Annotated in this window: 53 protein-coding genes and 2 tRNA genes (2 of these 55 only partly in view); 32 read left to right on the forward strand and 23 right to left on the reverse strand. The window is 71.2% G+C overall.

The genetic code is table 11. From position 1 onward, the window contains the following. From AB0K14_RS11470 to AB0K14_RS11495, 6 genes are all read left to right on the forward strand, one after another. A protein-coding gene (locus AB0K14_RS11470) for a glycoside hydrolase family 13 protein (RefSeq protein ID WP_360452127.1) crosses the window boundary here: on the forward strand, positions 1 to 1,295 show its 3' portion. It extends 256 nt beyond the left edge of the window; the window shows 1,295 of its 1,551 coding nt (coding positions 257-1,551); its start codon lies beyond the left edge, outside the window; it ends in the stop codon at positions 1,293 to 1,295. Between the two features lie 11 nt (positions 1,296 to 1,306). After that, entirely contained in the window at positions 1,307 to 2,314 is a 1,008-nt protein-coding gene (locus AB0K14_RS11475) for a LacI family DNA-binding transcriptional regulator (RefSeq protein WP_360452129.1), read from the forward strand. A gap of 32 nt (positions 2,315 to 2,346) precedes the next feature. After that, on the forward strand, positions 2,347 to 3,246 hold the full coding sequence (locus tag AB0K14_RS11480; RefSeq protein ID WP_360452131.1) for a crosslink repair DNA glycosylase YcaQ family protein: 900 nt from the start codon (positions 2,347 to 2,349) through the stop codon (positions 3,244 to 3,246). A gap of 50 nt (positions 3,247 to 3,296) precedes the next feature. Further along, positions 3,297 to 3,728 (forward strand): thioesterase family protein, encoded by a 432-nt coding sequence (locus AB0K14_RS11485; RefSeq protein WP_360452133.1) that lies wholly within the window; start codon positions 3,297 to 3,299, stop codon positions 3,726 to 3,728. Further along, positions 3,721 to 4,347 carry a hypothetical protein gene (locus tag AB0K14_RS11490; RefSeq protein ID WP_360452135.1) on the forward strand — a complete coding sequence of 209 codons (627 nt, stop codon included), beginning with the start codon at positions 3,721 to 3,723 and terminating at the stop codon, positions 4,345 to 4,347. Before AB0K14_RS11485 ends, AB0K14_RS11490 begins: the two co-directional genes overlap by 8 nt. A gap of 81 nt (positions 4,348 to 4,428) precedes the next feature. Next, on the forward strand, positions 4,429 to 7,446 hold the full coding sequence (locus AB0K14_RS11495; protein ID WP_360452137.1) for a BTAD domain-containing putative transcriptional regulator: 3,018 nt from the start codon (positions 4,429 to 4,431) through the stop codon (positions 7,444 to 7,446). A 402-nt stretch (positions 7,447 to 7,848) separates the two neighbouring features. Here the strand turns inward: AB0K14_RS11495 and AB0K14_RS11500 are convergent, their stop codons facing one another. Continuing rightward, positions 7,849 to 9,444, reverse strand: a complete 1,596-nt coding sequence (locus tag AB0K14_RS11500; protein ID WP_360452139.1) for a glycoside hydrolase family 13 protein — start codon at positions 9,442 to 9,444, stop codon at positions 7,849 to 7,851. Positions 9,445 to 9,501: 57 nt separating this feature from the next. Further along, positions 9,502 to 9,888 carry a globin gene (locus AB0K14_RS11505; RefSeq protein ID WP_360452141.1) on the reverse strand — a complete coding sequence of 129 codons (387 nt, stop codon included), beginning with the start codon at positions 9,886 to 9,888 and terminating at the stop codon, positions 9,502 to 9,504. A 161-nt stretch (positions 9,889 to 10,049) separates the two neighbouring features. Between AB0K14_RS11505 and AB0K14_RS11510 the strand changes: the two genes are divergently transcribed. Beyond that, entirely contained in the window at positions 10,050 to 11,417 is a 1,368-nt protein-coding gene (locus AB0K14_RS11510; protein WP_360452143.1) for a hypothetical protein, read from the forward strand. Positions 11,418 to 11,463: 46 nt separating this feature from the next. Here AB0K14_RS11510 and AB0K14_RS11515 read toward each other — a convergent pair whose 3' ends face one another. Beyond that, complete coding sequence (locus tag AB0K14_RS11515) at positions 11,464 to 12,312, reverse strand: mechanosensitive ion channel family protein (protein ID WP_360465599.1); 849 nt, start codon at positions 12,310 to 12,312, stop codon at positions 11,464 to 11,466. Between the two features lie 55 nt (positions 12,313 to 12,367). Continuing rightward, a complete protein-coding gene (locus AB0K14_RS11520; protein WP_360465593.1) occupies positions 12,368 to 14,461 on the reverse strand; it encodes a prolyl oligopeptidase family serine peptidase in 2,094 nt (697 codons plus the stop codon). Between the two features lie 151 nt (positions 14,462 to 14,612). On the opposite strand from AB0K14_RS11520, the gene AB0K14_RS11525 reads away from it, so the two are divergent. Beyond that, positions 14,613 to 15,278, forward strand: coding sequence for an HNH endonuclease (locus AB0K14_RS11525; protein ID WP_360465590.1), 666 nt, complete (start codon positions 14,613 to 14,615; stop codon positions 15,276 to 15,278). A gap of 18 nt (positions 15,279 to 15,296) precedes the next feature. Here the strand turns inward: AB0K14_RS11525 and AB0K14_RS11530 are convergent, their stop codons facing one another. Continuing rightward, positions 15,297 to 15,602 (reverse strand): hypothetical protein, encoded by a 306-nt coding sequence (locus AB0K14_RS11530; RefSeq protein ID WP_360465587.1) that lies wholly within the window; start codon positions 15,600 to 15,602, stop codon positions 15,297 to 15,299. Between the two features lie 578 nt (positions 15,603 to 16,180). Between AB0K14_RS11530 and AB0K14_RS11535 the strand changes: the two genes are divergently transcribed. Both AB0K14_RS11535 and AB0K14_RS11540 read left to right on the forward strand, forming a co-directional pair. Then, positions 16,181 to 16,426 (forward strand): hypothetical protein, encoded by a 246-nt coding sequence (locus tag AB0K14_RS11535; RefSeq protein WP_360465585.1) that lies wholly within the window; start codon positions 16,181 to 16,183, stop codon positions 16,424 to 16,426. Continuing rightward, on the forward strand, positions 16,413 to 16,898 hold the full coding sequence (locus AB0K14_RS11540; RefSeq protein ID WP_360465583.1) for a DUF5130 family protein: 486 nt from the start codon (positions 16,413 to 16,415) through the stop codon (positions 16,896 to 16,898). Before AB0K14_RS11535 ends, AB0K14_RS11540 begins: the two co-directional genes overlap by 14 nt. A 53-nt stretch (positions 16,899 to 16,951) precedes the next feature. Here AB0K14_RS11540 and AB0K14_RS11545 read toward each other — a convergent pair whose 3' ends face one another. Continuing rightward, positions 16,952 to 17,116, reverse strand: coding sequence for a DUF397 domain-containing protein (locus AB0K14_RS11545; RefSeq protein WP_360465580.1), 165 nt, complete (start codon positions 17,114 to 17,116; stop codon positions 16,952 to 16,954). Next, positions 17,113 to 17,988, reverse strand: coding sequence for a helix-turn-helix transcriptional regulator (locus AB0K14_RS11550; RefSeq protein ID WP_364337911.1), 876 nt, complete (start codon positions 17,986 to 17,988; stop codon positions 17,113 to 17,115). The genes AB0K14_RS11545 and AB0K14_RS11550 overlap by 4 nt, the downstream gene beginning before the upstream one ends. 184 nt (positions 17,989 to 18,172) lie before the next feature. Here AB0K14_RS11550 and AB0K14_RS11555 point away from each other — a divergent pair, with 184 nt between their 5' ends. Then, the gene (locus AB0K14_RS11555; RefSeq protein WP_360465574.1) at positions 18,173 to 19,051 is read left to right on the forward strand and encodes a helix-turn-helix transcriptional regulator; all 879 of its coding nucleotides are present in this window, start codon (positions 18,173 to 18,175) and stop codon (positions 19,049 to 19,051) included. A 57-nt stretch (positions 19,052 to 19,108) separates the two neighbouring features. Here the strand turns inward: AB0K14_RS11555 and pepN are convergent, their stop codons facing one another. Further along, positions 19,109 to 21,670 (reverse strand): aminopeptidase N, encoded by a 2,562-nt coding sequence (gene pepN / locus AB0K14_RS11560; protein ID WP_360465571.1) that lies wholly within the window; start codon positions 21,668 to 21,670, stop codon positions 19,109 to 19,111. 219 nt (positions 21,671 to 21,889) lie between these two features. Between pepN and AB0K14_RS11565 the strand changes: the two genes are divergently transcribed. Both AB0K14_RS11565 and AB0K14_RS11570 read left to right on the forward strand, forming a co-directional pair. Continuing rightward, a complete protein-coding gene (locus tag AB0K14_RS11565) occupies positions 21,890 to 22,513 on the forward strand; it encodes a DsbA family protein (protein ID WP_360465568.1) in 624 nt (207 codons plus the stop codon). 36 nt (positions 22,514 to 22,549) lie between these two features. Next, positions 22,550 to 23,938, forward strand: a complete 1,389-nt coding sequence (locus AB0K14_RS11570; RefSeq protein ID WP_360465565.1) for an aldehyde dehydrogenase family protein — start codon at positions 22,550 to 22,552, stop codon at positions 23,936 to 23,938. On the opposite strand, the gene AB0K14_RS11575 is transcribed toward AB0K14_RS11570, so the two are convergent. Continuing rightward, on the reverse strand, positions 23,935 to 25,503 hold the full coding sequence (locus AB0K14_RS11575; RefSeq protein ID WP_360465562.1) for a hypothetical protein: 1,569 nt from the start codon (positions 25,501 to 25,503) through the stop codon (positions 23,935 to 23,937). The two genes, AB0K14_RS11570 and AB0K14_RS11575, sit on opposite strands and share 4 nt — an antisense overlap. Before the next feature lie 33 nt (positions 25,504 to 25,536). Further along, on the reverse strand, positions 25,537 to 26,253 hold the full coding sequence (locus AB0K14_RS11580) for a 2-phosphosulfolactate phosphatase (RefSeq protein WP_360465559.1): 717 nt from the start codon (positions 26,251 to 26,253) through the stop codon (positions 25,537 to 25,539). A gap of 27 nt (positions 26,254 to 26,280) precedes the next feature. Here AB0K14_RS11580 and AB0K14_RS11585 point away from each other — a divergent pair, with 27 nt between their 5' ends. Continuing rightward, positions 26,281 to 26,748, forward strand: coding sequence for a ribose-5-phosphate isomerase (locus AB0K14_RS11585; protein WP_360465556.1), 468 nt, complete (start codon positions 26,281 to 26,283; stop codon positions 26,746 to 26,748). Then, positions 26,748 to 27,551, forward strand: coding sequence for a zinc finger domain-containing protein (locus AB0K14_RS11590; RefSeq protein WP_360465553.1), 804 nt, complete (start codon positions 26,748 to 26,750; stop codon positions 27,549 to 27,551). The genes AB0K14_RS11585 and AB0K14_RS11590 overlap by 1 nt, the downstream gene beginning before the upstream one ends. A gap of 18 nt (positions 27,552 to 27,569) precedes the next feature. Here AB0K14_RS11590 and AB0K14_RS11595 read toward each other — a convergent pair whose 3' ends face one another. Continuing rightward, positions 27,570 to 28,241, reverse strand: coding sequence for a hypothetical protein (locus AB0K14_RS11595; RefSeq protein WP_360465550.1), 672 nt, complete (start codon positions 28,239 to 28,241; stop codon positions 27,570 to 27,572). 248 nt (positions 28,242 to 28,489) lie between these two features. On the opposite strand from AB0K14_RS11595, the gene AB0K14_RS11600 reads away from it, so the two are divergent. Continuing rightward, complete coding sequence (locus AB0K14_RS11600; protein WP_360465596.1) at positions 28,490 to 29,371, forward strand: helix-turn-helix transcriptional regulator; 882 nt, start codon at positions 28,490 to 28,492, stop codon at positions 29,369 to 29,371. Between the two features lie 192 nt (positions 29,372 to 29,563). On the opposite strand, the gene AB0K14_RS11605 is transcribed toward AB0K14_RS11600, so the two are convergent. Continuing rightward, positions 29,564 to 29,782 carry a DUF397 domain-containing protein gene (locus tag AB0K14_RS11605; RefSeq protein ID WP_360465547.1) on the reverse strand — a complete coding sequence of 73 codons (219 nt, stop codon included), beginning with the start codon at positions 29,780 to 29,782 and terminating at the stop codon, positions 29,564 to 29,566. Between the two features lie 185 nt (positions 29,783 to 29,967). Here AB0K14_RS11605 and AB0K14_RS11610 point away from each other — a divergent pair, with 185 nt between their 5' ends. From AB0K14_RS11610 to AB0K14_RS11630, 5 genes are read left to right on the forward strand one after another with little or no spacing between them, the layout of a single operon-like run. Continuing rightward, positions 29,968 to 30,969 carry a BTAD domain-containing putative transcriptional regulator gene (locus AB0K14_RS11610; RefSeq protein ID WP_360465544.1) on the forward strand — a complete coding sequence of 334 codons (1,002 nt, stop codon included), beginning with the start codon at positions 29,968 to 29,970 and terminating at the stop codon, positions 30,967 to 30,969. Beyond that, entirely contained in the window at positions 30,966 to 33,173 is a 2,208-nt protein-coding gene (locus AB0K14_RS11615) for a hypothetical protein (protein ID WP_360465541.1), read from the forward strand. Before AB0K14_RS11610 ends, AB0K14_RS11615 begins: the two co-directional genes overlap by 4 nt. 31 nt (positions 33,174 to 33,204) lie before the next feature. After that, a complete protein-coding gene (locus AB0K14_RS11620; protein ID WP_360465538.1) occupies positions 33,205 to 34,041 on the forward strand; it encodes a hypothetical protein in 837 nt (278 codons plus the stop codon). Next, positions 34,038 to 35,264: an OmpA family protein gene (locus AB0K14_RS11625; protein ID WP_360465535.1), complete on the forward strand. Its 1,227-nt coding sequence runs from the start codon at positions 34,038 to 34,040 to the stop codon at positions 35,262 to 35,264. The genes AB0K14_RS11620 and AB0K14_RS11625 overlap by 4 nt, the downstream gene beginning before the upstream one ends. Then, positions 35,261 to 36,592, forward strand: a complete 1,332-nt coding sequence (locus AB0K14_RS11630; RefSeq protein ID WP_360465532.1) for a hypothetical protein — start codon at positions 35,261 to 35,263, stop codon at positions 36,590 to 36,592. The genes AB0K14_RS11625 and AB0K14_RS11630 overlap by 4 nt, the downstream gene beginning before the upstream one ends. Positions 36,593 to 36,648: 56 nt before the next feature. Here AB0K14_RS11630 and AB0K14_RS11635 read toward each other — a convergent pair whose 3' ends face one another. Then, entirely contained in the window at positions 36,649 to 37,392 is a 744-nt protein-coding gene (locus AB0K14_RS11635; RefSeq protein ID WP_360452877.1) for a hypothetical protein, read from the reverse strand. A gap of 62 nt (positions 37,393 to 37,454) precedes the next feature. Next, positions 37,455 to 38,663, reverse strand: coding sequence for a GNAT family N-acetyltransferase (locus AB0K14_RS11640; RefSeq protein WP_360452879.1), 1,209 nt, complete (start codon positions 38,661 to 38,663; stop codon positions 37,455 to 37,457). 84 nt (positions 38,664 to 38,747) lie between these two features. Between AB0K14_RS11640 and AB0K14_RS11645 the strand changes: the two genes are divergently transcribed. Next, positions 38,748 to 39,467, forward strand: a complete 720-nt coding sequence (locus AB0K14_RS11645; RefSeq protein ID WP_360452881.1) for a maleylpyruvate isomerase family mycothiol-dependent enzyme — start codon at positions 38,748 to 38,750, stop codon at positions 39,465 to 39,467. Positions 39,468 to 39,619: 152 nt separating this feature from the next. Here AB0K14_RS11645 and AB0K14_RS11650 read toward each other — a convergent pair whose 3' ends face one another. The 3 genes from AB0K14_RS11650 to AB0K14_RS11660 all read right to left on the reverse strand — a co-directional run bounded on the left by AB0K14_RS11650 (position 39,620) and on the right by AB0K14_RS11660 (position 41,120). After that, a complete protein-coding gene (locus tag AB0K14_RS11650) occupies positions 39,620 to 39,967 on the reverse strand; it encodes a VOC family protein (protein WP_360452883.1) in 348 nt (115 codons plus the stop codon). Between the two features lie 428 nt (positions 39,968 to 40,395). Further along, positions 40,396 to 40,866, reverse strand: a complete 471-nt coding sequence (locus AB0K14_RS11655) for an NUDIX domain-containing protein (RefSeq protein WP_360452884.1) — start codon at positions 40,864 to 40,866, stop codon at positions 40,396 to 40,398. Positions 40,867 to 41,049: 183 nt separating this feature from the next. Next, positions 41,050 to 41,120 (reverse strand) — tRNA-Gly (locus tag AB0K14_RS11660). Between the two features lie 61 nt (positions 41,121 to 41,181). Here AB0K14_RS11660 and AB0K14_RS11665 point away from each other — a divergent pair. Both AB0K14_RS11665 and AB0K14_RS11670 read left to right on the forward strand, forming a co-directional pair. Beyond that, positions 41,182 to 41,255: transfer RNA gene (locus AB0K14_RS11665), tRNA-Pro, on the forward strand. Positions 41,256 to 41,313: 58 nt separating this feature from the next. Continuing rightward, positions 41,314 to 41,466, forward strand: coding sequence for a hypothetical protein (locus AB0K14_RS11670; protein ID WP_360452886.1), 153 nt, complete (start codon positions 41,314 to 41,316; stop codon positions 41,464 to 41,466). On the opposite strand, the gene AB0K14_RS11675 is transcribed toward AB0K14_RS11670, so the two are convergent. Both AB0K14_RS11675 and AB0K14_RS11680 read right to left on the reverse strand, forming a co-directional pair. Beyond that, the gene (locus AB0K14_RS11675; RefSeq protein ID WP_360452888.1) at positions 41,463 to 41,714 is read right to left on the reverse strand and encodes a hypothetical protein; all 252 of its coding nucleotides are present in this window, start codon (positions 41,712 to 41,714) and stop codon (positions 41,463 to 41,465) included. The two genes, AB0K14_RS11670 and AB0K14_RS11675, sit on opposite strands and share 4 nt — an antisense overlap. 89 nt (positions 41,715 to 41,803) lie before the next feature. Continuing rightward, positions 41,804 to 42,709, reverse strand: a complete 906-nt coding sequence (locus AB0K14_RS11680) for a LysR family transcriptional regulator (protein WP_360452890.1) — start codon at positions 42,707 to 42,709, stop codon at positions 41,804 to 41,806. 1,170 nt (positions 42,710 to 43,879) lie between these two features. Between AB0K14_RS11680 and tig the strand changes: the two genes are divergently transcribed. From tig to AB0K14_RS11705, 5 genes are all read left to right on the forward strand, one after another. Next, the gene (tig, locus tag AB0K14_RS11685) at positions 43,880 to 45,232 is read left to right on the forward strand and encodes a trigger factor (protein WP_360452892.1); all 1,353 of its coding nucleotides are present in this window, start codon (positions 43,880 to 43,882) and stop codon (positions 45,230 to 45,232) included. Between the two features lie 113 nt (positions 45,233 to 45,345). Then, positions 45,346 to 45,954, forward strand: a complete 609-nt coding sequence (locus AB0K14_RS11690) for an ATP-dependent Clp protease proteolytic subunit (RefSeq protein WP_360452894.1) — start codon at positions 45,346 to 45,348, stop codon at positions 45,952 to 45,954. Positions 45,955 to 45,982: 28 nt separating this feature from the next. Continuing rightward, positions 45,983 to 46,609, forward strand: a complete 627-nt coding sequence (locus tag AB0K14_RS11695) for an ATP-dependent Clp protease proteolytic subunit (RefSeq protein WP_360452896.1) — start codon at positions 45,983 to 45,985, stop codon at positions 46,607 to 46,609. A 206-nt stretch (positions 46,610 to 46,815) separates the two neighbouring features. Then, positions 46,816 to 48,096 (forward strand): ATP-dependent Clp protease ATP-binding subunit ClpX, encoded by a 1,281-nt coding sequence (gene clpX / locus AB0K14_RS11700; protein WP_106615123.1) that lies wholly within the window; start codon positions 46,816 to 46,818, stop codon positions 48,094 to 48,096. Position 48,097: 1 nt separating this feature from the next. Beyond that, the gene (locus AB0K14_RS11705) at positions 48,098 to 48,691 is read left to right on the forward strand and encodes an alpha/beta hydrolase (protein WP_360452898.1); all 594 of its coding nucleotides are present in this window, start codon (positions 48,098 to 48,100) and stop codon (positions 48,689 to 48,691) included. Here the strand turns inward: AB0K14_RS11705 and AB0K14_RS11710 are convergent. From AB0K14_RS11710 to fdhD, 4 genes are read right to left on the reverse strand one after another with little or no spacing between them, the layout of a single operon-like run. After that, positions 48,678 to 49,421: a methyltransferase domain-containing protein gene (locus tag AB0K14_RS11710; protein WP_360452900.1), complete on the reverse strand. Its 744-nt coding sequence runs from the start codon at positions 49,419 to 49,421 to the stop codon at positions 48,678 to 48,680. The genes AB0K14_RS11705 and AB0K14_RS11710 overlap by 14 nt on opposite strands. A gap of 51 nt (positions 49,422 to 49,472) precedes the next feature. Then, positions 49,473 to 50,336 carry an alpha/beta hydrolase-fold protein gene (locus AB0K14_RS11715; RefSeq protein WP_360452902.1) on the reverse strand — a complete coding sequence of 288 codons (864 nt, stop codon included), beginning with the start codon at positions 50,334 to 50,336 and terminating at the stop codon, positions 49,473 to 49,475. A gap of 57 nt (positions 50,337 to 50,393) precedes the next feature. Continuing rightward, positions 50,394 to 51,560, reverse strand: coding sequence for a CaiB/BaiF CoA-transferase family protein (locus AB0K14_RS11720; RefSeq protein WP_360452904.1), 1,167 nt, complete (start codon positions 51,558 to 51,560; stop codon positions 50,394 to 50,396). Continuing rightward, positions 51,557 to 52,381 (reverse strand): formate dehydrogenase accessory sulfurtransferase FdhD, encoded by an 825-nt coding sequence (gene fdhD / locus AB0K14_RS11725; protein WP_360452906.1) that lies wholly within the window; start codon positions 52,379 to 52,381, stop codon positions 51,557 to 51,559. Before fdhD ends, AB0K14_RS11720 begins: the two co-directional genes overlap by 4 nt. Before the next feature lie 67 nt (positions 52,382 to 52,448). On the opposite strand from fdhD, the gene AB0K14_RS11730 reads away from it, so the two are divergent. The 3 genes from AB0K14_RS11730 to AB0K14_RS11740 all read left to right on the forward strand — a co-directional run. Next, positions 52,449 to 53,774: an OFA family MFS transporter gene (locus tag AB0K14_RS11730; protein ID WP_360452908.1), complete on the forward strand. Its 1,326-nt coding sequence runs from the start codon at positions 52,449 to 52,451 to the stop codon at positions 53,772 to 53,774. Positions 53,775 to 53,887: 113 nt separating this feature from the next. Next, positions 53,888 to 55,408 carry an NAD(P)/FAD-dependent oxidoreductase gene (locus AB0K14_RS11735; protein ID WP_360452910.1) on the forward strand — a complete coding sequence of 507 codons (1,521 nt, stop codon included), beginning with the start codon at positions 53,888 to 53,890 and terminating at the stop codon, positions 55,406 to 55,408. 4 nt (positions 55,409 to 55,412) lie between these two features. Beyond that, a protein-coding gene (locus AB0K14_RS11740) for a tetratricopeptide repeat protein (RefSeq protein ID WP_360452912.1) crosses the window boundary here: on the forward strand, positions 55,413 to 56,498 show its start. 1,155 nt of this gene lie beyond the right edge of the window; only the first 1,086 of its 2,241 coding nucleotides appear in the window; it begins with the start codon at positions 55,413 to 55,415; its stop codon lies beyond the right edge, outside the window.

The following is a 56,498-nucleotide window of genomic DNA, read 5'->3' on the forward strand; positions in this document are numbered from 1 at the left end:
GGGACGCGCACGAGCTGGGCATCCGGGTGATCGTCGACCTGGTCCCCAACCACACCAGCGACCGGCACGCGTGGTTCCGGCAGGCCCTCAAGGCCGCGCCCGGCTCGCCGGAACGCGCCCGTTACCACTTCCGCGACGGCCGCGGCGAGCTGCCGCCGAACGACTGGGAGTCCGTCTTCGGCGGCCCCGCGTGGACGCAGGTCCCCGACGGCCAGTGGTACCTGCACCTGTTCGCGCCCGAGCAGCCGGACCTGAACTGGGACCAGCCGGAGGTGCGCGACGAGTTCCTCGACGTGCTGCGCTTCTGGCTGGACCTCGGCGTGGACGGCTTCCGCATCGACGTCGCGCACGGCATGGTCAAGGCCGACGGCCTGCCCGACGTGGGCACGCCCGGCCACCTCAAGCTGCTGGGCACCGAGGCGCTGCCGTTCTTCGACCAGGACGGCGTGCACGAGATCTACCGCGACTGGCGCAAGGTGCTCGACTCCTACCCGGGCAACCGGATCGGCGTGGCCGAGGCGTGGACCCCCAGCCCCGAGCGCACCGCCCGCTACCTGCGCGCCGACGAGCTGCACCAGGCGTTCAACTTCCACTACCTGACCGCCGAGTGGCACGCCGCCGACCTCAAGCAGGTCATCGACGACTCGCTGGCCGCGATGGCGCCGGTGGCCGCGCCGACCACGTGGGTGCTGTCCAACCACGACGTGCGGCGGCACGTGACGCGGTACGGCGGCGTGGCCAGGGCACGCGCCGCCGCGTTGCTGATGCTGGCGCTGCCCGGCAGCGCGTACGTCTACCAGGGCGAGGAACTGGGCCTGCCCGAGGTCCTGGACCTGCCCGAGGACGTGCTCCAGGACCCGGTGTGGGAGCGGTCCGGCCACACCGACCGCGGCCGGGACGGCTGCCGCGTGCCGATCCCGTGGACGCCGGACGGCCCGTCGTTCGGCTTCGGCGACGGCGGCTCGTGGCTGCCGCAGCCGGCGGACTGGGCAGGGCTGAGCGTCGAGAGCCAGACCGGCGACCCGAACTCGGTGCTGGAGCTCTACCGCGGCGCGCTGCGCGTGCGACGGGAGCACCCCGACCTCGGCGCGGGCTCCACCGTGGAGTGGCTGGACGTGCCCGAGGGCGTGCTGTCGTTCCGCCGCGGCGCGTTCACCTGCGTGGTGAACTTCGGCCCGGACGTGGCACGGCTGCCCGTCGACGGCCGGGTGGTGCTCGCCTCGGGTGGGTTCGCGACCGAGGACGGGGACGTCCTGGTGCCGCCGGACACGACTGTGTGGCTGTCCCGCCCGTAGAGTCACCCGGTGTGACAGCGCGGCTCAGTGACATCGCGACCCAGGCAGGCGTGAGCGAGGCGACGGTCAGCCGGGTGGTCAACGGCAAGCCCGGCGTCTCCGCCGCCACCCGCCAGGCCGTGGTCGCCGCGATGGACGTCCTCGGCTACGAGCGCCCGCCCAGGCTCCGCCAGCGCAGCGCCGGGTTGATCGGGTTGATCACCCCCGAGTTGAACAACCCGATCTTCCCGGCGTTGGCGCAGGTCATCGAGCAGGTGCTGACCAGGGACGGCTACACGCCGGTGCTGTGCACGCAGACGCCCGGCGGCTCCACCGAGGACCAGCTGACCGAGATGCTGGTCGACCGCGGCGTCACCGGGATCGTGTTCGTGTCCGGGCTGCACGCCGACACGACCGCCGACAAGGACCGGTACGTCAAGCTGGCCGGGCGCGGCGTGCCGTTCGTGATGATCAACGGGTACACCGACAAGGTGTCCGCCCCGTTCGTGTCGGTGGACAACCGGGCGGCCGTCCGGCTCGCCGTGTCGCACCTGGTCGAACTCGGGCACGAGGTGATCGGGTTGGCCGTCGGCCCACCGCGGTTCGTGCCCGCGCAACGCATGGTGGAGGGCTTCACGCTCGTCCGCCCGCAGGCCTCCGACCTGGTCGAGCACTCCCTGTTCACGGTCGAGGGCGGCCAGGCGGCGGCCAACGCCCTGCTCGACCGCGGCTGCACGGCGATCGTGTGCGGCAGCGACCTGATGGCGTTCGGCGCGATCCGCGCGGCCCGCCACCGCGGCCTGAGCGTGCCGCGCGACGTCTCCGTGGTCGGCTTCGACGACTCGCCGCTGATCGTGTTCGCCGACCCGCCGTTGACCACGATCCGCCAGCCGGTCGAGGCCATGGGCCAGGCGGCCGTGCACGCGTTGCTGGAGGAGATCGGCGGCACGCTGAGGAGCTCCTTCTCGGCCACGCACGCGGAGTTCGTGTTCCAGCCGGAGCTCGTGGTGCGCGGCTCGACCGGCGCCCGACCCAGGTGACCCCGCCCGTCCCGCGAGTGCTCGCCCGGCGGATGAGGGCTCAACGGCTCTCGCACCCCGCGACCGACGTGGCGGACCTGCTGGACTCCGTCTTCGCCCTGCAAGCCCAGGACGTCCCGGCGGCACGGCTCGCGGCGCGCGCCCGTGGCGTGCGGTCCCTCGACGGCCCACTGGTGCGCACCTGGGCCATGCGCGGCACCCTCCACCTGCTCCACGAACGGGACCTGTGGGTCGTGCCCCTCCTCGGGCCGACGTTCATCGCCGTCGGACGACGTCGCCGCGAACAACTCGGCCTCACCGACGAGGTGTGCGAGCGCGCGCTACCCGCGCTCCGCGAAGTCCTGACCGAGCCGCTGGAACGCGCCGAGCTCGTGCACCGCCTGGCCGAGGTCGGCCTCCCGCTCGACCCGAGGTCGCAGGCGCCGGCGCACCTGCTGGCGTTCGCCGCGAACTCCGGCGTGCTGTGCCGCGGGCTCGACGACACCTACCGGCTGCTGGACATCACCTGCGAGCCCAAGGGCGTGGACGAGCTGTGGCGGCGGTACCGACGCGCCTACGGCCCGGCGACGCCGGACGACTTCGCCGCCTGGAGCGGCCTGCCCAAGCGGCGGCTCAAGGACCTGCCCGAGGTGGACGACGAACCGGCCGGGCCCGACGACGACACGGTCCGGATGCTCGGCCACTTCGACACCTACCTGCTCGGCTACCGCGACCGCTCCGCCGCGCTGGCGCCCGAGCACGTGCCGCTCGTGCAGACCGGCGGCGGCTTCCTCACCCCGCACGTCGTGGTCGGCGGACGGGTGGTCGCGGTCTGGCGGCGGGACGGCGCGCGGATCGCCGTTCGCCCGTTCGGTGATCGTCCCGACATCGCCGACGAGATCGCTGACCTGGGTCGATTCCTGGAGCTGGAGGCGCGCTTAACCTGGGTGTAGCACGTGGATAGGGTCACTGCCACGCATCGACACCGGGAGGCGCGTTCAAGTTGGGTGTGTTCGTCACGGGTGTGCGCCCGCGCTGGTCGGACATGGACGCGTTCGGCCACGTCAACCACGCCAACACGGTGACCTTGCTGGAAGAGGCGCGGATCGACCTGCTGTTCACCGAGGCCGCCAGGCACGGCGTGCCGGAGATGTCGCACGGCATGGTCGTGGCCCGGCTGGTGGTGGACTACCTCGCGCCGCTGGTGTTCACCGGTGACGACGTCGTGGTGGAGCTGTCCGTGCGGGAGCTGAAGTCCGCGTCGTTCACGCTGGACTACTCGGTGCGCGGCGGTCGCCAGGAGGGCAGCGCGGTCGTCACGACGGCGGAAACCCTCATGGTCCCCTACAACTTGACGGCCGGACGTCCGCGCCGTCTCCTCGAAGCCGAGCGCGACTTCCTCGCGGGCTGGCGAGCCGGAGGTAATGGTGCCTGAGCTGGTCCTCGCCGACCCCGCGGAGCGGGACGACCTCGGCGCGTTCGTCGCCCGTGCCGTCCGCCTCGACGCCCAGGCGGTGGTGCGGCTGCGCAACCGACCGTCCGGCGACCTGGTCGACGCGTGGGTGGCGACCCCGTTCGACACCCTGGCCACCCGCACCGTGGCCGGAAAGCTGACGCCGCAGGACAGCACCGTGTCCGGCACCGACCTGCTCACCGGCCTGGCCGTGGTGCGCAGCGAGACCGTCGACCCCGGCCCCGCCCGGGACATGATGTGGCGCTCGGCGCTGCCGCCCTCGGCGGGCTGGCTGCCGGTGGACCGGCTGCCCGGCAGCGTGGTGTCGGAGCTGGCGGAGAAGGGCGTGGAGGTGGCGCGGGAGAACGCGGGCCCGCGCGGCACGCCGCCCGCGTCGCTGCTGGACCAGACGGTCATCACGGTCAGTGGTTCCGGGCTGGACGTGAAGGTGCCGATGCGGTGCCTCTTCGCGCTCTCGGGCATGGGTTTCCTCGGCGGTGACGACGTCCGCATCACCGCCACGGACTCGTGGCTGCGCATCGACGCCCGGTTCGGCGCGGTCGTCCGTCGCCGTCATTCCATGCTGCCCCTGCTCGTCTGACGCGGCGGATCATTCGTTCGATCGGGTTCCCGTGTCGGACGAGCCGGCTACCCTGGTTTGGGAGAGCAGGGGGGTCCGGCGATGGAATTCAGGGTGCTGGGGCCGGTGCAGGCCCGCGTCGAGGGTGGTCCGGTCGAGGTGGGTGGGCCGAAGCCGAGGACGCTGTTGGCGCTGCTCGCGGTCAACGTCGGCCGCGTGGTGGCGGTGGAGCAGCTGGTCGATGCGTTATGGGGGGAGCGGCCACCCGGCGGCTCCCGTTCGGCCATCTACACCTACGTGTCGACGCTGCGCCGCGAGCTGGGTGACGTGCTGGTCAGGTCCGGTGGCGGCTACCTGTTGTCGGCCGAACCGGACCAGGTCGACCTGCACGTCTTCACGGCCCGGGTGGACGAGGGTCGCCGCTCGCTGGCCGAGAACGATCTCGAGGGCGCCGCGGCGCGGTTCGCCGCCGCCCTGGACGTGTGGCGCGGCGTGCCGTTGGGCGGTGCCCAGGGCGCGTGGGCCGAAGGCGAGCGGTCCCGGCTCGAAGAGCTGCGCTCGGGCGCGCTGGAGGACCGGTTCGACGCCGACCTGGCCCTGGGCCGGGGTGAGGCGCTGGTTTCCGAGCTGACCGCGGCCGTGGCCGAGCACCCGCTGCGGGAACGGTTGCGCAGCCAGCTCATGCTCGCCCTGAGCCAGGCGGGCAGGCGGGCCGAGGCGTTGGCCGCCTACCAGGAGGGCAGGCGCGTCCTGCTCGACGAGCTGGGCCTGGAACCGGGCCTGGAGCTGCGGTCCACGCACGAGCGCGTCCTGCGCGGCCCGACCACCCCGGAGGCGCGCAGCACCCCCGAGGCCGGCCCGCCGCCCAGCCAGCTGCCGTTCGACGTCGCCGACTTCACCGGCCGGATGCCCGAGCACGACCGCCTGGTGGCGCACCTGACCACGGGCCGCGGCGCGATGCGCGTGTGCGCGATCTCCGGCCAGCCGGGCGCCGGCAAGTCGACCCTCGCGGCGCACGTCGCGCACGCGATGCGCGGGCACTTCACCGACGGCCAGCTGTACGCGAACCTGCGCGGCGTGCACCCCGTGCCGGCCGACCCGGCCGAGGTGCTCGCCGGGTTCCTGCGCGCCCTGGGCGTGTCGAGGGAGGTCATCCCGGCCGACCTGGAGGAACGCGCCCAGCTCTACCGCACCCTGTTAGCCGACCGCCGGGTGCTGGTCGTGCTGGACGACGTCCGCGACGAACGGCAGATCCGGCCGCTGCTGCCCGGCGGCACGACCTGCGCCGTGCTGACCACGAGCCGGGAACGCCTCGGGGCGCTCAGCGGCGCGGCCCACCTCGAGCTGGGCGTGATGCGGGATGCCGAAGCGCTGGAACTGCTCGACCGGGTCGTCGGCGACGGCCGGGTGGCCGCCGAATCCAAGGCCGCCGAGGACATCGTCCGGCTCTGCGGCCGGCTGCCGCTCGCGCTGCGCATCGCCGGCGCCCGCCTGGCCGCCCGCCCGCAGTGGCGGCTCGCCCGCCTCGCCGAACGCCTCGGCGTGAAGCGCCGCGTGCTGCAAGAGCTCGCCGTCGGTGACCTTGAGGTGCGCGGCAGCCTCGCGTTGAGCTACGACGGGTTGGCCGAACGGGAACGCGCGGCGTTGCGCAGGCTGGCGGTCTTGGACGTCGCCACCTTCGGTGGCTGGCTGGTCGCGCCCCTGCTCGACTCCGACCCCCGCGAGGCGGAGGAGGTCGTGGAGCGCCTGGTCGACTCACGGCTGCTCGACCTCGCCACCACCGACGGCGGCGCCACGCTGCGCTACCGCATGCACGACCTGACCAGGGCGTTCGCCCGTGAACGCGGTGAAGCCGAGCAGTTCGAGACCGCCGTCAGGACTGCCTGCGCCCATGCCGCCCGCACCTGGCTGGCCCTACTCGACCTCGCGAAAAGCCGCGTCCCGCACACCGCGCTCGACGGCAACCGGGACCGCACCACCACCGACCACCCCCACTTCGACCCGGACGCGGCGGCCGAGATCATCGCCGACCCCGAGGCGCGGTTCGACGCCGAGCAGGCGGGCCTGGTCGGCGTGGTGGAACGGGTGAGCGAGCTCGACCTGACCGACGGGGCGACCAGGCTCGCCGCCCTGTGCTCCTCGCGGTTCTCCGTGCGCGACCTGTTCGACCAGTGGTGGCGCACGCACTCGGCGGCGTTGGAGGCGGCCCGCCGCGTGGGCGACCGGGCCGGTGAGGCGCGGCCGCTGTCGGCGCTGGGGTGGCTGCGCCACGAGCAGGACCGGTTCGAGGAGGCCGCGTCGTACTACGGGCAGGCGCTGGAGGCCTACCGGGAGACCGGGGACGTCCGGGGCGAGGCCTCGACCCGGCTCGCGCTGAGCGCGGTCCTGCGCGAGCACGGCGAGCTGACCGAGGCCACCGAGATGCTCGACCTGGCCCTGCCGGCGCTGCGGGAGCTGGGCGAGAAGCGCCTGGTCGCCCAGGCGTCGCACGAGCTGGGACGGGTGCTGACCGAACAGGGTCACCTGGACTTGGCGCTGGAGGCGTGCGAGCAGACCGTGCGCGCCTACCGCGCCGCCGGCGACCGCCGCGGTGAGGGGATCGCCGTGCGTTCGATGAGCACCGTGCACCGCGCCGCCGAGCGCTGGGACCTCGCGGCCGAGTACGCCGCACGCGCCGTGGAGATCCTGCGGACCCTGGGCGACCGGCTGATGTCGGCCTACGCCGTCCAGGCCTTGGCCAAGGTCCGCATCCGCCAGGGCCGCGGCGACGCCGTGCGCAGCGACCTGCTCGAATGCCTCAGCACGTGCAACGAGATGCAGGACCGCTTCGGTCAGGCACTCGTGCTGCGCACCCTCGGCGAGCTGGAGCTGGCGGGCGGGCGGCCCGAGGCGGCCCGCCGCTACCTGGACCGCTCCCTGCACTGGTGGGAGTCGTTGTCGCTGCCGGTGTGGCGGGCTCGGACGCTGCGGGACCTGGCCGCCGCCCTGGCCGCGTCGGGCGAGCCGGAAGCCGCCGAAGCGGCCTGGCGGGAAGCCGATGGGATCTTCCGCGCGCACGGCTGCCGCGAGGCGAGCGAGCCGTCCCGACCGGCGCTGGGCACCTCCCACGCCATCGCTTGACCGGGGCTTTTAGATTTCTTTCAGGCACCGCGCAGATGATTCCACCACGCGAAAGCGGTGGGGAGGCGCGGTCGAGGGGTCCGCACCTCCCCCACATCGGTCAGGCCGGTCGGATCGGTCCGACCCGCCGGGTCGGTCGGGCCAGCTACATCGGTCGGATCGGCCGGGTCGGTCGGACCAGCCGCGCCGGTCGGATCGGGCGGATCGGCCGAGCCGGTCGGACCAGCGACATCGGTCCGGCCGGCCAGGTCGGTCGGACGAGCCGGCCGAGCGGCGAGGCCCGCCAGGTCGGTCGGACCGGCAGAGCCGGTGTGGCCGCCACGACGGCGAGGCCGACCGGATCGCCGAGACGAGCCGGGCCGGCCGAGGTAGCCGCCGCGACGGCGAGGCCCGCCAGGTCGGTCAGACCAGCCAGACGGCCGTGTCGGGCGGCAGTTGGTTGCCGTCCATCGGTCCGCTGGCCAGCAGCACCTCGCCGGGCGGCAGCGGCACCGGGCCGCCGGAGGTGTTGAGCGCGCAGATCAGCCCGCCACCCTTGCGCCGGAACGCGAAGCACCCGGGCGGCGCGCCGTACCACTCCAGCTCGTCACCGGAGAAAGCCCCGTGCGACTTCCGCAGCTCAAGGGCCTGCCGGTAGAACGAGAGCATCGAGTCGGGGTCTTCCAGCTGCGACTCGGCGGTCAGCCCCGCCCACTCGTTCGGCTGCGGCAGCCACGTCGTCACCGCCTGCGAGAACCCGAACGGCGGGGTGTCGCCCTCCCACGGCAGCGGCACGCGGCACCCGTCCCGACCGCGGTCGGTGTGCCCGGACCGCAACCAGATCGGGTCCTGCAACGCCCACTCCGGCAGCTCGACGTCCGGCAGGCCCAGCTCCTCGCCGTTGTACAGGTAGACCACGCCGGGCAGCGCCAGCTCCACCAGCGTCATCGCCCGCGCCCGCCGCGCACCGAGCTCACCACCGCCGTACCGGGTCACGTGCCGGGTCACGTCGTGGTTGGACAACGTCCAGGTCGCGGGCGTGTCCAGACCGCGGACCGCGCCGAGCGAGTGCTCGATGGCCGTGCGCACGCGATCCGCGTCGAACGGCGCCTCGACCAGCCGGAAGTTGAACCCGAGGTGCAGCTCGTCGGGCCGCACGTACCGGGCGAACCGCTCGTCGTCGGAGACCCAGATCTCGCCGACGGCCATCCGGCCCGGGTACTCGTCGACGACCTTGCGGATCATCCGGTGCACCTCGTGCACCCCGTCGTTGTCGAACCGGGGGTCCAACGAGTTGTCGTGCATGACGCCCGCGCCCAGCTGGGCCCGCGGGTCGATGTCCGGCAGCCCGTAGGGCTTGGCCATGCCGTGGGCGACGTCGATCCGGAACCCGTCCACCCTGCGGTCCAGCCAGAACCGCAGCGTGTGCGCCAGGTCGGCGGAGACCTCGGGGTTGTCCCAGTTCAGGTCGGGTTGCTCGGGCGCGAACAGGTGCAGGTACCACTGCCCGTCCGGCACCCGGGTCCACGCCGGCCCGCCGAACTGGCTCGGCCAGTTGTTCGGCGGCACGGAGCCGTCGAACCCGCCACCGTCGCGGAAGATGAACCGGTCCCGTTCGACCGAGCCCGGCCCGGCCCGCAGCGCGGCCTGGAACCAGGCGTGCCGGTCGCTGGTGTGGTTGGGGACGAGGTCGATGGTGACGCGCAGGTTGTGCTCGTGCGCCTCGGCGACCAGCCGGTCGAACGCCGCCAGGTCGCCGAACAGCGGGTCGACGTCACGGGGGTCGGCCACGTCGTAGCCGTGGTCGGCCATGGGCGAGGTGAAGAACGGCGTGAGCCACAGGGCGTCCACGCCGAGCAGTTCGAGGTAGCCGAGCCGGGAGCGGATACCGTCGAGGTCGCCCACGCCGTCACCGTTCGCGTCGGCGAAGGATCGGACGTAGACCTGGTAGAAGACGGCGTCACGCCACCAGGCGGACTCGTCGGCGATCTCTGGTTGTAGATCGGAGGATCGTCGCACGAGGAGTCATCCTGCCATTCGCGACCGACACCACGACCCCGTTCGGGCGATCAAGAATCACACCCAGGCGTTCATCATGCTGTTGGCCGCCATCTCCAGGTACGCCCAGAGCTGCTTGCGGTGCTCGGGCGAGAGGTCCACCGAGTCGACACCGACCTCGATGCAGCGCAACCAGGCGTCCCGCTCCACGGGACCGATCACGAACGGAGCGTGACGCATCCGCAACCGTGGATGACCGCGGTTGTCGGAGTACGTGTGCGGGCCGCCCCAGTACTGCATGAGGAACAGGCGGAAGCGCTCCTCGGCGGGGCCGAGGTCTTCCTCGGGGTACATCGGACGCAGGACGGGATCCTTGGCCACTTCCTCGTAGAAGCGCGCGACGATCTTGTGGAACGTCTCGTACCCGCCCACTGCTTCGTAGAAGTTCTCCGCAGGAGTGGTCACCCCTCCATCCTGCCTCAGCCACCCGCGGGCGTCCCACGCCGCACCACCTTCGCCCCCGCGGGGGTTGGCGAACAGCCGGCGCACCGCGCGGATCCGTGGTGGACGTCCCACGCGGCACCGCATCCTGACGCCGACATCCCCTGCCGCGAGGAGGACACGACATGGGCGATGCCAACCACGCGCTGCGGCACTGGTTCCGGCAGGGCGGGTGGACGCAGCTCGAACTGGCGCGCGCGGTCGGGCGGCTCGGCCAGGCCAGGGGCCACAACATCGCGCCGGACAGCTCCCGGGTGCGGCGGTGGCTGGAGGGCGAGCGGCCGCGGCACCCGGTGCCCGAGCTGCTGGCGGCGCTGTTCGCGGACCGGTTGGGCCGGCCGCTCACGCCGGCCGACCTGGGGCTGGCCGCGCCGCCGGCGGGCGAGCAGGTCTCGTGGGACCACCGGGCGCTGGTCACGACGTTGCAGGACTTCACCAGGAGCGATCTGATGATCAAACGCAGGGATGTGCTGGGCGCGACCGCCGCCCTGGCCACGGGCGCGGTCCTGGAGGGCAGGCTGGCCGGGTGGCTCGCGCCCGACGGGTCCGGGCCGCCGCCGTCACTGGGCCCGGGACGCATCGGCACGGCCGAGATCGCCGAGATCGAGGCCGCGACCAGGACGTTCTGGGCCTGGGACGCCCAGCGCGGCGGCGGCCTCTACCGCGAGGCGGTGGTGGGGCAGCTCAAGGCGATGACCGACCTGCTCGACCACGGCTACCCCGACCCGATCGGCCGACGCCTGTTCCGCTCGACCGCGGACCTCGCCAGGCTGGCCGGCTGGATGTCGCACGACGTGGGCCTCCAGGCGACCGCGCAGAAGTACTTCACCCTCGCCCTGCACTGCGCGAAGCGGGCGCGGGACACCGGGCTGGGCGTCGAGGTGCTGTCCCGGATGGCTCGCCAGATGGTGCACGTGGGCCGGCCGCGCGAAGCCCTCTCCCTGGTCGCGCTCGCCCGGCGGGGCTCGGGGAGCAGGCTCGGACCGATGGCGTCGGCGATGCTCGTGACCTGCGAGTCGTGGGCGCACGCGGCCCTGGGCGACCTCCAGGCCGTGGACCGCGCGGTCGGGACCGCGGAACAGCTCTTCTCCCGAGCCGGGCACGGCGAGACGCCCGGGTGGCTGTCCTACTTCGACCGAGCGGGGCTGGAGGGGATGGCGGCCCTGTCGTACCGGACCGCGGCCGAGCACCGGCCGGGCGCGGAGCGGAAGGCGGAACCGCACCTCGCCGAGGCGCTCCGGCTGCGCCGCGACACCTACCGGCGGTCGAACCTGTTCGACGTCATCTCGCTGGTCGGGGTCCGCGTCCTGCAGGGCGAGCACGCCGAGGCCGACCGCCTGGCGACCACGGTGCTGGGCCCGGCCGGGCGGATCAGCTCGACCCGCACCTTCGACCGGATCGAGGTCGTCCGCCGGCGGGCCGAGGCCGACTCCGCCCGCTCGAAGGACGCACGGCGGCTGGCCGACACGCTCGCCGCGTTGCGCGCGGCCTGACGGGGGTGGTCGGGCCGGAGCACGGGCTCCGGCCCGACCACACGGCTCAGGAGGACTTGAGCGAGATCCCGGCCTCGTCCAGCGCGGGCATCAGCTTGGCCCGCAACGCGCGCTGCACGGCCCACTGGCGGCCCGGCCGGACCTTCACCGTCACCCGCATGGTGATGCCCTCGGGCGTGACCTTCTCCACGCCGAGCACCTGCGGCTTGTCGATGACGTCCTTGGCCAGGAGCTCCTCGTCGGTGGCGTCGACGACGGCCTTGGTCAGCACCTCGGTCGCCGAGGCCAGGTTCGCGCCGTACCCGAGCGGCAGGTCGACCACGGCCACCGCGAAGCCCTGCGACGAGTTGCCGACGCGCAGGATCTCGCCGTTGCGGACGTACCAGACGGTGCCGTTGGTGTCGCGGATCGTGGTGATGCGCAGCGCCACCGCCTCGACCGTGCCGGTCGCCGGACCCAGGTCGACCACGTCGCCGACGCCGTACTGGTCCTCCAGCATCATGAACATGCCGGACAGGAAGTCCTTGACCAGGTTCTGCGCGCCGAAACCGATGGCGACGCCGAGGATGCCCGCCGACGTGAGGATGGGCGCCGGGTTCATGCCCAGCTCGGTGAGGATCTGGATGAACGCCACGCCGAACACGATGATCGTGACGATCGACTTGAGCACCGAGCCGATGGTCTTGGCCCGCTGCTCGCGCCGTTCGGAGACCAGCGCGCCCAGCGCCTGGGGAGCACGCTCCCTCAGCGGCTTGAGCAGCTTCGGCTTCCGGCCGCCGTTGCCGCGGGTCATCCGGTCGATCAGCCGGCGGAGCAGGAACCGGATCACCACGGCGATGACCAGCGTCAACGCGATCCGCAACGCGCCCTCGGCGATCTTGGGCCCGTTCGTCACCCACCACTCGACGGCGAGGGTCGACTCCACGTCCACCACCTGCTCAGTCCTCCACTCACATGTCGAGGCCGGTTGCCCAGGCCAGGAACGTCAACTGGTCCACGGCCAGCGCGACCGACCGGCTCACCGATCGGCCCGCGTGCCCCACCTCCGTCTCGCGGCGGAGCAGCACCGGGTGCTTGGTCGGATCACTCGACGTCGCGTGCTGCAGTGCCGCGCACATCTTGCGGGCGTGGTTGGGGTCCACCCGGCTGTCCGACTCGAAGACCGTGAACAGCACCGAAGGGTACTCAACGCCCGGCCGAACCCGGTGGTACGGGGAGTAGGCCAGCAGCCATTCCAGCTCCGACGGCACCGACGCGGAGCCGTACTCCTCCGCCCACAGCCGCCCCAGCAGGAAGTTCTCGTACCGCACCATGTCCAGCAGTGGCGCTGAGCACACCACCGCCGCGTACAGCTCCGGCCGCTGGGTCAGCGCGGCGCCGACCAGCAGCCCGCCGTTCGAGCCGCCCATGATCGACAACTGCTGCGGTGTCGTCCAGCCGTCGCGGATCAGCCGCTCGGCCGCCGCGTGGAAGTCGTCGAACACGTTCTGCTTGCTGTCGCGCATCCCCGCGCGGTGCCACTCCTCTCCCTCCTCGTCGCCGCCGCGCAGCGACGCGTGCACCCACACGCCGCCCGCCTCGACCCACGCCAACGTCGTCGCGCTGTACCCCGGCCCGCGGCCCACCGCGAACCCGCCGTACCCGGTGAGCAACGTCGGCCGGGGCTGGTCCGGGTGCTGCTGCCCGGACACCACGAACATCCGCACGACGGTGCCGTCGGGCGAGGTGTACGAGAGCTGCTGCGTGGACAGCTCCGGCAGCGCCACCGTTCCGGGCGCCGCCGTGTCGAGCTCCGTCCGGCCGTCCGACAGCGAGTACCGGTACACCGACAGGGGCGTGGTGAAGTCCGACCAGCCGAACCACAGCACGTCGCGGTCGGCGACCGTGAGCGCGTCGACCGTGGACAACCCGTGCAGCGACCCCGTACCGGGCAGCGGGACCTCCCGCAGGTGCTCGCCGGTCGCGGGGGAGTGCAGGTGCAGCTCCGACACCGCGTGCCGGGTCCGCAGCAGCACCAGCGACCCGTCCAGCCAGGTCGCCGCGTCCAGCACCGAGTCCGGCTGCTCCGCCACGAGCTCGGTCCACTCGGTGGGCGCGGCCGGGTCGGCCACGCACAGCCGGAACCGGGGCGCGTCGAGGGTGGTGAGCAGGTAGAGCCGACCGTCCGGCTCGACCGACGCGAGGCACCGCACGCCGTCCTCGTCCCGCACGACCGGCCGCAGCTCGCCGGACGAGTGCAGGTCGGCGATCCACACCGAGTCCCGCCGCACGGTGCCGGGCGAGCCGTTCACGATCAGCCACCGCCCGTCCTCCGACAGCGACAGCCCGTAGTAGTAGGTGTGGTCCAGCCCGTCACCGTGGACGTTCACGTCGTCGGACGCGGGCGTGCCGACCCGGTGCCGCCACACCCGCCGGTGGAACTGCCGCTCGTCCTCGGGCACCAGCTCGGGGTCGACCCGCCGGACGTAGAAGAACTCCTCGCCACCGGGCAGCCAGCCCACCGGCGAGTACCGGCAGCGGTCGATCGGCCCGTCCAGCAGCTCGCCCGTGTCGACGTCCACGACGTGCAGCAACGAGTGCTCGTCGCCGCCGACGGACACCTGGTAGGCCAGCCGCGTGCCCTCACGCGAGGGCGACCACCGGTCGAGGGTGGTCCGCCCGGACGGGTCGAGCGCCGAGGGGTCCAGCAGCACCCGCTCCACACCGTCCACCCGCACGTACAGCACCGGGTGGTCCTGGTCCGGGTCGCGACGGGTGTAGAACGCCCGGCCCGCCCGCCACACCGGCGTGCCCACGGACCCGGTGCGCATCAGCTCGCCCAGCCGGTCGGCGAGCGCGTCGCGGCCGGGCATGGCGTCGAGCCACGACCGCGCCACCGCGTCCTGCTCGGCCGACCAGGTCGCGGTGCGGGGGTCCGCAGGGTCTTCGAGCACCCGGTAGGGATCGGCCACCGCGTGTCCGTGCAGATCCTCGACCAGGTCGAGGCGCGGTGCGGCGGGATAGGTGATCGTCGCAGGCAGCGCTGCGGGGGAGGCTTCGGTCACCTTCCCGAGCGTAGCGCGCTGATGAAAACCATCTCCGATAGGTGCGTGTTCACCGAAGTTTTGATCCCGGCTTCGTGACACGTCACATATCACAGGTGATTTTTGGGGTCGATCTGTGGTCTGCTAGGGCTGAACCGGTGGAGGTGGTCGCGTGCCAGACCGACAACCCACCCCGATCGGCGCCCTGGTGAACGCCGGGATCGCGTCGTCGGTCCCGTCCGGCCAAAAACAGCTCTCGGCGAGCGCCGTGCACGCTGTGGTCGACGGGGAGGGAGCCGGTTCGGCGCCCGTGGTGCTGCCCTGGGGAAGACGCAAGGTCCTTCTGCTCAACGCCACGTTCGAACCCCTCACCGCGCTGCCCCTGCGGCGCGCGGTGGTCCTCGTCGTGTGCGGCAAGGCCGAGGTCGTGCACGGCGACCCCGCCGGGGCCGTCGTCCACTCCTCGACGTCCGAGGTGGTCGTCCCGTCGGTGATCCGGCTGGCGAACTACGTGCGCGTGCCCTACCGCGGCCGGGTACCGCTGACCCGCGCCGGGTTGATGCACCGCGACCGGTACCGCTGCGCGTACTGCGGCGGACGCGCCGAGACCATCGACCACGTCGTGCCGCGCAGCCGTGGCGGCCCCCACACGTGGACCAACTGCGTGGCCTGCTGCGCGAAGTGCAACCACCGCAAGGCCGACAAGCTCCTCTCGGAGCTCGGCTGGCGCCTGCGCGTGGTGCCCAACGCCCCCCGCGGGCCGCACTGGCGGCTGCTGGCCGGCGTCACCGAGGCCGACCCGCTGTGGCTGCCCTACCTCGGCGAGCCCGCGGCTTAGCGACAGCTCCCCTCGCGCTCACGCCGCCAGGACGAGGTCCTCGCGGTCGTCCGTGATGCGCACGGAACCGGACGTGATGCGGACGGACTCCGACGTGATCCGGACGGACTCGGACGTGATGCGCACGGACTCCGACGTGATGCGGACCGAGCCGGCCAACGTGATGCGCACCGAGTCCGCGTCGGACCCGGTGATCCGGACCGAATCGGACTCCGACGCGGTGATGCGCACGGAGTCGTCCGTCGCGGAGGTGATGCGGACGGAGCCCTGGGAGGTAATCCGGACGGAGTCATCGGACGTGATGCGCACCGACTCGGCGAGCACTGCCGGAGGCTGAACAGTCGTAACGCTCTGCTCTGATTGGGCGTACGACGAAAGAGTGAGGGCGGCGACCAGAACGAGGTTCATGGTGTACATGTCGTGTCCTCCGAGGCTCATCGGGCGGGAATTGGTCTCCGGATTCGGATGCGCAAGACCCGTACAGGTGAAAAGCTAGAAGCCGAGTGGGCCCAGGACAAGACGCCAAACCGGCCGCCATTCGCCTCCGTCCGGGGGAAGGCCATCCGGGTGTACGCACTGCGACGATCGAGCACGAGAGCTAGTGCATGCGGCACCGATGGATACCGACGGTGACGTCCTCGCAGGTAGGGGGTCGGGTAGATCACACGGTGGCTATGCCACGTGCCGAGGCCATACCGGTGGCGATCACCGGGTTGCGGTCGAGGTCGGCGTCCCACGCCGCCGTGACCGCCGTACGCGTGATCGCGGACCGCCCGCACGGGGCCTCGTTCACAGTTGGAACCGGCCCTGGACGGCGAACCGCACGACGCCGGACCCCCACCAGTGCGGGAACGGGTGCCCTCGCCCGGACGTGACCAGGGCGATCGGTTACCGTAACCGCCGTGACCATCGTGGAGACCGTGCTCGTCTTCGCGCTGATCCCGCTGGCCATCTACGGCGTGATCACGCTACTGACGCTGAGGCCGAAGGCCACCCGCATTCAGCGGTACCGCCCGGGCCAGGAGTGGAACTACGCCCCCGTCTGGTGGGCCGCGAACCCCGCGGGCCTGCCCGGCGGCGCGCACCAGGCCGTCACGACCCCGGCCGAGGGCCGTACCGCCAAGGGAGGTGCTCGTGGCAACTGGTGAGCTGACGAGGGTGGAGGTGGACCCGTCGACCCTGCCGGTCGGCGCGGCCGTCACCAACAGCGGCCGGGTGTCCGCGGCGAAGATGTACGAGCCGCACGCGCCGAGCCTGCCGTTCACGCCGGTGCAGCTGGCGAGCCTGGACGAGGCGTTGACGCTGGCCAGCCGCACCACCGGGCTGGACTTCAGCGTGTACCTCGGCGACCTGGGCGCCGACAGCCGTGCGCGGGCCGAAGAGCTGCACGCGAGCACTCCGCGCCCGACGCACGCCGTGCTCGTCGCGGTGTCGCCCGGTGAACGCCGGGTCGAGGTGGTGACGGGCGAGGAGTCCCACCGCCGCATCGCCGACCGCGGCGCGAAGCTCGCCGTCATGAGCATGGTCGCCTCCTTCAAGGAGGGCGACCTCGCCGGCGGCCTGGTGAGCGGCCTGCGGATGCTGACCGACCAGGCGGGTCAGGCGCCCAAGCACGTCTGACGCACCACAACGACGAAGTGAAGGCCCCGGCGCGACAGCCGGGGCCTTCGCCGTTACCGGGACTTGAGGGCGTCCACGAACGCCCTCATCCGCCCCGGGGCGACCTTCAGCACGACCCCGGGGTTCTTGCTGTCCCTCACCGCGCCGAGGTGGTTCGCCACTTCGACGCAGGAGCCATCGCTGACACTCCTGTCCGACTTCTTCCAGCGCACGGTCATGCGACTCCCGTCGTCCGTTGCACCTCCTTCGCGATGAGTTCGAACGACTGCTCCGGGCTCATCGCGACCTCCGTCAACCTTGGCACGCACGCCTCGAAGCCGGCCACCGCTTCAGCCTCTTGCACGAACACCGAGCTGACGTGGTTCTCCAGGTGCGCGAACGACGTGCCCTCGCACTTCAACACGGTGAACGCGCCGTCGAGACCCGGATGCCAGCCGGTGGCGGTGGGCACGACCCTGAGGTCGACGTTCTCGTGCGCGCTCATCATCAGCAGGTGGTCGAACTGCTCGGTCATGACCTCCCGGCTGCCGAACGTCTGGCTCAGCACGGCCTCGCCGATCAGGGCGGTGTACCGGACCGGGTTGCGGCGGGTGAGGATGTCCCGCCGCCCCATCCGGACCGCGACGCGGGTGGCGACCTCCCCGTCGGGGACGCGGGCGGCTTCCATGATCGAGCGGGTGTAGGCGCTGACCTGGAGCAGGCCGGGGATGATCAGCGGCGACCAGCTCACGATCTCCTTGGCCATCTGCTCGACCTCGATGAGCGCGGCGATCTGCGCGCGCCGCTCGGCGAGTTCGATCACCGCAAGGGGTGAACCGGTGGGGTCCTCGGTCATCTCCAGGATTTCTTCGCGTTCCCGATCGGGGATGCGGAGTGGTTCGAGGATCCGGATCACCTCCGCGCGTGTCGGTACCCGTTGACCGTTCTCGTTGCGTGAGAGCAACGAATGCACGACGCCAATCTTCTTCGCGAGTGCGCGTTGACTCAGTTTGTTGGACTCGCGTGCGTTGCGCAGGCGCGCGCCCAAAGCGATGGACTTCGAGGTATTGCGGTTCATGGGAATGCACCTTAAGGCTGGACCGGTGGTCAAGTCTCTCGCTCGAAAAGGGGATTGACCAGGGTGTTGCAGGCCGGACAAGCTGTTCCGCAACAGGCCACCGGCCGGGCCGCACTCCGGCCGGACATGCGCGGCGGGTGGTGGATCGGGCGGAGTCCGCAGCCGTCCACCGCCCGCCGTGCCACTTTTTCGTCATACCCTTTCGACCGGGGGATAAATGGAATCCGAAGAAAGGCCGCCCGCGCGGCTCAGCACTGCCCGAAGCAGGGAGCTGGGTGAGGAATTGCGCCGGGTCCGGCACCGTGCCCGGATGTCATCGGGGTTCGTCGCCGAGGCCTTGGGCTGGTCCTTGGGAAAGCTGTCGAAACTCGAAACCGGCACCCGCGGCACGAGCCCGTGGGAAATCGGGACGCTGCTCGGTCGGTGCGGTGCGGACAAACCGACCCGCGACCGCGTCCTGGCCATCGCCAGCGAAGCCGACACGGGCAGCTTCCTGCGGCCGCACGACCCGTGGGCGGACACGGTCACGGCGTTGTCGCTGCACGAGCGGGCGGCGCGCACCCTGACGACCTACGAGCCGCTGGTGGTGCCGAGCCTCGCGCAGACCGAGGACTACGCCTACGCGCTGACCAAGGACCGGGGCGCCACCCAGGCCCGCCTGGCCCGGCAGGAGACGCTGCGCAAGCCGGGTGGTCCGGAGACGGTGATCTACGTGCACGAGGCGGCGTTGCGGATCGTCGTCGGTGACGCGAAGGTCATGCGCGACCAGCTGCTGCGCCTGACGTTGATGTGCGGGTGGGCGCGGATCAGCCCGCGGATCATCCCGATGAGCGTGCCGTCGCACGCGGCCCTGCGGCACTCGGCGACCCTGCTGACGTTCCCGTCACCCATCAAGGCGCTGGCCTACGCGGAGACCGAGGCGGCCACGGTCTTCCACGACGACCCGACCGCGGTCACCGCCTACCAGACCAAGATGCGCCTGCTCGAACGCCTGGTCCTCGGCCCGGCCCAGTCACGCGACATCTTCGCCCGCTGGGCCGACGCCTACGACCGCGACCACCGCTCCGCACCGGACGCGAAACGGGGCGACACCTGAGCGCCGCCCCGTTCAGCCCAACTACACCCGCACCGGCACCGCACGTCACACGACGGCTCAGGACCGGTCGAACTCCTGGGCCGCCAAGGCACGCACGATGCCCGCACGGCCCTCCGACACCAACCGCCGCAGGGCCGGCGGCCGGTCCTCGGCCAGCCACTCGTCGGCGGCCGTGACCGTCTCCTTCGAGATCGACCAGGACGGGAACAGGCCGACGACCATCGACTGCGCCCGCTCGCTCGACCTGCGGTCCCACACGTCGGCCACGTCGGCGAAGTACCGCGCCACGAACGGCTGGAGCAGCGCCTTCTGGCCGGGGTGCTGGATGCCCGCGATGACCGCCTCCGACACCGCGTTCGGCAGCTCGTCGTCGTTCACCGCGCGGTCCCACGCCTCGCTCTTCGCGTCGACCGTGGGCCGCAGGGCCCGGGCCGACTCGGCCTTGCGGCGGCCGGTGGCGGTCGGGTCGCGCTCTTCCTCGGCGCGGATCTCGTCGAGGTCGGCGAGGCCGTGCGCGACCAGCGCGTGCAGCAGCCGCCAGCGCAGGTCGGTGTCGACGTCGAGGCCGTCGAGCACGTCCGTGCCCTCCAGCCAACCCCGCACCACCGCGAGCGTGGCCTCGTCCAGCACCGACCCGGCCAGCGCGTTCACGAACGCCAGCTGGTGGTCCGAACCGGGCTCGGCGGCACGCGCCAGCTCCAGCGTCCGCGTGGTGAACCTGCGCCAGCCCTCGTCGCGCCACGACACGTCCGCGTACGACGACAGCGCCGTCTGCGCCTGCAACAGCAGTCGCTGCACCACGCCGACCTCGGTCTCCGCGTGCAGCCCGCCCAGCACCAGGTTCACGAAGTCCCGGGCCTTCAGCTCCGCCTCACGCGTCATCTCCCACGCCGCCGACCAGCACAGCGTGCGGGGCAGCGGCTCGGCGATGTCGGCGATGTGGTCGATCAGCGCCGCCAGCGAGTCGGCGTCCAGCCGCATCGTGCAGTAGGTGAGGTCGTCGTCGTTGACCAGCACCAGCTTGCCGCGCGGCACGCCGACCAGCTCCGGCACCTCGGTGCGCTCGCCGGACACGTCCAGCTCCACCCGGTGGGTGCGCACGAGCTTGCCGTCCGCGTCCGAGTCGTACACGCCGATCGCCAACCGGTGCGTGCGCAGCTCGCCCGCGCCCGGCCGCGCACCGCCCTGGAGCACGGCGAACTCGGTGAACCGGCCCTCGGCGTCGACCGAGTACTTGGGTCGCAGCAGGTTCAGGCCGGTCGTCTCCAGCCACTGCGCGCTCCACCACGACAGGTCGCGGCCCGAGGCCTGCTCCAGCGCGTTGAGCAGGTCGGCCAGCGTGGCGTTGCCCCAGGCGTGCTTGCCGAAGTACACGCGCAGGCCGGACAGGAAGTTGTCCAGCCCCACGTACGACACCAACTGCTTGAGCACCGAGGCGCCCTTGGCGTAGGTGATGCCGTCGAAGTTGACCTCGACCGCCTGCAGGTCCTGGATGTCCGCGGCCACCGGGTGCGTCGACGGCAGCTGGTCCTGCCGGTACGCCCACGACTTCTCGATCTTGGCGAACGTGGTCCACGCCTGCCGGTACTCGGTCGCCTCGGCCTGCGCCAGCACCGACGCCCAGGTGGCGAACGACTCGTTCAGCCACAGGTCGTCCCACCAGCGCATGGTCACCAGGTCGCCGAACCACATGTGCGCCATCTCGTGCAGCACGGTCTCGGCGCGGCGCTCGTACAGGTAGCGGGTGACGCGGCTGCGGAAGACGTAGTCCTCCAGGAACGTGACGCAGCCCGCGTTCTCCATCGCGCCCGCGTTGAACTCGGGCACGAAGCACTGGTCGTACTTGCCGAACGGGTAGGTCACCCCGAAGGCGCGGTGGTAGAAGCCGAAACCCTGCTTGGTCTCGGTGAACAGCCGCTCGGCGTCCATGTGCGGCGCGAGCGACGCGCGACAGTAGATGCCCAGCGGGATCGTCGTCCCGTCCTCGCTGAACTCGTCGCGCCACTCCGCGTACGGGCCCGCGACCAGCGCGACCAGGTAGGTCGACATGGGCTTGGTGGTGGCGAAGACGTGCCTGTCGGCGCCGCCCGTGCCGTCCACAGTGGACTCGATCGCCGAGTTGGAGACGACCTTCCAGTGGTGCGGCGCGGTCACCGCGAGGTCGTAGACCGCCTTGAGGTCGGGCTGGTCGAAGCAGGCGAACATGCGCTTGGCGTCCGCCGTCTCGAACTGCGAGTACAGGTAGACCTCGCCGTCGACCGGGTCGACGAACCGGTGCAGGCCCTCGCCGGTGTTCATGTACCGGCAGTCGGCCTCGATCGTCAGCTCGTTGACCTCGGCCAGGTCGGGCAGGTGGACACCGTCCTCCTCGCGGTAGGAGGAGACGTCCAGCTCGTGCCCGTTGAGCACGGCGCGGTGGACATTGGCGGCCACGACGTCGACCCACGAGGACGCGCCGGGCGTCCGGCTGCGGAAGGCAACCGTCGTGGTCGAGCGGAACGTGTCCGAGCCGGGCTTGCCGCCACCATCGGTCAGGTCCAACTCGATCCGGTAGGAATCGACTTCCAGCAGCGCAGCCCGCTGCTGCGCCTGGTCGCGGGTGAGGTTGGGTGCCGCCACTGGTCACCTCGTCTGCCGGCGCCACGGGACCTCGACGCCGACCTCGTCGGAACGGAAAAGGGTGTCGAGTCGGTGAACACGACAGTCGCATCCAATCACGTGGGACGCCCGGAAGTGGACTGGCGTCCGAGGGAAGACTGCGTGGGTCCGGCTCGTTGTGCACGATGGGGCGCCCCACCCGGTGCACCGCGACACGAACAGCCACGGAGGGAACACCGAATGTCGACAGAGGGACCCACGAAGGTCGACTTCTACTTCGACCCGATCTGCCCCTACGCGTGGATCTCGTCCCGGTGGATCCTCGAGGTGGACAAGCAGCGCGACCTGGACCTGAACTTCCGCGTCATGAGCCTGTCCGTGCTCAACGAGGGCCGTGACCTGCCCGCCGACTACCGCGACATGATGGACCGCGGCTGGGGGCCGGTGCGCGTCGCCATCGCGGCGGCCAAGAGCCACGGCGACGGTGTGCTGGCCGACCTCTACACCGCGCTCGGCACGAAGATCCACAACGAGGGGCTCGGCCGCGAGCGCGACTACGACCAGGCCATCAAGCTGGCGTTGGACGAGGTCGGGCTGCCCTCGGAGCTGGCCCAGGCCGCGCACACCGACGAGCACGACGAGGAGCTGCGTGCCAGCCACCACCGCGGCATGGACCCGGTCGGCATGGACGTCGGCACGCCCACGATCCACATCGACGGCGTGGCGTTCTTCGGGCCCGTGCTCACCAGGATCCCGCGTGGCGAGGACGCGGTGAAGGTGTTCGAGGGCGCGCGGGCGTTGGCGGGTTTCCCGTACTTCTTCGAGCTCAAGCGCACCCGGACCGGGGGTCTGGACTTCTCCTGACGCCGTCGGTGTGACACTCTGGGGCAAGTTTCGCCCGTGAGTGTCACACCGTTCCTCGGGGAGTCCGCAGTGATCGAGGTCGTCAACCCGACCACCGAAGAGGTCATCGGCACGGTCCGCGCCGGCACGGCCGGTGACGTGGACGCGGCCGTGATCCGGGCCGTCGCCGCGTTCCCGGCGTGGTCGGCGACGTCGTCGGACACCCGGTTGGCGCTGGTGCGGTCGGTGGTGGACGCGCTGGAGGCGCGGGCCGAGTCGTTCGCCGCGACCATGACCGCGGAGATGGGCACGCCCATCTCGTTCGCGTCGCGGGTGCAGGTGCCGAACCCCGTGGGCATCGCGCGTGGCGTGGCCGACACGCTGGCGGCCGGGTACTTCGACGGCGAGGAGATCGGGAACTCGCTGGTGCTGCGGGAGCCGATCGGCGTGGTCGCCGCCATCACCCCGTGGAACTTCCCGTTGCAGCAGATGGTGGCCAAGGTCGTGCCCGCGCTGGCGGCGGGCAACGTGGTGCTGCTCAAGCCGAGTGAGCTGGCGCCCATGACAGCCGACCTGCTGGCTTCGGCGCTGCACGACGCCGGCCTGCCCGAGGGCGTGTTCTCCCTCGTCCACGGCACCGGACCGGTGGTCGGCGAGGCGTTGGCGGTTCACCCGATGGTGGACATGGTGTCGTTCACCGGTTCGACGCGGGCCGGGCGCCGGGTGGCCGCGCTGGCCGCCGAGACGGTCAAGCGGGTGGCGTTGGAGCTGGGCGGCAAGTCCGCGAACGTGGTGCTGCCCGACGCCGACCTGACGCGTGCGGTGAAGATCGGTGTCGCCAACGCGTTCATGAACAACGGGCAGGCGTGCAGCGCGTGGACCCGGTTGCTGGTGCCCGCGGCCCGGCACGACGAAGCGCTGGAGATCGCGGTGGCCGCGGCCGCCAAGTACGAGCCGGGCGACCCCACCCTGCCCTCCACCCGCATCGGACCGGCGGTGTCGGCCGCCCAGCGCGACCGCGTGGTCGGTTACGTCCGGCGGGGTGTCGAGGAAGGCGCGAAGCTCGCCCTCGGCGGCCCCGAACGCCCCCTCGACCGCGGCTTCCACGTCGCGCCGACCGTGTTCGGCGGCGTGCGCCCGGACATGGCGATCGCCCAGGAGGAGATCTTCGGGCCGGTCCTGTCCGTCATGCCGTACGCGGACGAGGACGACGCCGTGCGCATCGCGAACTCCACCATCTACGGCTTGGGCGGCGCCGTCTTCTCCGCCGACACCGACCGCGCGCTGGCCGTGGCCAAGCGACTGCGGACGGGCCAGGTGGACATCAACGGCGCCGCCTTCAACACCAGCGCCCCCTTCGGCGGTTACCGCCAGTCCGGCAACGGCCGCGAGTTCGGCCGCTTCGGCCTGGACGAGTTCACCGAGGTGAAGTCCGTCCAGCGCTAGTCGGTTTGCCCGGTGTCCGGGGCGTCGGACCCCTTGGTCTCGACGCGGGAGCGCTTCGTCGGTCGCGGGTTCGGGTCGTCGGTCGGCGCTGTCGCAGGAGCCGGCCCGGGGGCCGGTGCAGGAGCCGGTGCGGCCGGCAGCTCGCCGGCCGCGAACGTCCTCATCGCGTCGAACACGGTGGCGGTGCTGTACTTCTTGTTCACCGGTTCGGACCTGGCCGCCACCCGCTCCACCTGGCGCAGCTCGAACAACATCGAACCGTCCTCCGCCGTGCCGAAGAAGCCCATGGCGTAGGTGAAGTGGCGGCCCTGGCGGTGCGCTGGGTAGCCCTTCGGGGGCGACAGCAGATCGCGGTACCTGCCACGTGGTCCCGCGCCGTCGTTGTCCCGGTCGAGCGGCTCCAGGACCGGCGACGAGGGCGTGCCGTCCACGATCGAGTGGTACCACTCGCCGATCGTCGGTCCCACGTACACCGCGCCCGCCGGACCCTTGTAGCCCTTCTGGGCGAGGACGTCGCCGAGCCAGGCCAGCTGACCCGTGGCCTGCTGCCCGTAGAAGACGCAGCGCTCGAAGTCCCTGCGCTCCGCGGCGTCGAGCAGGAGGTACGCGGAGTGGAAGTCGGTGCGGGACATCACCGGGAGGAGCACCTTGGGACCTTGGTCGTCGGTCGTCCCGAACGTGAGGCACAGCACGTAGTACCGGACCAGGTGGAGCAGCGCGGCGACCCGGGGCACCGGCGGCGCGTCGGCGTAGAAGTCGTCGATCTGTTCAATCGCCGTCGCCGCGGTCTTGCCGCCGTAGGTGGACAGCAGGTCGGTGATCCCGGTCAGCGCCCTGGCCGTGGTGGCCTGGAGCGGGCCGCGTGTCGATCCCCCGTAGTGGCGCACGTGTACCAAGTAGCCGGCCTCGAAGGCCACGTCACCTGTTTCGTCACTGCGCGCCGCCTCCGGCAGCGGGTAGTCGTGGCCGGCGTAGCCGCAGCTCGCGAGGAAAGCGACCTCCTCTGCGATCGCGGCGATCTGCAACTCCAAGGCCGCCAACGTGGTCACGGGCGACGTCACGAATTCGAGCTCATCGCCGTCGAGCTCCAACCGGAGGATCTCCGGCTCCTTCCGCGCCTTCGGCCACCGCTTCAGCAGCGTCTTGGACGGCAGCGGCGGCCCTTTCATGTCGACCTTGATGTCGGTCTGCCACTCGAAGCCGACCGACGGGGTGCCGTGGCGAGGCTTGGTCGGCCGCTGGATCTCGTCCAGCACCCACAGCCGCAGCTCGTCCACCTCGGCCGCGGCGGCCTGGAAACCCCGGTCGCCCGTCAGCGCCGCGCACACCGCGCCGAGCGACGTGGCGAGCTCGGTCAGGCCGACGTACAGCGACTCGCCGACCGAGTAGTCCTTGACGGCGACCAGCGTCGCCACGGACTGCGCCTGCCCCGCCACCGCCTTCAGCAGGCCCGTGGTGGCGTCGGGTTGCGGTCCGCGCAGCGCGTCCAGGACGAGCTCGTTCAGCAGGCGGGCGATCCTGGTCGTCTCGGACTGCGGCGTTCGTAACTCACCTTGCGGCTCCATGGCGTCCTCCTGATGCGGCGGGCAGGACGCCCATCATTGCGCCCATGCGCGCAGCACGCCGTCGACCAAGTGGGGGACCGCGCTGCTGACGTTGACCTCCGACGCCAGCGCCACGTCGCCCCCGTGGCCCGCGGCGATCAGCTCGCGGCCCGACACGCAGCCGGCCAGCACGTCCGGCACCGACGCCCACGCGAACGCCTCCGCCGCCATGGCCGCCTCGACCGACGCCGAGCCGTAGCCCAGCAGCGACGCCATCACGGCCCCGGCGCCGAGCAGGTCTTCCACCGCCGGTCGCAGGGGCCCGACATCGGCCTGCTCGAACAGGGTGATGCCCCACCGCTCGCCGCCCGGCACCACGCCGATCGGCCCGCCCTCCGCCAACTCCCTGGCCGCCGCCGCGACCGCCCGCGCGTTGCGCAGGCACCCGGCCAGCACGACCGCGCCCGTCGACGCGGCCAAGGTGCACAACGTCGCGCCATTCGTCGAGGCCAGCTCAAGCTCCGTGCCTGACGGCACCGACACCAGGGACGACGGTCGCAACGTCCACGACGGGTCCGCCGGCCGTGCCGCCGAAGCCCGGTCCTTCCAGTGCACCGGCCGCACGGCGCCACCGCGTCCCACCACGACGTCCACCGCCGTGGAGAACGACAGCACGTCCACGATCACCAGCACCGCGCACTGCTCACCGAGCGCCGCGACACCCTCCGGACCCCATTCGAGCCGCAGCCGGCAACCCTCTTGTCCGAACACGCGGCTCAGGATGGCAGACTTGCTGACGTGCGCGTTTACCTGGGATCGGACCACGCGGGCTTCGAGCTGAAGACCCACCTCGTCAAGCACCTGACCGACGCGGGCCACGACGTGGTGGACGTCGGCCCGGCGGTGTACGACGCGGAGGACGACTACCCCCCGTTCTGCATCGAGGCGGCCCGCCGCGTGGTCGCGGACGAGGGCAGCCTGGGCGTCGTCATCGGCGGCTCCGGCAACGGCGAGCAGATCGCGGCCAACAAGGTGCCCGGCGCCCGTGCCGCGCTGGCCTACAGCGTCCAGACCGCGAAGCTCGCCCGTGAGCACAACGACGCCCAGCTCATCGGCGTCGGCGGCCGGATGCACACCACCGAGGAGGCCTTCGCGATCGTCGAGGCGTTCCTGGCCACCCCGTTCTCCGGGCAGGAACGGCACGCCCGCCGCATCGACATCCTCCGCGAGTACGAGCGCACCGGCGAGGCGCCGGCCCTGCCGTAATGCCCGAAGGCCACACGCTGCACCGGCTGGCGAAGCTGCACCAGCGCCGGTACGCGGGCTCGACCGTCCGGGTGTCGAGCCCGCAGGGCAGGTTCTCGACGTCCCTCGTGGACGGCCGGTTGTTCGAGCGCGCCGAGGCGCACGGCAAGCACCTGTTCCACGTCTACGGCCCGGACGCGACCGTGCACGTCCACCTCGGCCTCTACGGCACGTTCACCGAGTCGTCGCACCCGGTCACCGAACCGGTCGGCGCGGTACGGATGCGGGTGGTCGGCGCCACCCACTGGACGGACCTGCGCGGCCCGACCCGGTGCGAGGTCCTCACCGACGTGGAGGTGGCCGCGCTGCGCGCCCGCCTGGGCCCGGACCCGCTGCGCCGTGACGCGAAACCCGACCTGGCCTACGCGCGCATCGCCCGCTCACGCCAGTCCATCGCGGTGCTGCTGATGGACCAGACCGTGCTCGCGGGCGTCGGCAACGTCTACCGCGCCGAGGTGCTGTTCCGGCACGGCGTCCACCCGCTCGTGCCCGGCAACCGGGTCGACCGGGCGTTGTGGGACGACCTGTGGCTCGACCTGGCCGTGCTCATGCGCGCCGGCGTGAAGGCCGGCCGCATCGACACCGTGCGGCCCGAACACCTGCCGGAGGTCACCGGCCGCGCACCGCGCCAGGACCGGCACGGCGGCGAGGTCTACGTCTACCGCCGCACCGGTCAACCGTGCCTGGTCTGCGGCACCCCCGTGGCCGCCGCCGAACTGGCCGGCCGCAACCTCTACTGGTGCCCCACCTGCCAGCCCGCGTGACCGCGGCGGCGCGTCGGCTCATTCCGCACCCCGCAGCGCGACCAGGCCTCGTCTGTGCGGACGGGGCAGGTCGGCGCGGCACGCCCGCGCTGCCGGCACGTGCACCCAGCCGTGGTGCTCCTCGCCCGCGACCCGGACGCGCACGTTCGGCGTGAAGCCGCTCGGGTCGATGCCCTCGTACCCGTGCCGCACGACCGCCCTGTAGATGTCGTCCGAGACCACCACGACCAGCGGCGCGGTCGAGTCGTTCAGCCTCGCCTTGAACTGCGGCGCGTTGAGCAGCCGGAACGTGATGTCGAGCGCCTCGCCGAAACAGCCGCGCCGGTCGTGGTGCACCTCGCCCGCGTGGACCACGGCGCGGAGCCGCAACGGCTCGTCGGGCACCATGAGTCCATGATCGTCCAGCAGGGCCCGCATCGTGGGGATGACCCGGTTGAGCAGCAGCGCCTTGGGCGCCTCCGGCACCGGGTGGATGAGCGCGAGCACGCCGTCCCCGCAGTCGACCAGCGGGTCGCGGCGGTCGGCGGTGATCCCGGCGTCGTCCAGCGCCTGCTCCACGAGGTCGTACATGGTCTCGCGCACGCGGGCCTTGGCCGGGTTGGTGCGGTTCGAGGACCCTTCGATGTCCACGGCCACGATCGCCCGGTGGTGGGCGGGTCCGGTGGTCGGGTGCGCCAGTGCGGAGGTCATGTCAGTCTCCTGCGGCTTCCTGCGTCGAGTCGACGTCTGCCGAATCGTCTTGAATCAGAATGAATCAGATGGTGGCTAGGAGTCAAGGCCGTAGATCATTAGGGTGAACACGAGAGTGTTTCACTGGTCGACACGGTCTACCCCCGGCTTGACAGTGGCGGTCAGTAGGTGGTTGAGTCCGAATCAGCAAGAATCAACATGGGTCGCAGGGAGTCGGGGTCTCCTGCGGCCGGGGAGTTGTGGCAACGATGGTCAACGCCGCAGATGAGACCGAGCCGCCGCCGTCGGGGCGCGCGCTGCTCGCGGCTGAGTTGCGGCGGCTGCGCGATCTGGCGGGATGGTCGGGGCGTCAGCTGGCACAGGAGATCGGTATCAGCCAGTCCAAGGTGTCGAGGATCGAGGCGGGAAGCGTGATCCCGACACTCCCGGAAGTCGTGGCTTGGGGAAGGGCACTCGAAGTGTCGGTTGAGATGCGGGAACGACTGACCTCGTTGACCGAGGCGGCGTTCACCGAGGTGCACCCGTACCGGGCGGCCTTGCAACGCCGGGGGCACTTGCAGGACGTCGTGCAGGACGAGGAGGTGTCCACCCGGTGGGTGCGCACGTTCCAGGCCTCGGTGGTGCCAGGGCTGTTGCAGATCCCCGACTACGCCCGCCGGGTGTTCGTCGTGTCGGGGATCGCCTACTCCGACGAGGACCTGCCCGCGGCCGTGGCGGGACGGCTGCACCGCCAGCTCGCCCTCTACGAGCCGGACCGCAGGTTCGACTTCCTGATCGGTGAGGCGGCGCTGAGGTGGCGACCCGGTCCGGTCAAGATGCTGCTCGCGCAGCTGGACCGGCTGGCCGCGGTCGGCACGTTGGACAACGTCGACCTCGGCCTGATCCCGTTCGACCGCGAGGCGACGGCGCCCATCTCGGACAACTTCGTCATCAACGGCGACCTGGACGACGGCAGGCAGAGCTACGTCTCGCTGGAGACGGTCCACGCGACGTTGACCATCACCGGTGAGCAGGACGTCGAGATGTACGAGAACCGCTGGTCGATGTTGCGGAAGATGGCCGTGTATGGCGACGACGCCCGCGCGTTGCTCGCCGAGGTGGCCGCGGACGTCCGCGCCGCCGCCGGCTGATCCACCGGCCTGCTCCACCCGAACCACCTGCTCCACCCGAACGACTGCCTCGACAGAACGACCCCGCCCCACCCGAACGACCCGCCCTGACCGATCCACGCCCGCGCCGCGGTCCGAGCAGACGCAGCCGCCGCGGCGGGCCCGACCGCGGTGAGGGCACCCCGTCCGCGGGATGCCCTCGCCACCCACCGACTAGCTCGGGTCGAACGCACCGGCCGCCAGGTCCCGCGTGAACGCGGTCCACCCACCGGCCTTGAACCGCAGCACCGGGCCGTCCTCGGCCTTCGAGTCGCACACCGCCGCCCCGTCACGCTCGGCTGCGTACATCACGCAGTTGGTGGTCTGGCTGTGGCTGCTCTTGTGAAACACCAGTCCGTCACGGACCGTCTGCAAGTCGTTGATCTCGGACATCGTGGCCCCTGTTCCTCGTGAGGGCGGCTCCGTGCTGCCCTGATGAGGTCAAACTCGCCCCCTGACCTGGGCAAATGCCCGTGTGTGGTGCTGGGTGGAGCACTGGGTGGAACTGGGTGCGCAGCGAGGTCGACCGCCGGCGGAGGACGGATGACCACACGTACACACAAGCGGAAAGTGACGAGATGACGAAAGAGATCACCGCCGGTCCCACCTTCCACCTGCTCGGTCCACCGGAAGCCCGGGTGGACGGCACGTCGGTGGACCTGGGCACGAACCGGGAGAAGCGGGTGCTGACCCCGCTGCTGCTGGAACCGGGCAAACCGATGTACCGCGACCGGCTGCTGGACTGGGGCTGGGACGACCTGCCCGACACCGCCGACCAGCTCCTGCACGAGGTCATGGCGAACCTGCGCAGGCGTTTCGGCGAACTGGGCCTGGAACGGGTGCTGATCAACAAGAACCGGTTGTGCACCTTGGACGTACCGCCCCTGTCGGTGGACGTCTACCGGTTCCGCGCTTCGGTCCGCCGGGCCATGGGCCTGCCCGACGCCGAACGGCGGCCGGTCTTCGAGCAGGCGCTGCTGCTGTACCGGGGTGAGCCGCTGGCGGGACTGGACGGCAGGCTCGTCGACAACGCCCGCGAGGCGTTGTGGCAGGAGCACCGCAAGGCGCGGGTCATGCTCCACCAGGCCGAGCTCCGGGTCGGTCGCCACGAGGAGTCGCTGCTGGACCTGGCCCGGCTGGGCCGCGAACGGCCGGACGACTCACAGGTCGCGGCCCTGCACATGTACGCCTTGTACCGCAACGGTTTGACCGCCGAGGCGGTCGCGGTCTACCAGGCGCACGACCAGGCGTTGGCCGAAACGGACGCCAGGGTGCCCGTGCAGCTCAAGAACGTGTACCTGCGCATGGCCCGCGGCGATCGGGACCTCGGCCCGGACGTCCACGTCTACCTGGGTGGCAAGCCCCAGGCCGAACCTTCCCCGCCCCGGGCGGAGGACACGGCCCAGGACGACGCGTCGCGGTCGCGACCCGAGCGCTTGCTCCACGCCCGAACGGTCACCCAGCACGCCGAGCAGATCTTCAACGAACCGATCACCACCTACGGGGTCGTGACGTTCGGCGGCAAGCACCGGCACCACCACCAGGACGCTGATGGCACAGGCACATCGGAGCGATCATGACCCACGAGGAAGTTGCGCCCGCCGAGGCCCCGGCCGGAGACGTCGCACCACCGGCACCACCGGAGCAGACCCCGCAACCCTCACCGCGGGAACCCGTACCGGCGCCGTCGGGCAAGGACGGGCCCAAGGCCGCGGCGGCCGGGTCGGCGGAGGACGCCGTCGACCAGGAGAAGCTGGACGGGTACGCCGACCGCCAGGCCGCCCGGCAGGACGCGGGTCAAATCTTCAACGCCAACGCAGACTTCCACGGCCTCAACGCGTTGGGCAACGGCCTGTCGCTGTACGTCGAGCAGTGGATCAACGGACCCGACGGCAGCCGCGGCCGGGTCCTGAACGGGCAGCTCGGCGAAGAACGCGTGCTGGCCGAACAACGCTGCTACCACCCGGTGGCCGACTACGCGGGCATGAGGTCGACGCTGCTCGACGCGCACGTGCTGGCGTTGGTGGACCAGCCCGACCAGGGCCGCCGGACGACCGCCAAGATCCTGCTCGCCGACTGCGTCGGGCCGAGCGCGGTGCGCCTGCTGATCGCGGTGGACGTGTCCCTTGAGCAGATCTACGAGGACGCGTCGAAGCTGTTCGCCGACGGCAACGGCTACCTGCTCGACCTGCGGGACCGGCGGGCGGATCCGCAGATCCTGGAGGCGCTGAGCCAGCACCTCGCGGGTCGGGGCGCCTACCTGGTGATCGTGTGCAACGCCTCGGCGCCGGGGGAGCACCGGCCCGGCCCGTACACGTTCCCGCACCCGTGCCCGCCGCCGCTCGACGTGCTGCGCAACCACGTGTGGTCGGCGGTCGAGCAGCACCTGCCGCGGTGCAACACCTGCACCACCGAGCGGATGTCGGCCTACCTGGACAGGTGCCTCGCGGACGAGAACTTCGTGCAGCAGCTGGAGTTCAAGACGCCGCCGCGCGTGATGGCGGGGTTCGCCGAGGTGCTCGCCACCGGGATGCACGCCGGCGAGGAGCCCGAGGTGCTGCTCGGGCGGCTGCCGAACCGGCTGCGCGACGAGGTCGAGAAGACCCTGCGCGAACCGGAGCTCCAGCCCGACGAGCCGCACCGGGCGTCCCAGCGGCAGGCGGTCCTGATCAGCTTCGCCGTGTTCCACGGCCGGGCGCTCACCGACGTCTTCGAGACCAGCGGCCTGCTGTGCCAGCAGATCCTGCCGCGGTTCGAGTCCCGGCCGGGCGCGTTGAACCAGGCGGTGTTCGACAGCAACCTGAGACAGCTCATCAGCGACGACATGCGGGACAGCACGCTGCTGCGCGCTGATGACGGGCCCCGGCGGGCGAAGTTCGTCTCGCCCGCGCTGAGCGGGATAGTCCTCGACGTCGCGTGGCACGACTTCGCCAGCACCCGTGACCCGATCATCATGTGGCTGGACGCGCTCGCGGGCCACGACCGGGTCGCGATCCAGGTGCGGGCGGCGCAGGTCGCGGGCCTGCTGGCGACGTTCGACTTCGACGAGATCTACCGCAAGCTGATCGGGGTCTGGGCGCGTTCGGGCGCCCGGTACCGCGAGTCGGCGGCCCTCGCGTTCGAGATCGCCTCCTTCGACGAGCGACTGCTCGGTCGCACCCGTGACCGGGTCGAAGCGTGGGCCGCCAGCCCGTCTCCCAGGCTCCAGGACAGCGCCGTCCGCGCGTACGGCACGCGCATCGGCGCCACCATCCCGCACGACGCGGTGCGCGCCCTGCGCAAGCTGGCCCGCAAGGCGGAGTTGGCGGAGACCAACGCGATCGGCGTCGCGCTGGCCCGGCTGTTCGCCGCCGACGCCGCCGAGCAGGTCCTCGACGCCCTGGGCGAGTGGATCGCGTCCGACGTCGAGTACGTGCGCCGCCACGCGGTCCGCGCGTTGCTGCTGCTGGCGCGGTTCTCCCTGTCGTCGGCGAACGCCCAGGTGCCCGCGCTGCCCGGCGTGGTCGCCCAACGCGAGCAGTGGCAGGACTCGCTGGTCGAGTTGTGGCGCGGCGCCCTGGTCGGCACTGAGACCTCCCACCGGGCCTGGGAGTCGCTGCGCCGCTGGCTCGTCGCCGCCGAGAGCGACGAGGCGCTCGCCGTGGTCGAGCCGCTGGCGTTGCGCGTCTTCGCCCGGCCGCTCGACGTCCGCGCCGCCTTCCACCTGGACCTCTGGTCGAGCCGGACGTCCGGCTCGACCGTGCTCCAACGACTGCGCAAGGCCGTCCGACGTGAACGGCCCTGACGCGTAGACCCGTATCGAGAGGAATCGAGTCATGAGCAGGAAACGCGGCATCTTCAGGCGCATGTTCGACCGGATCTTCGGCGCGCCCGACAAGGCCCCGGTCGGCACGACCACGCGGCGCATCGTGGAGTACGCGCCGCCGGCCGACGAGGAGCCGATCGTCGTGTACGCCAAGGCCGGGGTGTACTCGCTGCGCCTCATACCGACGTTCCGCTGGTCCAGCAAGATGATGGACTACGACCAGCTGGTGAAGTGCGCGGACCGCTACCACGACGTCGCCCGCACCACGTTGCTCGACCGGGCGTGGACGATCGCGCCGGAGTTCCACGCCGTCGACGTGGCCGAGGCCGAGGCGGCGATCAACCGGGTCCTCGCCGAGGAGTTGTGCTTCGACGACGAGGACGAGGGTCGACTCGGCTGCACGTCCGCGGTCAGGGTGCTGCTCGACCCGGAGCTGCGCGAGCACCTGCTGCCGGTGGAGAAGCGCAGGTTGACGCTCAACTCCGACCACGAGCTCGCGATGCTCCACGCGAGCCTCGTGGAGGAGCGCACCCAGCGCTGGCTGCAGGTCATCAAGGTGCTGGAGGAGATCGACGTCCTCGGCCCCGACGAGCGACAGCTGCTCGTGCCGTTCGCGGCGAGCCTGGCCGACAAGGACTTCGCCGGGGTCATGCACGGGCTCGGCGCGCACCGCGGTGAACTGGCCCGTGACCTCGCCGCCGTGCTGCGCAACGCCCGCACCGACCACGAGCACGTCGGGCTCTACGAGTTCGCGAACGCCTACGACAAGGCGTTGCAGGCGTTCTGCCGCCGAATGGGCCTGACCCCGTTCGCCTGGGTGCAGGGCATCGAGGGTGGTGCCGAGTGAACCGGCTCGCCGCGGTGCTGACCGCCTTGGCCCTGTCGGCCGCCGGCACGGCGTGCGTGCCCGAGCCGCCCCGCCTCGACCGCTGCGAGTGGATGCGGTCGACCGACAGCCCGCGCACCGACAGCGGGCGCACGGTGATCCTGGTGGACGCGACCAACTCCACCCGTGCCGCGGGGCAGCAGGCGGGCGCGCCCGACTTCTCCGGCGTGCTGCGCGAACACGTCGAGCAGGCCGTGGGGCGCAAGGACGTCGTGTCCATCGGCAGCTTCAGCGGCCCGGGCGCGGAACCCGCGTGGACGGCGTCGAACCACACCGCCGACTACTCGATGGACAACCCGGAGAACGAGAAGGACCGGCGGAAGACCGCGGTCACCTGCCTGCAGGACGCGGTGGTCGAGGCAGCGCGCGCGACACCCGCCAAGGCGGGCACCGACGTGCTCGGTGCGCTCCGCGCCGCCGCCGACCGGGTCCGCGACGGCCAGGCGGGCAAGACGGTCGTCGTCGCCTCGGACGGCCTGCCCACCTCCGGCTGTGCCGACCTGACCCGCGCCGGCTTCGACACCGACGAGGAGATCGGCAACATCGCGCAGGTGTGCGGGGAACGCGCGGAGGTGCGCCCCGACGACTTCAAGGGCGTCCGGGTGGTCATGCGCGGCATCGGGCGGCCGTCCGTGGACCAGCCCGCGCCGTCACCGGCGCAGCTGCGGTGGCTGGAGCAGCTGTGGCGCACGCTCTGCCGGGCCAACGGCGCAGCCGAACAGCAGTGCGAGATCACCTCCGGCGGGGTCGCGGGCGGCGAGGACACGGCGACGACGCCCGCCGCGTCGGACGTGCCGGATCCGCAGGTCACGTACTCGCGGCGGGCCGTCACCTACGAGGTCCCCGCATCGGTCCTGTTCGACACCAGCTCGGCGGAGCTGCGCCCGGACGCGCGGTCCGCCCTCGCCCGCATCGCCGTCGACATCCGCACCCGCGAGTACCTCGGGATCGAGGTGCGCGGTCACACCGACTCGCGGGCCGACGAGCAGAACAGCAACGCGCTCGGGCAGCGGCGGGCGGACGCCGTGGCGGAGCTGCTGTCCCGCGAGGGCCTGTCGGACGTGGTCCCGAAGTCGTTCGGCGAGTCGCAGCTCAAGTGCCCCGACGAGTTCCCGGGCGGCGTCGAGGACCCGGCGGCGCTCCAGTGCAACCGGAGGGTGGAAATAGTGGTGACGCTGGCATGACCGTCAACGGAAGCACCACGTCCAGTTGGCGGCCGGCGGTCCCGTGCCCGCGCGACGACCTCGGCCTCACCCCGGCCGCTCGGCCGCGTACGGCCGAGCAGGTCCGGGAGGCCGAGATCGCGGCCCTGGTCGCCGCATACAGCGCGGGCAACGCGCAGCTCGCCGCCGGGCACCAGGTGCTGGTGTCCGCGTGCGAGGCGGTGATCGGGACCTACCGCGCCGCCGAGTCGGCCATCGACAGGGTGAGGACGTTCGTCGCGATCGGATCGGCGGCCGAGGCGCGCGGCGCGCACCAAGCGGTCGTCGACCGCCACGCCGACGACGGTCCGGAGGACCGCCGCCGAGTGCTGGCGTGGGCGCGCTGGGCGTTCTGGCCCGTGGTGCTGCTCAGCGGCGTGTTCGAGGGGGTCTACCTGGCGAAGATCTTCCAACAGCTGCTCAACGTGGGACCGGGCTCGTTCCTCTACTGGACGTCCTACGTGCCGGCCGTCGGGCTCACGGTCTGCCTGCTGGTGGTGGGCACGATGCTCGCCCAGGCGGTGTTCCGGCACCGCAGCCGGGTGGAGCGCAGGCTCGAACGGGGCGAGCGCGGGCTCAGGGGCGTCCTGCGCCGGCTGCGGACCCGGCACCGCGACCGGGACGAGCACGCCCAGCGCCGACCCGACGACCTGCCCTGGCCCGTCTGGACACTGCCGGTGGTGTTCGGCATCGCGGTGTTCGCCATGCTCGGCAGCTGGGCACAGATCCGCGCGATGCTCGCCTCGGTGGACAACGCCCTGCTCGCGCCGTACGAGCCGTACACGGCCGGGATGTTGGTCCTGCTCGCGGCGGGGGTGGTCGTGGTCAAGTTCCTCGCTCACAACCCGTACGCCGACAGCGCCAAGGCCGCGGCGAAGCAGGTGAAGCAGGCGCAGGCCACGGCCGAACCGCTGGTCGAGGCGGCCCGTGAGCTGACGACGACGCACTACCGGAGCTGGTTGGACCTCCAGGCCCGGCTGGCGGGCGCGGAGGCGTCCGCGAAGCAGTCGGTCGAGAACGCCGTCATCCACTTGCGCGAGGAACGGTCGCGGACCGGTGCCGCGAGCCCGATCGACCCCCCGGGACAGGCGGTGACCAGCGATGACCCGTCGGTCGTCGTCGCGACCGACACCGGTGTGGCCGACCTGCGGTTGGACTTCACCGTCTACGCGCACAGCCGCGCCGTGGCCGACCACTACGGCCCCGGCAAGCTGCACCGGAGGCTGAAGCAGGCGACGGGCGCGCTGCACGGGCAGTTCCAGCTCGACCGGGTGACCGATCCCGACGACGTCGAGGAACCGACCGGGTGAGGTGTCGGCGGGCGCCGAAACGGCTCGGCGCCCGCCGACACGTCCGCTCTCGCGAGTCAGAACCCGCCGAAGTCGCCGCCGCCACCGAAGTCGCCGCCGCCGTAGTCACCACCGGCATCGCCGCCATCGCCACCGCCGTCGCCACCGTCACCGCCGTCGTCACCGCCGGAGTCCTCGGCCGCCACGGCGGCCGGCACGCCGACCATGCCCGAGAACATCGCGCTGAACAGCAGCATCGAGCCGAAGCCCCACGCGCCGGCCACCATCGCGGGCTTCCACCACGGCTCGGAGTACCAGCCCTGCGGCACCGGGCGGCCCGCCACCACACCACCGGGGTAGTAGTGCGGCGTGTGCGAACCCGGCCGCGGCGAGGCGACGTACCGATGACCCTCCACCGTGACGTCACGCTCCTCCGACACCTTGCCCGCGCGACCCTGACCGGTGAGGTCGGGCAGCTCGGGGCCGGGGTCCAGGTCCATCGCGACGCGCGCGGCACGCACGTAGTACAGGCCCTCCATCGCGGTCTGCGAGACCAGGCGGCACTGCTCCGTCGTGCGCGCCTGCTCCATCTGCGACCCGGCGGCGGTGAACCGCTCGGACGCGTCGGCCATGGCCTGCTGCGAGGCGACGTCCGTGCCCGTCAGGTTCATCACCTGACCGCCCAGCCGCTCGACCCAGCGGCGTGCCTCGGCCTGCGCGTCCTCCAGCTCACGGCGGCGCTTCTCGGCGGCGGAGCGTGCGGCGTACCAGACCGCACCGACCAGGACCAACAGCACGAGCAACACGATCGTGGTGGTCATCGACCCTCCCGGAGCTTGTTGTCCGGAAAACGCCGCACGGCGGGCGGAGGTTCCCGAAACGGTCAGAACACCTCCGGGCAGTGGGGGTCCCGGTCACCCTGGAAGGCGTGTGACAAGGCGTTCAGGGCACCGCCTGTGACCTCACGCACGCGCTGGGCACGTGCCAGGGTCGTCAGCTTCGTCCCACCCAGGTAGGCCGCGCCCAACGCGTGCACGTCCAGCACCACGTCCGGGTCGTCGTCCACCCGCTGCACGGTCGCCGTGCCGTCCTTCACGGTGAGCCGCCACCGGCCCGCGTTCCACGAGCAGAACTCGTCGGACACGTCCAGCACCACGTCCACGTCGGAGCCGTAGCGGCGCTGCGCGAGCGCCCGGTCGACGTCCACGAGCCGCACCCACAGCGAGTCGGCCCGAGCGCGCAACGCCAGCCGTGAGTCCGCCAGCAGGTGGGTGATCGGGTCGTCGGAGGCGGTGAAGAACTGCAGCTCACCGACCATGTCGACGTCCAGCAGGTACCGGTAGAGCGCCGCGTAGGCCTCGTCGGTGCGTGCGGCGATCTCCCGCACGTGCAGCTCGTTGCGCGGGCCGCGGTCCTGCCAGTCGTACTTGACCCGGTAGACCGCGTACCCGTCGGGGTGCAGGACGTAGCGGTAGGCGCTCAGCCCGTTGCGGTCGCGCTCGGTGTCGGCGAAGTGGTGGTCCCAGGCGGCGTCGTTGCGGCTCAGCCACCCCGTGCGGGTCGGCCGGATCGCCTCGTACACGGCCTTCAAGACCGGCATCGCCTCCTCCCGCGACACCTCGCGCACCCGCGCGTCACCGGTCGACACCCCGGCCCGGAACGCCGCACCGCGCGGCACGGACAGCCGGGTGAACTCCGCCGCGAGCCCGTAGCCGAACCGCGGGTAGATCGCCGCCTCCGACGCCCACAGCGCGGCGACCGCCTCACGGCCCTCGTCGTGGAGGCTGTCCAGCTGCGCCCTCATCACGCGGGTCAGCACGCCGCGGCGGCGATGGCCGGGTTTGACGCCCACCGACGTGACCGCCGCGAAGGGGAGCGGACCGACGCCGGGCAGCGTGATCTCCCGGCTCTGGATCCCGCCGCCGCCGATCAACTCGTCGCCGTCGAACACGGCGTGGTGGCGCTCGGGCTCGAAGAGGCCACGCCATCGTTCGAGCTGGTCATCGGCCGTGTCGTTGAGGAACGCGAGGTCGACGACCCGCTGGAACTCGGGCAGGTCGGCCGCCGTGAGGGTGCGGAGTGTGAGCGCCATTACCCGTTCATACGCCGGTCGTCGGTTCGGCGCGATCGAATTCAGGGGTCGCACCGGAAGGGGCGGTTCCGCGATGCTGCGCCGATGGACGCCCACTCGTTGGCCGGCGCTCTCCGGGTCGAAGCGGCCGCGTTGGCCGTCGCGGCCGACCTCACCCCGCCCGACCGCGACGTGCCGGGATGTCCCGGGATGACGGTCGCGGACCTGCTGGTGCACGTCGGTTCCATCCACCGGGTGGTGACCCGTTGGATCACCCGCGGCGCACGTCCGGCGGCGTGGCGGTGCTCGCCCGGTGACGCCGACCTGGTCGACTGGTACCGGGTCGGTGCGGCGTCGCTCATCGCCGTGCTCGACCCGGCCCGTGCCGCCTCACCCGCCGCCACGTGGTGCCCGTGGGACCGCACGCTGGGGTTCTGGATCAGGCGGATGGCGCACGAGACGGCCGTGCACCGAGTCGACGCCCAGGCCGCGATCGGATTGGCGGCACCGCTGGAGCCCGGACTGGCCGCCGACGGCATCGACGAGGTGCTCCGCCTGTGGCTGGGCTGCCACCAACCACCTGGCGCCCACACGTCGGGACTGCCGGTCTCCCTGCGCGTGCCCGGCCGCGAGTGGACCGTGGCGCTGCACGAGGGCATCGTCGACTACTGCCCCGGAGCCGACCCGGCCGCCGTCGTCAGCGGCTCGCCGTCCGCCGTGGACCTGTGGTTATGGGGACGGGCGGGGGAGGAGCACGTGTCGGTGGAGGGGGATGTCAGGGCCGTGCGCTCGCTGCGTGCCGCCGTAGCTGCCGCAACCGGGTGATTCGCGGTCGAGCGGGAGGCACACTGTGCGCGTGACGAAGCTTCGCCTGGTTCTGAGATGCCTGGTGACGTTCGCCATCGGCTGCCTCATGGTGGTGCTGGCGATCCGTTTCGGCGAGGCCCTGTGGCGCGCGGTGACGTCTTGAGCTCCGCCTAGTCGACCTTCGCGGTGACGAAGCAGAACTCGTTGCCCGCGGGGTCGAGGAGAACCTGGAAACTGCCCTGCTCGTCGGTCTGCACATCACCCTGCGGTACCGCTCCGAGTGCTGTGGCTCGTGCCGTGGCCGCCGCAATGTCGACGACGTCGATGTCCAGGTGCAGCCGATTCTTCACCGCCTTCGGCTCGGGCACCGGCTGGAACGACATCCGAGGCCACCCGGGCGGCACCACGTGCGCCCACCCGTGCTCCCGCTCCACCACCGTCCCCCCGAGCAACCCCGCCCAGAACCGCACGAGACGTGCGGGTTCAAGACAATCCACCACGATCTGATCCAGTCGCATGGTGTCCATGATGAGCCGCCACAACCCACCGACACACCGGCTGGGTCCGATGTGAGCCGACGTGCCACCCTACATCCCCGTAATGGGCGTGGGCCGCCGAAAACCACCTGGACCTGAGCCCACGCCGTCTCCGGCGACCCACTCGACCGCCTCCGCACTTGCCCGGGGGGACAACAAGGCAGTCACGGCGAGCGTAGATCTGCACAGGGGCACCAGGAACCCACAAGCCCCACCCCATCAGCGTGAACCAATCCGCCACAAACCCCACCGGGACACAAACGTCTCCAACCACTGCCGCCCCTACCTCCCCGAACCCACCTCAAGCCCTTCCACCACCCACCCCCCATGGCCATGCGCTCCCAACCTCCAACCGTCCACTGCGGAGCTGATCTCCGCCGGGCGCGCCGGATCGGAAGCTGCGCCTGGGGTCAGGTGAAGTAGGGCTCAGTGCGGTTGCCGAGGCCGTGTTCGATGCGCAGCCGGATCGACGGGTGGATGTCGAAGTCGGTCAGACGGTCGGGCTCGACCCAGAGGACTTCCTTCGACTCGCTGCTTGTGCGCAGCTCACCGCCGACGGGTCGAGCGCGGAAGCAGATGGAGAACTCTTGGCGGGCTTCGCCGTCGTCGTAGGCGATGACGTGGTCGGGGTTGGAGTACAGGCCGACCAGACCGGTGACTTCGACATCGATGCCGGTTTCCTCGTCGACCTCTCGGACGACGGCTTGGGTGAGGGTCTCGCCGACGTCCTGGCCTCCGCCGGGGATGGCGTACTTGTCGTTGTCGGTCCGTCGGATCATCAAGAGACGCCCGGTCGGGTCCTGGACGATGGCGCTCACGGCTACCCGGATGCTGTTCGGCTTCGGGGCGTCGGGATCGTTGAGGTAGTCGGTCCGGGTCATGGTTCGACCTTGTCAGAGGTCCGCGGGGATGTCGTGACGCCCTCCGGCACACCGGCAACGCGTTGGCGGTCGTGGTGATCGAGGCCCCAGGAGCGCCGCGAGGGGGCACGGAAGATCCGCGTAAAGCAAAAGACCGTCCACATGGGACGGTCCGTGAGGTCTCTACCAGCGAGGGAGTCGGAGAGCGGGTGACGGGAATCGAACCCGCATGACCAGCTTGGAAGGCTGGGGCTCTACCATTGAGCTACACCCGCACCGCGCCTACCGGGGTGGGCGCGTTGGTAGCTTAGCTGGTCGCGATAGGCTTGGGTGGACCGGGGCGTGGCGCAGTTTGGTAGCGCACCCGCTTTGGGAGCGGGGGGTCGCAGGTTCAAATCCTGTCGCCCCGACGGTCGCCCTGGCCAGCCTCGTGGTTGGTCAGGGCCCTTCCGCGGGTAGCCGGACCGCATGACTACCGCACCCTTCGAGCCCGACCCGGAGTTCGGTCGGCCCCGCATCGCGGCCGCCGATCCGGGACCGGGGGCACCCGAGCAGGCGCCCGGCTACGGGGTCGAGGCGGAAGAGCCCGATGTGATCGAGGACGAACCCGAGGACGGTTAGCCGCCCAGTTCGTCGACGGCGGTCGACACCGCGGCCGCTTGGCGTTCCAGCTCCTGGTCCGGCGAGTTCTCGTCCACGCCTCGCGCCAGGAGTTCGGCTCTGGACAGCAACAGCATCGCACCGCGGAAGCGGTCCGTGTCCAGGTCGTCCACTTGAACGATCTCCAGCCTGCCCTCGATCAGGACCAGGTTGGGGTCCGGCAGGTCGGAGGTCAACAACTCGCGCAGATCACGCGCCTTGACGGTCATGGCTTCGGCCTACCCGGCACTCGTCCCGCGAAACGCGGGCCGTTCTTGAGCACACCCGCGCCCGGGCGCTCAAGAACGGCTCCCCAGTGTCATGCCGGAGTCGCCACCTGCTCGCTGACCACCTGCGCCGCCGCCGACACGAGTGCCGTCACGGACGGGTTGATGGAGTTGTCCTGGCGCCACGCGAACTGGGTGTACACCCGGAACGGCGGGACCCAGGGCAGCCGGCACAGCCTGCCGTCGGCGAGCTCCGCCGCGACCGTCACCTCGGGGACAAGCGAGATCCCCAGACCCGAGGCGACCGCCCGCTTGGCGGCGTCGATCGAGTCGAGCGCCAGCACCGGCGACTTCGACTCGGCTTCCTGCAAACCCAACGCCTGCTCGAACTGCTCGTAGTAGCTGGCGCCGTTCTCGGCCCGGATGAGCGTGCTGCCGCGCAGCTCGTCCTCGGTGATCACCGAACGCCTGGTCAGGGCGTGGGTCGGGCCGGCGACCATGACCAGCGGCTCCGGGCAGAGCACCGTCGTCTCCAACCCCTCGCGGGGCTCCACGGAGCCGATGAAGAAGGTGCAGTCCAACCGCCCCTCACGCACCGAGGTCAGGTTCGCCTGGGTGTTGCGCGAGTGGAGGGAGATCTGGACGCTCGGGTACCGCCAGCACATGTACTCGATCAGTGGTAGCAGACGGTAGTCGGTCAGACTCTGTGCGCTGCCGATGACCAGCTTGCCGTGCGGCTCGCCGTTCATCGTGATGGCTTTCCTGGCCTTGTCGGTCAGGGTGATGATGTTCCGCGCGAACGGCAATAGTTCGACACCGGCAGAGGTCATCTGGATGCCGCGCGGAAGTCGACGGAACAGTGGTACGCCGAGGGTCTCTTCGAGTGCCTTGATCCGAGTGGTTATAGTGGGTTGCGAGCAATTCAGCGTGGCGGCTGCCTTGGTGAAACTGCCCGTTTGAACCACAGTTGTGAACGCCAAAAGCTGACGCGTCTCCATGGAGCTCCCCAACGGTGCGTGTAAGTGGTCCACGATGTGGCCGGCGCCGGACGGCATCGTGATCTCTTCTGCGTGGCGGCAGTTGACCTGGCTGCGCTTCTACGTGCGCGTGGCCTCAAGTCGATCAACATCGCCGCGCTACCGCGAGGGGTGGTACGCGGTGGCCGGACGGCGCTCCGGGGGCCGGTCGGACCCCGAAGTGACAGCCGGCGCCCAGGGGTAGGCCTGGGTTAGTGTTCGGCAGCGGCGGAATGGATCTCATCGGGTCATCGGCACCTTGTCTGGTAGGTGGTTAAAGAGCTCGATGACATTGTCTCGCTCGTTCCTGTCGGTCCCGGTTGCCGGTTGCGTCCGCTGCTGACCCCCCAGAACGTCCGGCAACGTGAATTATTGCTGGTCCAACACGTGGATCCCGGCGTCACGCTACCTGAAACCCACACTAATGGACTACGGCGGTTGGAGTCATCTCGACAAGTGAAAGTTTTCTGTCGAGCACTACTCCAAACGGCCCTAATTCACTCTTTCTGACGAACCTGCCCTCCTCGGTGGTTGCCGACTGTTAGTCGTCCCTACGGCATACGTGTTACACGACTCCGTGGTGGTCCCGCTCGGTGATGACGCTCGCCGCCATGCTCACGGCTCCCAGTGCCACTCGAATGGCCTAACGGACCGCCCTGTCGATCGACCGTTGAGCGGCATAGGTACGGCTGAATCGCCCCTGGCGAGACCGCGAAATTGCGGTCACGGCCGCCGGTGGCCGCGTGCCCGGCGAGCCGGGGTGCGCCTCGGGCGGGAGCGGTGGCGCGGCAGCGGGTCGGTAGCCAAGTTAAGAATCACTGTTGTGTTTTTGGCCGCCGCCGCGAGCCGCGGCCGGAAGGGCGCGCGGGAGCGCCCGTGGGACCGCTCGGGAGGGCGGCACGAACGGGCGGAATTCCACCGGCCCTGAGAATTCACGCCCGCACCCGCAATGCGATTCCCGATCACGCGGTATTGCCGCGACAATGCCCGGACACGACGTGCTCCACCGTCGTCACGCAAGGTTGCGGCCCCCGGATGCGGGGTGCTAGCGCCCCCGCGCCGGCCGACCGCCTAGACTCAGGCGGAATCCCGGCGCGACCAGACGCGTTCACGGGGTGTTCCGCACGTCCTGCCCGTTACGAGGAGACCACGTTGAAGAGCACCGTCGAGCACCTGAGCCCGACGCGGGTCCGGATCAACGTCGAGGTGCCGTTCGACGAGCTCAAGTCGGACTTCGACCGCGCGTACCGCAAGCTGGCCAAGCAGGTCCGCATCCCCGGCTTCCGCCCCGGCAAGGCCCCCGCCCGCGTGCTGGAGAGCCGCATCGGCCGCGCGCCCGTGCTGGACGAGGTCGTCCAGGAGGCCATCCCGGCCAAGTACCTGGAGGCCGTCAGCTCCGGTGAGCTGCGCACCCTGGGCCGCCCCGACTTCGAGGTGACCAAGATCGAGGACGGCGAGTCGCTGGCGTTCACCGCCGAGGTCGACGTCCGCCCCGAGATCACCGTCCCCGCCTTCGGCGAGCTGTCCGTCAGCGTCGACGACCAGGAGGTCACCGACGAGGACGTGGACACGCAGCTGGACGAGCTGCGCGCCCGCTTCGCCACCCTCACCGGCGTCAAGCGCCCGGCCGGCACCGGCGACTTCGTCGTGGTCGACCTGTCGGCGACCGTGGACGGCGAGGAGGTCGAGGAGGCCAAGACCGCCGGCCTGTCCTACGAGATCGGCTCCGGCCAGCTCGTCGAGGGCATCGACGACGCCCTGGTCGGCGCGTCCGAGGGCGAGTCGAAGAACTTCACCACCACCCTGGTCGCGGGTGAGCACGCCGGCCGCGACGCCGAGGTCACCGTGGTGCTGAACTCGGTCAAGGAGCGCCAGCTGCCCGAGCTGGACGACGAGTTCGCCCAGCTCGCCAGCGAGTTCGACACGCTGGAGGAGCTCAAGGCCGACCTGCGCACCCGCCTGGGCCGCGTGAAGAAGATGCAGCAGGGCGTCCAGGCCCGGGACAAGGTGCTGGAGGCGCTGCTGGCCAGCGTCGAGGTGCCGCTGCCCGAGGCCGTCGTCCAGGGCGAGATCGAGGCGCGGGCGCACGACGCCATCCACGCCCTCGACCACGACGAGGCGCGCTTCGCCGAGTGGCTGGCCGAGCAGGGCCAGACCAAGGAGCAGTTCGACACCGAGGTGCGCGAGGCCTCCGAGCAGGCGGTCAAGACCCAGCTCGTGCTGGACGCCATCGCCGACGCCGAGCAGCTCAACGTCACCGACGGCGAGCTCACCGAGCGGATCATCTACCAGGCCCAGCGGTTCGGCATCAGCCCGGACGAGTACGTCAAGCGGGCGCAGCAGTCGGGCCAGTTGGGCGCGATCTTCGCCGACGTGCGCCGCGGCAAGGCGCTGGCCTCGGTCGTGCGCCAGGCCACCGTGACCGACTCCGAGGGCAACGCCCTCGACCTGGACGAGCTTTTCGGTGAGGCGAAGTCCACTGAGGAACCCGCGAACGCGGAGTGAAGCCCTGAGCGAACGCGGGCGGTGTCGGGACGTCGACGCCGCCCGCCTTCGTTAAGGTCGTTGCTACGAGACTCTTTTCGGCACAGCTAGTCGGCAAAGTTAGGCAGGCAGACGTGACGCAGCACTCTTTCTCGGAGCCCATGATGCGAGCGGCCTCGGGGATGAACCTCAACGACTCGGTCTATGAGCGTCTGCTCCGCGAGCGGATCATCGTGCTGGGGACGCAGGTCGAAGAGAACATCGCCAACCAGATCGTCGCCCAGCTCCTCCTCCTCGCCGCCGAAGACCCGGAGAAGGACATCACCTTCTACATCAACTCGCCCGGCGGCTCGGTGACCGCCGGCATGGCGATCTTCGACACGATGGAGCTCATCCAGCCCGACGTGGCCACCTACGCGATGGGCCTGGCCGCCTCGATGGGCCAGTTCCTGCTCTCCGCCGGCACGCCCGGCAAGCGGCACGCGCTCCCGCACGCCCGGATCCTGATGCACCAGCCCTCGGCGGGCGTCGGCGGCACGGCGGCGGACATCGCGATCCAGGCGGACATGCTCACCCGGACCAAGCACGAGATGGCCGAGCTGATCGCGCAGCACACCGGCCAGTCGGTCGAGCGGATCGTCGCCGACTCGGACCGCGACCGCTGGTTCACCGCCCAGGAAGCCCTCGAGTACGGCTTCGTGGACAAGGTGATCACCCGCGCCAGCCAGGCGTCGACCAACTGACCGCGAGCCGAGCACCAGGAGACCTGAAGTGAGCCAGTTCCACGCACCGCAGTCCCGGTACGTGCTCCCGTCGTTCGTCGAGCGCACGAGCTACGGCATCAAGGAGTCCAACCCGTACAACAAGCTCTTCGAGGAGCGCATCATCTTCCTCGGCGTGCAGGTGGACGACGCGTCGGCCAACGACGTGATGGCCCAGCTGCTCGTGCTGGAGTCGGAGGACCCCGACCGCGACATCCTGATGTACATCAACTCGCCGGGTGGCTCGTTCACCTCGCTGATGGCCATCTACGACACCATGCAGTTCGTCCGCCCGGACATCCAGACCTACTGCCTGGGTCAGGCCGCCTCGGCGGCCGCGGTCCTGCTCGCGGCGGGCACCCCGGGCAAGCGGCACGCGCTGCCCAACGCCCGGATCCTGATCCACCAGCCGGCCACCGAGGGCGTCTACGGGCAGGTCTCCGACCTGGAGATCCAGTCCAACGAGATCCAGCGGGTGCGCAGGCTGCTGGAGAGCACGCTGGCCAAGCACACCAGCCGCACGCCGGAGCAGGTGCGCGAGGACATCGAGCGGGACAAGATCCTCACCGCTGAGCAGGCCAAGGAATACGGCATCGTCGACAGCGTTCTGCCTTACCGGAAGCTCTCGGCGAAGTAGTCCGGCGTGGCGCCCGACACGCCGAGCTGACCAGGGGTCCTGCTCAGTTCGGGGTGTCGGGGGCACGCTGGTCCTCCCGCACAGGCGGGTAGGACAGGTACCGTCGAGGGGAACGGGCGGACCCCGCATCCAGCGGGCACTCGCCACATCAGCAGTCAGGCGCACCTCACCAGGTCGTGCGCCGGAGGGGACAGAGGTCAGCGGTCATGGCACGTATCGGTGACGGCGGCGACCTGCTGAAGTGCTCTTTCTGCGGCAAGAGCCAGAAGCAGGTGAAAAAACTCATCGCCGGCCCCGGTGTCTACATCTGCGATGAGTGCATCGACCTCTGCAACGAGATCATCGAGGAAGAACTCGCGGAGGCCGGTGACGTCAAGCTCGACGAGCTGCCCAAGCCCGCCGAGATCCACGAGTTCCTCGACCAGTACGTGATCGGCCAGAACGAGGCCAAGCGCACGCTCTCGGTGGCGGTCTACAACCACTACAAGCGCATCCAGGCCGGTGACCGCGGGCGTGAGGGCCGCGACGACGGCGTGGAGCTCGCCAAGTCGAACATCCTCATGCTCGGGCCCACGGGGTGCGGCAAGACCTACCTGGCCCAGACGCTCGCGAAGATGCTGAACGTGCCGTTCGCCATCGCGGACGCCACGGCGTTGACCGAGGCCGGCTACGTGGGTGAGGACGTGGAGAACATCCTCCTCAAGCTCATCCAGGCGGCGGACTACGACGTCAAGCGCGCCGAGACCGGCATCATCTACATCGACGAGGTCGACAAGATCGCTCGAAAGAGTGAAAATCCGTCGATCACGCGCGACGTGTCGGGTGAAGGCGTGCAGCAGGCCCTGCTGAAAATACTGGAGGGGACCACGGCGTCGGTGCCCCCGCAGGGCGGTCGCAAGCACCCGCACCAGGAGTTCATCCAGATCGACACGACGAACGTCCTGTTCATCGTGGCGGGCGCGTTCGCGGGCCTGGACAAGATCATCCAGGACCGGGTCGGCAAGCGCGGTCTCGGCTTCGGCGCCGAGGTGCGGACCAAGGCCGAGGTCGACGCGGCGGACTACTACGCCGACTCGATGCCCGAGGACCTGATCAAGTTCGGGTTGATCCCCGAGTTCATCGGCCGGTTGCCGATGGTCGCGAGCGTCACGAACCTGGACAAGGAGTCGCTCGTCCGGATCCTGACCGAGCCGAAGAACGCGCTGGTCAAGCAGTACCAGAAGCTCTTCGAGATGGACGGCGTCGAGCTGGAGTTCACCCGGACGGCGATGGAGGCTGTCGCCGACCAGGCGATCCTGCGCGGCACGGGCGCACGCGGCCTGCGGGCGATCATGGAGGAAGTCCTGCTGCCGGTGATGTACGACATCCCGAGCCGCACGGACGTCGCCAAGGTCGTCATCACCGAGCAGACCGTGAAGGAGAACGTCAACCCGACCATCGTGGCCCGGCAGCCCTCGCGCCGGGAACGCCGCGAGAAGTCGGCGTGACTTGTCGCTCCCGCACGCGCTGATCCTGCACGGCCTGGGTGGTTCCGGGCCGGAGCACTGGCAGAACTGGCTGGCAGGCGAACTGGCCCACCACGGTGGGTCGGTCGACCTGCCCCGGTTCAGCTCTCCCGACGAGCCGCGGTTGTCGGTGTGGTCGCAGGAGCTGCGGTCGCACCTGGCCGCGATGCCCGCGGCCGGCTCGGTCGAACGGGTGGTCGTGGCGCACTCGCTGGCCGCGCTGCTGTGGCTGCACCACGCGGCCGGGTCGTTCGACCCGGCGCTGCGGGTGGACCGGGTGCTGCTGGTCGCGCCGCCCGCGCCGGACTTCGACGGCGAGCCGTTGATCTCCGAGTTCCTGCACCCGGTGCTGGACCCGACGGTGCTGCGGCGGGCGGCGGTGTCGACCCGGCTCGTCGTGGGCGAGGGCGACCCCTACTGCACGTTGACGCAGGCCAAGGAGCTGGCCGAGGCGGTGCGGGTCGACCTGGACGTCATCGTGGGCGGCGGGCACCTGAACACGGACTCCGGGTACGGGCCGTGGGGTGCGGTGCTGAAGTGGGTGCGCAGCGGCCGGGTTCCGCTCACCCCGCGCTGACCGTCACCCGGAAGAGCGAAAACGCGGCCAGGAACGGCCCGGCGGCGAGCTCAGCCAGCCAGGCCTCGGCGGCCCGGCGGGTCATGCGGCCCGCCCGCACGGCGCGGTGCGCGTTGCGGGTCAGGCCGAGGAGCTCGTCGGCGGTGGTGAAGTCCCGCAGGAGTTGGGTGTCGGCCTCCACGTCGACCGCGGTGAGACCCGCCGCCGAGGAGAGCCTCGCCAGCTGCCTGCCCACGACGGGGTTGCGCACGACCCGGTCGCACACGAAGCGGTTGAACGCCAGGTTCACGGCCACCGGTCCGGGGTCGACGGCGAGGGTCTCCCAGTCCGGTTGGGCGAGCACGGCGCGTCCCCCGGGGCGCAGCACGCGGCGGAGCTCCGCCAGGGCGACCGCCGGGTCGGTCACCAGGTGGAGCACCCGGTCGATGCGCGCCCGGTCCACGCTCGCGTCCTCCAGGGGCAGTGCGTGGGCGTCGCCCTGGCGCACCTCCACGGCGAGCCCGGCGGTGCGCCGCGCCGCTTCTCCGACCATGGTGGGGTCCGCGTCCACGCCGATGACGGCACCCGCGCGTGCGGCCATGGCGGGCAGGTCGGTGCCGGGACCGCAGCCCACGTCCAGGGCGGTGTGCCCGGGTCGCAGGTCCAGGGAATCCAGGAGGCGCTGCTTGTAGGCGCGGCCCGCTTCCGCCACGTCGTCCAGGTAGGCGATCGGGTCCGGGTGCGTGGGCATGTGCCAAGGCAACCACGGGAGTGTGGAGATCCTGTGTGGGGTCCGTGCAGGTCAGGGGACGCGTTTGCCGAGGAACCGGATGACGTCCGGCACGACCTTGCGGTAGAGGCCGTCGTCGTGGCCGCCGGGGAGGACGGACGCCACGGCGAGCTTGGTGCCCGCGATGAACCGGCGGGTGCCGGTGATGAAGTGGTCCCGGTCGCCGACCCAGACGCCGATCGGGGTGGGGCCGAGCTTGTCCATGTTCTTCAGCGGATCGAGTGACGCCCACTGCTCGGGGCTCGCGAACGCGTTCCGCTTGGCCATCTCGGCCCAGTCGGTGAGCAGGGCGGGCGCGATGGCGGCGACGGCCCTGGTCGACTCACGGCGTTCGTGCCGCCTGCGTGCGTAGAGCAGCGCGCCGAAGCCGCCCATGGACACGCCCGTGCAGGCGAACGGCTCGCCGTAGCCGCGTTCGGCCAGCCAGCGGGGCACCTCTTCGAGCAGCATCGCCATGGGGTCGTCGCCGGGGACGTTCTCGTGCCAGTAGTGGTCGCCGCCGTCGACCGCGACGAAGCCGAACGGCGGGACCTGACCGCGGTTCACGGCCGCCACGAGGACTTCCTCCATGCCGGCGACCGAGGCCAGGCGGGCCGTGCCGTAGCGGCCGTGCAGCAGGATCGACATGGGCAGGTCACGGGTGGGCACGCCCGGCGGGACCATGGTGAGCAGGTCGACCTCGCGGCCCCGGTACCGCGAGTGCACGCGGTCGACCCGGACCACGGCGCGCTTCACCGCGGGCACGGGGCCCGCCACACCCACCGCGTGCCTGAGCGCCTCGCCGAGCGGCGCGTCGCCGTGGTACGCCGCCGCGACGCCCGCGGTCGCCAATGCGCCGCCGGCCAGCGCGGTGAGCACCGTCCGCCTGTTGACCATGTTCTCTCCCGTCGACCCTCTCGTCGACACGTCGTCGCCGGAGGGCCGTGCGTTGCGTCAGATCGCCGACTGCGCCCGAAGGGCGGCGACCTGTTCCGCCGAGTAGCCGAGCCCGTGCAGGACGTGCTCGGTGTGCTCGCCGAGAGCCGGTACCGCTTCGGGTACCCATTCCCACGCGGAGGAGTCGACCGGTGGGCGCAGCACCGTTATCCCGCCGGCGGGCACGGGCACGGTGGCGCGGCGGCCGCGTGCGGTGACCTGGGGGTGGTCCGGGAGGTCGGCGACGCTGCGGGTGCGGGCGGCGGGGACGTCGGCGCGGTCCAGGGCGTCCAGCAGGTCGGCGGCGGTCCAGGCGGTGAAGTCCAGTTCGGCGTGCAGGGCGGCGCGGTGGGTCACGCGGGAGGTGACGGTGGTGAAGCGGGGGTCGTCGGCGAGGGCGGGTCGGCCGAGGACCCGGCACAGGCGGCGCCACTGGGGGTCGTTCTGCACGGCCAGGTGGACCGCGCCGTCCGAGCACGGGAACGGGCCGTAGGGGGCGATGCTGGGGTGGTGCGCGCCCGTGCGCGGTGCGGCCCGGCCGGTGCCCGCCGCGTACAGCATGGGCTGGTGCATCCACTCGGCCATCGCGTCGAACAGCGACAGGCGCAGGGTGGCGCCCTCACCGGTGCGGGACCGGTGCAGGAGGGCGGCCAGGACGGCGGACTGCAGCTGCACGCCCGCGGCGATGTCGGCGACGGAGATGCCGGCCCGCGCGGTGACCTCGTCCTGCCCGGTCAGCTCGATCAGCCCGGTCTCGGACTGGACCAGCGCGTCGAACGCCTTGCGGGACGCGTACGGGCCGGTGTCGCCGTAACCGGACAGTTCGCCGATCACGAGGTCGGGTTTCACCTGGCGGAGTGAGGAAGCGTCCACGTTGAGTCGACGCGCGGCGTCGGGTGAGAGGTTGCACAGGACCACGTCGGCGGTGGCGACGAGCCGGTGCACGATCTCGGCGGCGGCCGGGTGCTTCAGGTCCAGGGTCAGGGACTGCTTGCCGGCGTTGGTCCAGGCGAAGTAGGACGACACCGAGCCGCAGGCGGTGTCGTAGTGGCGGGCGAAGTCGCCGCCGTCGGGGCGCTCGACCTTGACGACCCGCGCGCCGAGGTCGGCGAGCAGGCGGGTGGCGTAGGGCACGGCGACGGCTTGTTCGAGGCTGACGACGAGGACGCCGTCCAGCGGTCTCACGCGACGATCCGGTCGTGCCCGGTGTAGACGTTCATCGAGTCGCCGCGCAGGAAGCCGACCAGGGTCACGCCCTGCTCCTCGGCCAGGTCGGCGGCCAGCGACGACGGCGCGGACACGGCGGCCAGCACCGGCACGCCCGCCATGGCGGCCTTCTGCACGAGCTCGAAGGACGCCCGGCCGGAGACCATGAGCACCGTCCCGGCGAGCGGGATCCGGTTGTGCAGCAGCGCCCAGCCCAGCACCTTGTCCACCGCGTTGTGCCTGCCGACGTCCTCGCGCACGACCAGTGCCTCACCGGAGGTGGTGAACAGGCCGGCCGCGTGCAGGCCGCCGGTGGAGGTGAACACCTTCTGGCGTTCGCGCAGCGCGTCCGGCAGGGCCGAGAGCACGTCCACGTCCACCTCGGACCGGTCGTCGGCGGGGGAGAAGCGGGTCTTCAGCTTCACCGCGTCCAGCGCGGCCTTGCCGCAGACGCCGCAGGAGGAGGTGGTGTAGAAGTTGCGCTCCACGCCCGCCTCGGGCGGCGCGACGCCGTCGGCGAGGGTCAGGTCGAGCACGTTGTAGGTGTTCAGGCCGTCCGGCCCGGTGCCCTCGCAGAACCGGGCGACGGCGATGTCCTCCAGGCCGCCGACGACGCCTTCGCCGAGCAGGAAGCCGTGGGCCAGCTCCACGTCGTGACCGGGGGTGCGCATGGTCACGGTGAGCGCCTTGCCGCCCACGCGCAGCTCCAACGGCTCCTCGGCGGCCAGCGAGTCGATCCGCTTCCGGGACGTTCGTCGCGTGTAAGTGACCACTGGGCGACGCACGGTGACTCGCCCCATCGGGAAACTCCTTCTCTTGGCTAAGTTTTTTCGCAAGCCACTCACCAGGTTACGGAGGTGTCGGGCAGTGGGTTTCCTCGACCGCTCTCGGACGATCGCCCCACCGGGTTGGAACCGCTGGTTGATCCCGCCGGCGGCGTTGTCGGTCCACCTGGCGATCGGTCAGGCGTACGCGTGGAGCGTGTTCAAGCCGCCGTTGGAGGGCGCGCTGGACCTCACCGGGACGCAGAGCGCGCTGCCGTTCCAGCTCGGGATCGTGATGCTGGGCCTGTCGGCGGCGTTCGGCGGCACGCTGGTGGAGCGCAACGGTCCGCGATGGGCCATGTTCGTGTCCGCGACGTGCTTCTCCTCCGGGTTCCTGATCTCCGCCGTCGGCGCGTGGACGCAGCAGTACTGGCTGGTCGTGGTGGGGTACGGGTTCGTCGGCGGCATCGGGCTCGGCATCGGGTACATCTCGCCGGTCTCCACGTTGATCAAGTGGTTCCCGGACCGGCCGGGCATGGCGACCGGCATCGCGATCATGGGGTTCGGCGGTGGCGCGCTGATCGCCTCGCCGTGGTCGGCGCAGATGTTGGAGTCGTTCGGCCGGGACAGCGGCGGCATCGCCCGGACGTTCCTGGTGCACGGGGTCGTGTACGCGGTCTTCATGTCGGTCGGCGTGCTGCTGGTGCGGGTGCCCGCGGAGGTCGCGGAGCGGGAGGTCGTGCGATCGGCGGTCGACGCGCCGGTGGTCAACGTCTCCGCGCGCAACGCCCTGCGCACCCCGCAGTTCTGGTGCCTGTGGGTGGTGCTCTGCTGCAACGTGACCGCGGGCATCGGGATCCTGGAGAAGGCGTCGCCGATGATCCGGGACTTCTTCGCCGGGACGACGGCACCGGTCGCTGCGGGCGCCGCCGCCGGGTTCGTGGCGCTGCTGTCGCTGGCGAACATGGTGGGCCGGATCACGTGGTCGTCCACATCGGACCTGGTGGGCCGCAAGAACGTCTACCGGCTGTACCTGGGCGCCGGCGCGCTGACCTACCTGGTGCTGGCGTTGGCGGGCAACGCGTCCAAGCCGCTGTTCGTGGTGTGCGCGATGCTGATCCTGTCGTTCTACGGCGGTGGGTTCGCCACGATCCCGGCGTACCTGAAGGACCTGTTCGGCACCTACCAGGTCGGCGCGATCCACGGTCGGCTGCTCACCGCGTGGTCGTTGGCGGGTGTGCTGGGGCCGCTGATCGTCAACGCGATCGCGGACGGCCGGAAGGCGGCCGGGATGGCCGGGCCCGACCTGTACACGACGTCGCTGTTCATCATGATCGCGCTGCTGGTGGTCGGGTTCGTGGCGAACGAGCTGGTCCGGCCGGTCGCGGCGAAGTACCACGAGCCGGAAGTGGAGGGTGCGATCCGATGAGCGGGCGGTGGTTGGTCGTGTTCGCGTGGCTGTGGGTGGGCGTGCCGCTGACCTACGGGCTGGTCGAGCTGATCCGCAAGGTGACGGCGTTGTTCACTGGCTAGAGTCGCCGCGTGGATACCTACGACGTGGTGGTGGTCGGCGGCGGGCACAACGCGCTGGTGGCGGCCGCCTACCTGGCACGGGCGGGCCGCACGGTGCTGGTGCTGGAGAAGCTCGACCACGTCGGTGGCGCGGCGGTGAGCGAGGAGCCGTTCGCGGGCGTGCCGGCGCGGCTGTCGCGGTACTCGTACCTGGTCAGCCTGCTGCCGGACAAGGTCGTCGCGGACCTCGGGCTGCGGGTGGCGCTGCGGTCGCGGTCCACGTCGTCCTACACACCCGCGGGTGACCTGCTGGTGGAGCGCGAGCCGGGCGAGGCGACCGCGGCCTCGTTCCGGGCGCTGACCGGCTCGGACGCCGAGTGGGAGCGCTGGCGTCGCTGGTACGACGACCTGGAGGTGCTGGCCGAGGCGTTGTCGCCGACGATGCTGGAGCCCCTGCTGTCGCGGGAGCACGCCCGGCTGCGGGTCGACTCGGTGGCCCGGATGCGGTTGTGGGACCAGGTCGTGGAACGCCCGTTGGGCGAGACGCTGGAGGAGTTGTTCGCGCACGACGTGGTGCGCGGTGTCGTGGCGACGGACGCGTTGATCGGCACGCACACGTCGTTGCACGACCTGAGGGCCAACCGGTGCTTCCTCTACCACGTGATCGGCAACGGCACGGGTGAGTGGCAGGTGCCGGTCGGCGGGATGGGAGCGGTGACCGGCGAACTGCTGCGCGTGGCGCGCGAGGCGGGCGCGGAGATCGTCACCGGCGCCGAGGTGACCAGGGTGGACGCCGACGGCGTCACGGCCGAGGTCGAGCACGACGGCCGCACGGTGGGCGCGAGGTTCGTGCTGTCAGGGGTCGCGCCGTCCACTTTGGACCGGTTGCGCGGCCGGTCGGGCGGTGCGGTGGCCGAGGGCTGCCAGGTGAAGGTGAACATGGTGCTGCAACGGCTGCCGCGGTTGCGCGGGGGCGTGGACCCGCGGGTGGCGTTCGCCGGGACGTTGCACCTGGACGAGTCGTACGGGCAGCTGGAGGCGGCGTACCGGGAGAGCGCGGCGGGGCGGGTGCCCTCGGTGCTGCCGGCGGAGATGTACTGCCACACGTTGACCGACCCGTCGATCCTCGCGCCGGAGCTGGTCGAACGGGGCTGGCACACGTTGACGTTGTTCGGGCTGCACACGCCGGCGGCGTTGTTCGAGCAGGACAACGGCGGGTTGCGGGCCGAGCTGGTCGGCCGCTACCTGGCCGGGTTGAACGCGTACCTGGACGAGCCGATCGAGTCGTGCCTGGCCGAGGACGCGAACGGCGAGCCGTGCCTGGAGGCGCGCACCCCGCTGGACCTGGAGGCGGAGCTGGGGCTGCCGCGCGGCAACATCTTCCACGACGAGCTGGCCTGGCCGTTCGCCGAGGACGAGGACGAGGTCGGCCGGTGGGGCGTGGAGACCGACGTGGCGAACCTGTTCGTGTGCGGCGCGGGCGCCCGGCGCGGCGGCGGGGTCAGCGGGATCGGCGGCCACAACGCGGCGATGGCCGTGCTGGAGCGGTGACGTCGTGAGCGACGTCCACAACGAGATCAGCGGCACGGTGTTCGGCCCGGTGCTCCAGGTCGGGCGGGTCGACTCGCTCACCGTGGTGCGGTCGGCCGCGCCGGTGACCCCGGCGAGCCTGCCGGTGGACGAGGGTTTCGTGGGCCGTGCCGCGGAGCTGGCCGTGCTGCGCGAGTTCCTGTCACCCGGCGGTGAGCGGACCGCGGCGGCGGTGGTGGGTCTGGCCGGGGTGGGCAAGTCGGCGCTGGTGATCCGGGCCGCGCACCTGGCGGTCGGCGCCGGGTGGTTCCCCGGCGGTGTGCTGTTCGTGGACGCCCAGGGGTACAACGACGAGCAGCGGTTGGAGGCGGACGACGCGCTGGCGTCGTTGCTGCGCGCCCTGGGCGTCCCCGGCGAGGCGATCCCGGAGGGCCGGGGTGACCGGGAGGCGCTGTACCGGTCGCAGCTCGCGGCCCGTCCGCCGGTGCTGGTGGTCGTGGACAACGCGTCGTCGGCCGACCAGGTGCTGCCGCTGCGGCCCGCCGGGCAGGCGCACCGGTTGGTGCTGACCAGCCGGGACAACCTGCCCGTGCCCGGGGCGCGACGGATCGAGCTGGACGTGTTGAGCGCGGCGGAGGCCGTGGCGGTGCTGGAGGACGCGGTCAGGTCGGTCGACCCGGGCGACGACCGGATCACCGCCGACCCGGTGACGGCGGGGGCGCTGGCCGAGGCGTGCGGGTTCCTGCCGTTGGCGTTGCGCATCGTGGCCGAGGTGGTGGCCGACCGGCGTGGTGAGGCCCTGACCCGGTTCGCCGAGGCGATCACGGCGGCGCACGACCGGTTGGGTGAGCTGGCGTACGACGACTCGGTCGACGTGCGCACCGCGTTCACCGCGTCGTACACCCGGTTACCCGCGGACCAGGCGCGGGTGTTCCGGCTCGCCGCGCTGCACCCGGGCCGCACGGTCACGGTCGCGACCGCCGCCGCGCTGGCCGGCGTCACACCCGCCGAGGCCGGGGCGCTGCTGGTCCGGTTGCGCCGGGCGCACCTGCTCCAGAGCGGCGTGGTGGCCGACGAGTACCGGTTCCACGACCTGCTGCGGATCTACGCG

Origin of the sequence: Actinosynnema sp. NPDC050801, assembly GCF_040673975.1 — a bacterium.
GTDB lineage: Bacteria > Actinomycetota > Actinomycetes > Mycobacteriales > Pseudonocardiaceae > Actinosynnema.

What these genes read in the sequence shown, in the direction of transcription:
- AB0K14_RS11480 (WP_360452131.1), top strand. Translation starts at nt 2,347, where the DNA reads ATGAGGGCTCAACGGCTCTCGCACCCCGCGACCGACGTGGCGGACCTG.
- AB0K14_RS11495 (WP_360452137.1), top strand. Translation starts at nt 4,429, where the DNA reads ATGGAATTCAGGGTGCTGGGGCCGGTGCAGGCCCGCGTCGAGGGTGGT.
- AB0K14_RS11510 (WP_360452143.1), top strand. Translation starts at nt 10,050, where the DNA reads ATGGGCGATGCCAACCACGCGCTGCGGCACTGGTTCCGGCAGGGCGGG.
- AB0K14_RS11545 (WP_360465580.1), bottom strand. Translation starts at nt 17,116, where the DNA reads ATGACCGTGCGCTGGAAGAAGTCGGACAGGAGTGTCAGCGATGGCTCC.
- AB0K14_RS11555 (WP_360465574.1), top strand. Translation starts at nt 18,173, where the DNA reads ATGGAATCCGAAGAAAGGCCGCCCGCGCGGCTCAGCACTGCCCGAAGC.
- AB0K14_RS11565 (WP_360465568.1), top strand. Translation starts at nt 21,890, where the DNA reads ATGTCGACAGAGGGACCCACGAAGGTCGACTTCTACTTCGACCCGATC.
- AB0K14_RS11575 (WP_360465562.1), bottom strand. Translation starts at nt 25,503, where the DNA reads ATGGAGCCGCAAGGTGAGTTACGAACGCCGCAGTCCGAGACGACCAGG.
- AB0K14_RS11590 (WP_360465553.1), top strand. Translation starts at nt 26,748, where the DNA reads ATGCCCGAAGGCCACACGCTGCACCGGCTGGCGAAGCTGCACCAGCGC.
- AB0K14_RS11595 (WP_360465550.1), bottom strand. Translation starts at nt 28,241, where the DNA reads ATGACCTCCGCACTGGCGCACCCGACCACCGGACCCGCCCACCACCGG.
- AB0K14_RS11600 (WP_360465596.1), top strand. Translation starts at nt 28,490, where the DNA reads ATGGTCAACGCCGCAGATGAGACCGAGCCGCCGCCGTCGGGGCGCGCG.
- AB0K14_RS11605 (WP_360465547.1), bottom strand. Translation starts at nt 29,782, where the DNA reads ATGTCCGAGATCAACGACTTGCAGACGGTCCGTGACGGACTGGTGTTT.
- AB0K14_RS11610 (WP_360465544.1), top strand. Translation starts at nt 29,968, where the DNA reads ATGACGAAAGAGATCACCGCCGGTCCCACCTTCCACCTGCTCGGTCCA.
- AB0K14_RS11615 (WP_360465541.1), top strand. Translation starts at nt 30,966, where the DNA reads ATGACCCACGAGGAAGTTGCGCCCGCCGAGGCCCCGGCCGGAGACGTC.
- AB0K14_RS11620 (WP_360465538.1), top strand. Translation starts at nt 33,205, where the DNA reads ATGAGCAGGAAACGCGGCATCTTCAGGCGCATGTTCGACCGGATCTTC.
- AB0K14_RS11630 (WP_360465532.1), top strand. Translation starts at nt 35,261, where the DNA reads ATGACCGTCAACGGAAGCACCACGTCCAGTTGGCGGCCGGCGGTCCCG.
- AB0K14_RS11635 (WP_360452877.1), bottom strand. Translation starts at nt 37,392, where the DNA reads ATGACCACCACGATCGTGTTGCTCGTGCTGTTGGTCCTGGTCGGTGCG.
- AB0K14_RS11640 (WP_360452879.1), bottom strand. Translation starts at nt 38,663, where the DNA reads ATGGCGCTCACACTCCGCACCCTCACGGCGGCCGACCTGCCCGAGTTC.
- AB0K14_RS11645 (WP_360452881.1), top strand. Translation starts at nt 38,748, where the DNA reads ATGGACGCCCACTCGTTGGCCGGCGCTCTCCGGGTCGAAGCGGCCGCG.
- AB0K14_RS11650 (WP_360452883.1), bottom strand. Translation starts at nt 39,967, where the DNA reads ATGCGACTGGATCAGATCGTGGTGGATTGTCTTGAACCCGCACGTCTC.
- AB0K14_RS11655 (WP_360452884.1), bottom strand. Translation starts at nt 40,866, where the DNA reads ATGACCCGGACCGACTACCTCAACGATCCCGACGCCCCGAAGCCGAAC.
- AB0K14_RS11670 (WP_360452886.1), top strand. Translation starts at nt 41,314, where the DNA reads ATGACTACCGCACCCTTCGAGCCCGACCCGGAGTTCGGTCGGCCCCGC.
- AB0K14_RS11675 (WP_360452888.1), bottom strand. Translation starts at nt 41,714, where the DNA reads ATGACCGTCAAGGCGCGTGATCTGCGCGAGTTGTTGACCTCCGACCTG.
- AB0K14_RS11680 (WP_360452890.1), bottom strand. Translation starts at nt 42,709, where the DNA reads ATGGAGACGCGTCAGCTTTTGGCGTTCACAACTGTGGTTCAAACGGGC.
- clpX (WP_106615123.1), top strand. Translation starts at nt 46,816, where the DNA reads ATGGCACGTATCGGTGACGGCGGCGACCTGCTGAAGTGCTCTTTCTGC.
- AB0K14_RS11710 (WP_360452900.1), bottom strand. Translation starts at nt 49,421, where the DNA reads ATGCCCACGCACCCGGACCCGATCGCCTACCTGGACGACGTGGCGGAA.
- AB0K14_RS11715 (WP_360452902.1), bottom strand. Translation starts at nt 50,336, where the DNA reads ATGGTCAACAGGCGGACGGTGCTCACCGCGCTGGCCGGCGGCGCATTG.
- fdhD (WP_360452906.1), bottom strand. Translation starts at nt 52,381, where the DNA reads ATGGGGCGAGTCACCGTGCGTCGCCCAGTGGTCACTTACACGCGACGA.